General features: G+C 66.4%; 55 protein-coding genes and 1 other annotated feature (2 of these 56 running past the window's edge). Of the genes, 26 read left to right on the forward strand and 29 right to left on the reverse strand.

The genetic code is table 11. The annotated features are described in order from the left end of the window. The 4 genes from ACLBWL_RS11805 to dusB all read right to left on the reverse strand — a co-directional run. On the reverse strand, positions 1-1,844 hold the 5' portion of the coding sequence (locus ACLBWL_RS11805; protein ID WP_447793217.1) for a sensor histidine kinase. Its footprint begins 403 nt before the window's first position; only the first 1,844 of its 2,247 coding nucleotides appear in the window; it begins with the start codon at positions 1,842-1,844; the stop codon falls past the left edge of the window. Between the two features lie 72 nt (positions 1,845-1,916). Beyond that, positions 1,917-3,341 carry a nitrogen regulation protein NR(I) gene (ntrC, locus tag ACLBWL_RS11810; protein WP_447793219.1) on the reverse strand — a complete coding sequence of 475 codons (1,425 nt, stop codon included), beginning with the start codon at positions 3,339-3,341 and terminating at the stop codon, positions 1,917-1,919. Beyond that, positions 3,338-4,408 carry a two-component system sensor histidine kinase NtrB gene (locus ACLBWL_RS11815; RefSeq protein WP_447793221.1) on the reverse strand — a complete coding sequence of 357 codons (1,071 nt, stop codon included), beginning with the start codon at positions 4,406-4,408 and terminating at the stop codon, positions 3,338-3,340. The genes ntrC and ACLBWL_RS11815 overlap by 4 nt, the downstream gene beginning before the upstream one ends. Then, a complete protein-coding gene (gene dusB / locus ACLBWL_RS11820) occupies positions 4,389-5,387 on the reverse strand; it encodes a tRNA dihydrouridine synthase DusB (protein ID WP_447793223.1) in 999 nt (332 codons plus the stop codon). The genes ACLBWL_RS11815 and dusB overlap by 20 nt, the downstream gene beginning before the upstream one ends. Before the next feature lie 91 nt (positions 5,388-5,478). Between dusB and ACLBWL_RS11825 the strand changes: the two genes are divergently transcribed. From ACLBWL_RS11825 to ACLBWL_RS11835, 3 genes are read left to right on the forward strand one after another with little or no spacing between them, the layout of a single operon-like run. After that, positions 5,479-6,630: a bifunctional 2-C-methyl-D-erythritol 4-phosphate cytidylyltransferase/2-C-methyl-D-erythritol 2,4-cyclodiphosphate synthase gene (locus ACLBWL_RS11825; protein ID WP_447793225.1), complete on the forward strand. Its 1,152-nt coding sequence runs from the start codon at positions 5,479-5,481 to the stop codon at positions 6,628-6,630. After that, a complete protein-coding gene (locus ACLBWL_RS11830) occupies positions 6,627-7,163 on the forward strand; it encodes a hypothetical protein (protein ID WP_447793227.1) in 537 nt (178 codons plus the stop codon). The genes ACLBWL_RS11825 and ACLBWL_RS11830 overlap by 4 nt, the downstream gene beginning before the upstream one ends. Then, positions 7,163-7,693 carry a CinA family protein gene (locus tag ACLBWL_RS11835; RefSeq protein WP_447793229.1) on the forward strand — a complete coding sequence of 177 codons (531 nt, stop codon included), beginning with the start codon at positions 7,163-7,165 and terminating at the stop codon, positions 7,691-7,693. Before ACLBWL_RS11830 ends, ACLBWL_RS11835 begins: the two co-directional genes overlap by 1 nt. Here the strand turns inward: ACLBWL_RS11835 and ACLBWL_RS11840 are convergent. Both ACLBWL_RS11840 and lipA read right to left on the reverse strand, forming a co-directional pair. Next, on the reverse strand, positions 7,624-8,112 hold the full coding sequence (locus tag ACLBWL_RS11840; protein ID WP_447793230.1) for a type II toxin-antitoxin system RatA family toxin: 489 nt from the start codon (positions 8,110-8,112) through the stop codon (positions 7,624-7,626). The genes ACLBWL_RS11835 and ACLBWL_RS11840 overlap by 70 nt on opposite strands. Then, the gene (lipA, locus tag ACLBWL_RS11845) at positions 8,112-9,038 is read right to left on the reverse strand and encodes a lipoyl synthase (protein WP_447793232.1); all 927 of its coding nucleotides are present in this window, start codon (positions 9,036-9,038) and stop codon (positions 8,112-8,114) included. Before lipA ends, ACLBWL_RS11840 begins: the two co-directional genes overlap by 1 nt. A gap of 174 nt (positions 9,039-9,212) precedes the next feature. Here lipA and ACLBWL_RS11850 point away from each other — a divergent pair, with 174 nt between their 5' ends. Next, entirely contained in the window at positions 9,213-9,854 is a 642-nt protein-coding gene (locus ACLBWL_RS11850) for a carbonic anhydrase (protein ID WP_447793234.1), read from the forward strand. Here the strand turns inward: ACLBWL_RS11850 and ACLBWL_RS11855 are convergent. The 4 genes from ACLBWL_RS11855 to aspS all read right to left on the reverse strand — a co-directional run bounded on the left by ACLBWL_RS11855 (position 9,840) and on the right by aspS (position 13,519). Then, positions 9,840-10,616, reverse strand: a complete 777-nt coding sequence (locus tag ACLBWL_RS11855) for a polyphosphate kinase 2 family protein (RefSeq protein WP_447793236.1) — start codon at positions 10,614-10,616, stop codon at positions 9,840-9,842. The two genes, ACLBWL_RS11850 and ACLBWL_RS11855, sit on opposite strands and share 15 nt — an antisense overlap. Beyond that, the gene (locus ACLBWL_RS11860; protein ID WP_447793238.1) at positions 10,613-11,155 is read right to left on the reverse strand and encodes a hypothetical protein; all 543 of its coding nucleotides are present in this window, start codon (positions 11,153-11,155) and stop codon (positions 10,613-10,615) included. The genes ACLBWL_RS11855 and ACLBWL_RS11860 overlap by 4 nt, the downstream gene beginning before the upstream one ends. Then, a complete protein-coding gene (locus tag ACLBWL_RS11865) occupies positions 11,125-11,478 on the reverse strand; it encodes a hypothetical protein (protein ID WP_447793240.1) in 354 nt (117 codons plus the stop codon). The genes ACLBWL_RS11860 and ACLBWL_RS11865 overlap by 31 nt, the downstream gene beginning before the upstream one ends. A gap of 217 nt (positions 11,479-11,695) precedes the next feature. Then, the gene (aspS, locus tag ACLBWL_RS11870; protein WP_447793242.1) at positions 11,696-13,519 is read right to left on the reverse strand and encodes an aspartate--tRNA ligase; all 1,824 of its coding nucleotides are present in this window, start codon (positions 13,517-13,519) and stop codon (positions 11,696-11,698) included. 92 nt (positions 13,520-13,611) lie between these two features. Between aspS and rnd the strand changes: the two genes are divergently transcribed. Both rnd and ACLBWL_RS11880 read left to right on the forward strand, forming a co-directional pair. After that, positions 13,612-14,787, forward strand: a complete 1,176-nt coding sequence (gene rnd / locus ACLBWL_RS11875) for a ribonuclease D (protein ID WP_447793244.1) — start codon at positions 13,612-13,614, stop codon at positions 14,785-14,787. Then, positions 14,784-15,092 carry an I78 family peptidase inhibitor gene (locus ACLBWL_RS11880; RefSeq protein WP_447793246.1) on the forward strand — a complete coding sequence of 103 codons (309 nt, stop codon included), beginning with the start codon at positions 14,784-14,786 and terminating at the stop codon, positions 15,090-15,092. Before rnd ends, ACLBWL_RS11880 begins: the two co-directional genes overlap by 4 nt. Before the next feature lie 25 nt (positions 15,093-15,117). Here the strand turns inward: ACLBWL_RS11880 and ACLBWL_RS11885 are convergent, their stop codons facing one another. The 4 genes from ACLBWL_RS11885 to ACLBWL_RS11900 are packed head-to-tail and all read right to left on the reverse strand — an operon-like array spanning position 15,118 to position 20,709. Continuing rightward, positions 15,118-16,629 carry a Ppx/GppA phosphatase family protein gene (locus tag ACLBWL_RS11885; protein ID WP_447793248.1) on the reverse strand — a complete coding sequence of 504 codons (1,512 nt, stop codon included), beginning with the start codon at positions 16,627-16,629 and terminating at the stop codon, positions 15,118-15,120. Further along, positions 16,626-18,791 carry an RNA degradosome polyphosphate kinase gene (locus ACLBWL_RS11890; RefSeq protein ID WP_447793250.1) on the reverse strand — a complete coding sequence of 722 codons (2,166 nt, stop codon included), beginning with the start codon at positions 18,789-18,791 and terminating at the stop codon, positions 16,626-16,628. Before ACLBWL_RS11890 ends, ACLBWL_RS11885 begins: the two co-directional genes overlap by 4 nt. A 17-nt stretch (positions 18,792-18,808) precedes the next feature. Continuing rightward, on the reverse strand, positions 18,809-19,453 hold the full coding sequence (locus ACLBWL_RS11895) for an HdaA/DnaA family protein (RefSeq protein ID WP_447793252.1): 645 nt from the start codon (positions 19,451-19,453) through the stop codon (positions 18,809-18,811). A gap of 11 nt (positions 19,454-19,464) precedes the next feature. Then, entirely contained in the window at positions 19,465-20,709 is a 1,245-nt protein-coding gene (locus ACLBWL_RS11900; RefSeq protein WP_447793254.1) for a heavy-metal-associated domain-containing protein, read from the reverse strand. A gap of 64 nt (positions 20,710-20,773) precedes the next feature. Between ACLBWL_RS11900 and purM the strand changes: the two genes are divergently transcribed. Genes purM through ACLBWL_RS11920 form a run of 4 tightly spaced genes read left to right on the forward strand, consistent with a single transcriptional unit; the run spans position 20,774 to position 23,418 of the window. Then, on the forward strand, positions 20,774-21,889 hold the full coding sequence (gene purM / locus ACLBWL_RS11905) for a phosphoribosylformylglycinamidine cyclo-ligase (protein ID WP_447793502.1): 1,116 nt from the start codon (positions 20,774-20,776) through the stop codon (positions 21,887-21,889). Then, on the forward strand, positions 21,882-22,454 hold the full coding sequence (gene purN / locus ACLBWL_RS11910) for a phosphoribosylglycinamide formyltransferase (RefSeq protein WP_447793256.1): 573 nt from the start codon (positions 21,882-21,884) through the stop codon (positions 22,452-22,454). The genes purM and purN overlap by 8 nt, the downstream gene beginning before the upstream one ends. Then, positions 22,451-22,816 (forward strand): MmcQ/YjbR family DNA-binding protein, encoded by a 366-nt coding sequence (locus tag ACLBWL_RS11915; RefSeq protein WP_447793257.1) that lies wholly within the window; start codon positions 22,451-22,453, stop codon positions 22,814-22,816. Before purN ends, ACLBWL_RS11915 begins: the two co-directional genes overlap by 4 nt. After that, complete coding sequence (locus tag ACLBWL_RS11920) at positions 22,813-23,418, forward strand: hypothetical protein (RefSeq protein ID WP_447793259.1); 606 nt, start codon at positions 22,813-22,815, stop codon at positions 23,416-23,418. The genes ACLBWL_RS11915 and ACLBWL_RS11920 overlap by 4 nt, the downstream gene beginning before the upstream one ends. A 166-nt stretch (positions 23,419-23,584) precedes the next feature. Here ACLBWL_RS11920 and ACLBWL_RS11925 read toward each other — a convergent pair whose 3' ends face one another. The 4 genes from ACLBWL_RS11925 to ACLBWL_RS11940 all read right to left on the reverse strand — a co-directional run bounded on the left by ACLBWL_RS11925 (position 23,585) and on the right by ACLBWL_RS11940 (position 26,628). Then, a complete protein-coding gene (locus ACLBWL_RS11925) occupies positions 23,585-24,103 on the reverse strand; it encodes an N-acetyltransferase family protein (protein ID WP_447793260.1) in 519 nt (172 codons plus the stop codon). Next, a complete protein-coding gene (gene ndk / locus ACLBWL_RS11930) occupies positions 24,103-24,525 on the reverse strand; it encodes a nucleoside-diphosphate kinase (protein ID WP_031393391.1) in 423 nt (140 codons plus the stop codon). The genes ACLBWL_RS11925 and ndk overlap by 1 nt, the downstream gene beginning before the upstream one ends. A 72-nt stretch (positions 24,526-24,597) precedes the next feature. After that, a complete protein-coding gene (locus ACLBWL_RS11935; RefSeq protein WP_447793262.1) occupies positions 24,598-25,044 on the reverse strand; it encodes a DNA polymerase III subunit chi in 447 nt (148 codons plus the stop codon). A gap of 108 nt (positions 25,045-25,152) precedes the next feature. Continuing rightward, positions 25,153-26,628, reverse strand: a complete 1,476-nt coding sequence (locus tag ACLBWL_RS11940) for a leucyl aminopeptidase (protein WP_447793264.1) — start codon at positions 26,626-26,628, stop codon at positions 25,153-25,155. 148 nt (positions 26,629-26,776) lie between these two features. Here ACLBWL_RS11940 and ACLBWL_RS11945 point away from each other — a divergent pair, with 148 nt between their 5' ends. The 4 genes from ACLBWL_RS11945 to rsmA all read left to right on the forward strand — a co-directional run bounded on the left by ACLBWL_RS11945 (position 26,777) and on the right by rsmA (position 32,494). After that, entirely contained in the window at positions 26,777-29,080 is a 2,304-nt protein-coding gene (locus ACLBWL_RS11945; RefSeq protein WP_447793266.1) for an LPS-assembly protein LptD, read from the forward strand. Between the two features lie 93 nt (positions 29,081-29,173). Next, the gene (locus ACLBWL_RS11950; protein ID WP_447793268.1) at positions 29,174-30,610 is read left to right on the forward strand and encodes a peptidylprolyl isomerase; all 1,437 of its coding nucleotides are present in this window, start codon (positions 29,174-29,176) and stop codon (positions 30,608-30,610) included. A 49-nt stretch (positions 30,611-30,659) separates the two neighbouring features. After that, a complete protein-coding gene (pdxA, locus tag ACLBWL_RS11955) occupies positions 30,660-31,667 on the forward strand; it encodes a 4-hydroxythreonine-4-phosphate dehydrogenase PdxA (RefSeq protein ID WP_447793270.1) in 1,008 nt (335 codons plus the stop codon). After that, positions 31,664-32,494, forward strand: coding sequence for a 16S rRNA (adenine(1518)-N(6)/adenine(1519)-N(6))-dimethyltransferase RsmA (rsmA, locus tag ACLBWL_RS11960; protein WP_447793272.1), 831 nt, complete (start codon positions 31,664-31,666; stop codon positions 32,492-32,494). The genes pdxA and rsmA overlap by 4 nt, the downstream gene beginning before the upstream one ends. Before the next feature lie 161 nt (positions 32,495-32,655). On the opposite strand, the gene ACLBWL_RS11965 is transcribed toward rsmA, so the two are convergent. The 3 genes from ACLBWL_RS11965 to guaB all read right to left on the reverse strand — a co-directional run bounded on the left by ACLBWL_RS11965 (position 32,656) and on the right by guaB (position 36,263). Beyond that, on the reverse strand, positions 32,656-33,156 hold the full coding sequence (locus ACLBWL_RS11965) for a tetratricopeptide repeat protein (protein WP_447793274.1): 501 nt from the start codon (positions 33,154-33,156) through the stop codon (positions 32,656-32,658). A gap of 32 nt (positions 33,157-33,188) precedes the next feature. Next, on the reverse strand, positions 33,189-34,376 hold the full coding sequence (locus ACLBWL_RS11970) for an RsmB/NOP family class I SAM-dependent RNA methyltransferase (protein WP_447793276.1): 1,188 nt from the start codon (positions 34,374-34,376) through the stop codon (positions 33,189-33,191). Between the two features lie 429 nt (positions 34,377-34,805). Then, positions 34,806-36,263, reverse strand: a complete 1,458-nt coding sequence (gene guaB, locus ACLBWL_RS11975) for an IMP dehydrogenase (RefSeq protein WP_447793278.1) — start codon at positions 36,261-36,263, stop codon at positions 34,806-34,808. A 133-nt stretch (positions 36,264-36,396) separates the two neighbouring features. On the opposite strand from guaB, the gene ACLBWL_RS11980 reads away from it, so the two are divergent. Beyond that, complete coding sequence (locus ACLBWL_RS11980; RefSeq protein ID WP_447793280.1) at positions 36,397-37,383, forward strand: SPFH domain-containing protein; 987 nt, start codon at positions 36,397-36,399, stop codon at positions 37,381-37,383. After that, positions 37,383-37,832 (forward strand): NfeD family protein, encoded by a 450-nt coding sequence (locus ACLBWL_RS11985; protein WP_447793282.1) that lies wholly within the window; start codon positions 37,383-37,385, stop codon positions 37,830-37,832. Before ACLBWL_RS11980 ends, ACLBWL_RS11985 begins: the two co-directional genes overlap by 1 nt. A gap of 139 nt (positions 37,833-37,971) precedes the next feature. On the opposite strand, the gene ACLBWL_RS11990 is transcribed toward ACLBWL_RS11985, so the two are convergent. Beyond that, positions 37,972-39,582: a phosphoenolpyruvate carboxykinase gene (locus ACLBWL_RS11990; protein ID WP_447793284.1), complete on the reverse strand. Its 1,611-nt coding sequence runs from the start codon at positions 39,580-39,582 to the stop codon at positions 37,972-37,974. A 191-nt stretch (positions 39,583-39,773) separates the two neighbouring features. On the opposite strand from ACLBWL_RS11990, the gene ACLBWL_RS11995 reads away from it, so the two are divergent. The 9 genes from ACLBWL_RS11995 (at position 39,774) to ACLBWL_RS12035 (ending at position 46,959) form a co-directional block, all read left to right on the forward strand. Beyond that, positions 39,774-40,481 carry a response regulator transcription factor gene (locus ACLBWL_RS11995; protein ID WP_447793285.1) on the forward strand — a complete coding sequence of 236 codons (708 nt, stop codon included), beginning with the start codon at positions 39,774-39,776 and terminating at the stop codon, positions 40,479-40,481. Next, positions 40,450-42,033, forward strand: coding sequence for a stimulus-sensing domain-containing protein (locus ACLBWL_RS12000; RefSeq protein WP_447793286.1), 1,584 nt, complete (start codon positions 40,450-40,452; stop codon positions 42,031-42,033). Before ACLBWL_RS11995 ends, ACLBWL_RS12000 begins: the two co-directional genes overlap by 32 nt. 9 nt (positions 42,034-42,042) lie before the next feature. Then, the gene (locus ACLBWL_RS12005) at positions 42,043-42,474 is read left to right on the forward strand and encodes an HPr kinase/phosphorylase (protein ID WP_447793288.1); all 432 of its coding nucleotides are present in this window, start codon (positions 42,043-42,045) and stop codon (positions 42,472-42,474) included. Then, positions 42,471-43,385: an RNase adapter RapZ gene (gene rapZ, locus ACLBWL_RS12010; RefSeq protein WP_447793290.1), complete on the forward strand. Its 915-nt coding sequence runs from the start codon at positions 42,471-42,473 to the stop codon at positions 43,383-43,385. The genes ACLBWL_RS12005 and rapZ overlap by 4 nt, the downstream gene beginning before the upstream one ends. A gap of 15 nt (positions 43,386-43,400) precedes the next feature. Then, a complete protein-coding gene (locus tag ACLBWL_RS12015) occupies positions 43,401-43,808 on the forward strand; it encodes a PTS sugar transporter subunit IIA (protein WP_131585189.1) in 408 nt (135 codons plus the stop codon). Beyond that, positions 43,805-44,080 (forward strand): HPr family phosphocarrier protein, encoded by a 276-nt coding sequence (locus ACLBWL_RS12020; RefSeq protein WP_447793292.1) that lies wholly within the window; start codon positions 43,805-43,807, stop codon positions 44,078-44,080. Before ACLBWL_RS12015 ends, ACLBWL_RS12020 begins: the two co-directional genes overlap by 4 nt. Positions 44,081-44,185: 105 nt before the next feature. After that, the gene (locus ACLBWL_RS12025) at positions 44,186-45,001 is read left to right on the forward strand and encodes a TrmH family RNA methyltransferase (RefSeq protein ID WP_447793294.1); all 816 of its coding nucleotides are present in this window, start codon (positions 44,186-44,188) and stop codon (positions 44,999-45,001) included. A 144-nt stretch (positions 45,002-45,145) separates the two neighbouring features. Continuing rightward, positions 45,146-46,612 carry a L,D-transpeptidase family protein gene (locus ACLBWL_RS12030; protein ID WP_447793504.1) on the forward strand — a complete coding sequence of 489 codons (1,467 nt, stop codon included), beginning with the start codon at positions 45,146-45,148 and terminating at the stop codon, positions 46,610-46,612. Positions 46,613-46,623: 11 nt separating this feature from the next. Beyond that, the gene (locus ACLBWL_RS12035) at positions 46,624-46,959 is read left to right on the forward strand and encodes a hypothetical protein (RefSeq protein WP_447793296.1); all 336 of its coding nucleotides are present in this window, start codon (positions 46,624-46,626) and stop codon (positions 46,957-46,959) included. Between the two features lie 145 nt (positions 46,960-47,104). Here the strand turns inward: ACLBWL_RS12035 and ACLBWL_RS12040 are convergent, their stop codons facing one another. The 5 genes from ACLBWL_RS12040 to ACLBWL_RS12060 all read right to left on the reverse strand — a co-directional run bounded on the left by ACLBWL_RS12040 (position 47,105) and on the right by ACLBWL_RS12060 (position 52,981). After that, positions 47,105-47,830, reverse strand: coding sequence for a 3'(2'),5'-bisphosphate nucleotidase CysQ (locus ACLBWL_RS12040; protein ID WP_447793506.1), 726 nt, complete (start codon positions 47,828-47,830; stop codon positions 47,105-47,107). Positions 47,831-47,835: 5 nt separating this feature from the next. Next, complete coding sequence (cysN, locus tag ACLBWL_RS12045; protein ID WP_447793297.1) at positions 47,836-49,749, reverse strand: sulfate adenylyltransferase subunit CysN; 1,914 nt, start codon at positions 49,747-49,749, stop codon at positions 47,836-47,838. After that, on the reverse strand, positions 49,749-50,675 hold the full coding sequence (cysD, locus tag ACLBWL_RS12050; protein ID WP_447793299.1) for a sulfate adenylyltransferase subunit CysD: 927 nt from the start codon (positions 50,673-50,675) through the stop codon (positions 49,749-49,751). The genes cysN and cysD overlap by 1 nt, the downstream gene beginning before the upstream one ends. Before the next feature lie 70 nt (positions 50,676-50,745). Then, positions 50,746-52,224, reverse strand: a complete 1,479-nt coding sequence (locus tag ACLBWL_RS12055; RefSeq protein ID WP_447793301.1) for a SulP family inorganic anion transporter — start codon at positions 52,222-52,224, stop codon at positions 50,746-50,748. A 68-nt stretch (positions 52,225-52,292) separates the two neighbouring features. After that, positions 52,293-52,348 (reverse strand) — a sequence feature (sul1 is cis-regulatory element that is thought to sense ions involved in sulfur or methionine metabolism; They are found in Alphaproteobacteria). A 189-nt stretch (positions 52,349-52,537) separates the two neighbouring features. After that, positions 52,538-52,981 carry a DUF488 domain-containing protein gene (locus ACLBWL_RS12060; RefSeq protein ID WP_447793303.1) on the reverse strand — a complete coding sequence of 148 codons (444 nt, stop codon included), beginning with the start codon at positions 52,979-52,981 and terminating at the stop codon, positions 52,538-52,540. A 73-nt stretch (positions 52,982-53,054) separates the two neighbouring features. On the opposite strand from ACLBWL_RS12060, the gene trmFO reads away from it, so the two are divergent. After that, a complete protein-coding gene (gene trmFO / locus ACLBWL_RS12065) occupies positions 53,055-54,422 on the forward strand; it encodes a methylenetetrahydrofolate--tRNA-(uracil(54)-C(5))-methyltransferase (FADH(2)-oxidizing) TrmFO (protein WP_447793304.1) in 1,368 nt (455 codons plus the stop codon). Here the strand turns inward: trmFO and ACLBWL_RS12070 are convergent. Continuing rightward, entirely contained in the window at positions 54,358-54,825 is a 468-nt protein-coding gene (locus ACLBWL_RS12070) for a histidine kinase (protein WP_447793306.1), read from the reverse strand. The two genes, trmFO and ACLBWL_RS12070, sit on opposite strands and share 65 nt — an antisense overlap. A 66-nt stretch (positions 54,826-54,891) precedes the next feature. Then, a protein-coding gene (locus ACLBWL_RS12075) for a squalene/phytoene synthase family protein (protein ID WP_447793308.1) crosses the window boundary here: on the reverse strand, positions 54,892-55,493 show its 3' portion. 49 nt of this gene lie beyond the right edge of the window; only the last 602 of its 651 coding nucleotides appear in the window; its start codon lies beyond the right edge, outside the window; its stop codon occupies positions 54,892-54,894.

Raw genomic sequence — 55,493 nt, forward strand, 5'->3', positions numbered from 1 at the left:
TGTCGGCGGTCGCAGACGAGCGCCAGACCCGGATCGTCGTTGACGAGATGGAAGCCGATAGCGGGATGCGCCACCTCGTGCAGGAACAACGCCTGTCGCGCGGCGTCGACCAGCGATTCCTCCCGAAACACAGGCTTGGGCATACGCGCGAACGACGAAAATTCGTCCACCATCCGGCGGAGGTCGCCGACCTGGCGGATGATCGTGTCGGTCAGTCGCGAGAACGTGCCGTCCTGCATCTCGGCCTTGGCACCATAGCGCCGCTGGAGGCGCTCGGCGGCAAGCTGAATTGGGGTCAGCGGGTTTTTGATCTCGTGCGCGATCCGGCGCGCGACGTCGGACCACGCGGCGCGACGCTGGTCGAGCAGCTGCTGGGTGATATCGTCGAACGTCAGGATCGGCCCGGTGGTCGGTCGCGCGATCCGGACCGCGAGCGTCCGCATATCGCTTGCCTGCCCGATCTCGACGATCGCCTCGCGGTCACCGTTGTCGAGCATCGCATCGAGTTCGGGCGCGACGTCGACCAAGCGGCGGCCGACCAGAGTATCGGTACCCACGACCGCCGCAAGTAGCCCCGTGGCGGATTCGTTCGCGATCGTTATCGTCCGGTCGCGACTGGTCGCGACGACACCCGCCGATACGCCCGCCATCACCGCCTCGATCAAGGCTCTACGGTTTTCGAGCTGGCCGTTTGCGGTGACGAGTTCGGTGTTCTGTTCCTCCAACCGGCCCGTCATCTGGTTGAACGCATTGGCCAGCGTCCCGACTTCGTCGCGGCTGCGCGGGTCGGGGACGCGTGCGGTCAGATCGCCGGCGGCGACCCGGCGGGCCGCATCGACAAGTTCGCCGACCGGCCGCACGAGGCGATCAGCGACGGCAAGCGCAATCCAGACCGCGATCCCGATGATCAGCAGCGAAATCAGCAGCAGCGCCGCGTTGAACCGCAATTGCAGGCTGCGGGCTCGCGCCAGAAGCGATCGATAGCTCTTCAGCACGTCGTTCGCGCGCGTCGTCTGCTCGGACAGCAATTTCGTATCCTCTACGCGCCCGGCGTACAGGAACAGTTCGTCGGAGCCCGGCAGCATCGTGATCGTCTGAATGCGATCCCCGGTCACCGCGACGACCGCGCTCTTGCCCGACCGCAGCTCGGCGATCGCCGAGGGCGTGACGCGGCGCGTGAAATCGATCTCGTACGGATTGACGATCGCCAGTGTCTGGATGCCCTGCTGGGGAGACACCTTGAACAACGCGGCTTCCGAGAGGCTGCGATAATAGACCTGCTGGAGGAACCAGCCGGAGAAATCCGGGCTTTGCAGCGAGCGCTCGCGGAGATAGGCGGACATGTCGCTCGCCATCGTCACGGTGGCTTCCTGCCACCGGTTGAGCTGGCGCGCATACGACGACTGGGCGAGCCCGGTCGCATTCTCCAGCATCCCGCGCGCCTGGTCGGAATACCAGAACTGCACACCGTACTGGAACAGCAACGATGCGAAGATCGTGACCAGCAGCATCGGCACTGCGGCGACGATCGAGAACAGGGCGACAAGACGGACGTGGAGACGCCCGCCGCCACCGACGGGCGACCGGGCGGCGCGGCGCATGGCAACACGCCGTCCGAGCAGCATCAGGAGTGCGATACCGGGCACGAGGTTCGCGACCAGCAGCAACGCTACCAGTGGCGGCTCAAGGAGACGCTGCGGCGCGTCGGTTCCCGTGATCGTGAAGTAGCTTGCAACGCCGATCACGATCGCCACAGCCACGACGAGCGCCTCGATCGTGGGCGTCACGGCAAACCGGGCCGGAGGCCCGTCTTCATCCATAGGTAGCGCCGCGGAAGCGATCATCGGTGCCCCGATACAACGTCGACCGTTGCCTTTAAACCACATAATGAACGGAAGATGGCCGTTTCGGTGCAATCAGGCGAGCGGTTCACCGCCGAGGTCGATCCCCAGCGTGTCTAGCCGCTTGCGGAGCGTATTCCGATTTATCCCCAGCGCACGTGCCGCGCGGAGCTGATTCTGGCCGTGGCGCGCGAGCATCGCCTCGATCAGCGGGCGTTCGACCTCGCCGATCACCCGGTCGTACAAGGTGCCGTTGTCGAGCGCGGCGGGATCCTGCCGGGCGATCCGATCGATCATCGTACGAACGGCCTGCGCGATGTCGATATCGGCGGGCTCGCTCGTGTCGACCTGCGTGCCGATCATCATCCGGATCGCGTCGGCGTCGATTACCTCGTCACGGGCGAGGACCGCGAGGCGACGCATGAGATTTTCGAGTTCGCGAACGTTGCCGGGCCACGCGTGCGCGCCAAGTGCCGTGATCGCATCGCCGGCAAGCTGTCGGCGCGGCAGTCCCTGGATCGCGGCATGATCGAGAAAGTGACGTGCGAGCAGGGCGATATCCTGGCGACGTTCACGCAGCGGCGGCAGGGTGATCGGCACGACGTTGAGACGGTAGAACAGGTCTTCGCGGAACTGCCCCGTGGCGACCTGCGCGGACAGATCGCGGTTGGTGGCGGCGACGATCCGCACGTCGACACGGATCGTGCGGGCGCCACCGACGCTGGTGAACTCGCCGGACTGGAGCACGCGGAGCAGCCGGGTCTGCGCTTCCATCGGCATGTCGCCGATCTCGTCGAGGAACAGCGTCCCGCCCGACGCCTGCTCGAACCGCCCGGCGTTGCGCGTCGCCGCGCCGGTAAACGCGCCGCGCTCGTGACCGAACAACTCCGCCTCGATCAGTTCGCGCGGGATCGCGGCCATGTTGATCGCCACGAACGGCGCGGCACTGCGCGGGCCGAGATCGTGGATCGCGCGCGCGACCAGCTCCTTGCCGGTGCCGGATTCCCCAGAGATCAGTACCGTCAGGTCGTTCGACACGACGCGCGCGATGATCCGGTACACGTCCTGCATCGCCGCCGAACGCCCGATCAACGGCAGCGCGCGGTCTTCGTCGCGGAGATCGTCGTCGGACACCGTTCCACCGCGGGCGAGCGCACCCGTGACGGCGCGCGTCAGGACGTCGAGGTCGAACGGCTTGGGGAGGTATTCGTAGGCACCGACCTCGGCCGCGCGGACCGCGGTGGTCAGCGTGTTCTGCGCCGACAGCACGATGATCGGCAGCAGGGGGAAACGCGCGGCGACGCTGCGGACATGGTCGATACCGTCGCCGTCGGGCAGGATCACGTCGGTGACGAGAACATCGGGGAGCGCGCTAGCCAGCGCGCGTTCGAGCTGCCCAAGACTGTCGGCGACGGTGACCTCGTGCCCCGCCCGCCGGAGCGCCTGGGCGACGACGGTGCGGATCGCGGCATCGTCGTCGACGACCAGGACGGTGCTCACGATGCGGCCCTTGGCAGCAACAGGCGGAGGACGGTCATTTCGGGATTTCCTTCGCGGGCATACTGGACGATTCCGCCCATGTCGCGCGTGAGCTTGTCGACCAAAGCGAGGCCAAGCCCCTGCCCTTCGCGTCGCCCGGAAACGAACGGATCGAACAGGTGATCGGCGATATCGGCGGGCGCGCCAGGCCCATTGTCGAAGACGCAGATCTCGATCGGCAGCGGCAGACGCGGTTTGCCCGGCGCCGAGCTGATGGTGATGCCGTGACGGTAGGCGGTCGTCATGACGATGCGCGGTTCGCGTTCGTTTCGAACCGCTTCGCGCGCGTTCTTGAGAAGGTTTATGATGATCTGGAGCAACGCGTCGCGGTTGATCTGGGCGGGCGGAAGCGAGGGATCGAAGCGTTCCTCGATCGGGATACCGCGTGCGAACCCGGCGAGTGCGAGCCGGCGGGCATGGCCGAGCAGCGGATAGATGTTCTCGCTGGCCAGCGGCAGCGGCCGCGTGTCGCTGAAATCCTGCATCCGGTCGATCAGCGCGGCGATCCGGTCGACCTCGGTGACGATCAGCGTCGTCAGTTCGCCGGCACCGAGCAACTGCGCCGCACCGCGAATGCCGGACAGCGGGTTCTTGATCTCGTGCGCCAGCATCGCCGCCGCGCCGACCGCCGCTCTCGCTCCAGCGGCGCGGTCGGCGGAATGGCCGAGCCGCCGCGAGGTTGCCGCGGAATGCAGCGTGATCGCGCGCCAGCCCGGATAATCGGCAATCTGCGTCTCGGCGAAATCCACCCGGATCTTGACGCCGCGCGCGGTCGAGATCTCGGTATCGTAGACCGCGAGGCCGTGCCCGTCGCGATTGCGCGGATCGTCTGGCGGCGGGATTATAGCGTCGAGCGGTTGGCCGATCATCAGCCGTTCGGACAGGTTCAGCAATTGCTCGGCGAGCGCGTTGGCATGTGCGACGCGCTGGTTCGGATCGACCACGACGACCGCGACCGGCAGCGCCGCAAACAGCTCCGCAAAGCCCGGCCGTCCGCGTGAACTGGTGTCAGGCCGCTGCAAGGTCACGCCAAGGCGCGTAAAACTCGGCGAGCATCGCCTTGACCTGCTTGGGATCGGGCACCTGGTTCACCTTGTTGCGGAACTCGGCCGAACCAGGCAGCCCCTTGGTGTACCAGCCGATATGCTTGCGCGCCATGTTGACGCCGGTCTCGATCCCATAGTGTTCGAGCATCGCCTCGTAATGGCCTGCGATCGCGTCATATTGCTCGGTGATCGACGGGTCTTCGATGCGCCGGCCCGTGGCGAACCACTCCATCACCTGCCCCAGTACCCAAGGCTTCCCATACGCGCCGCGGCCGATCATCAGGCCGTCCGCGCCCGACTGGTCCATCGCCGCCTCGGCGTCCTCGATGGTGCAGATATCGCCATTGACGATCACCGGGACGGTCACCGCTTCCTTGACCCTGCGGACGAAGCCCCAATCGGCATTGCCCTTGTACATCTGGTTGCGGGTGCGGCCGTGGACGGTGATCAGCTTCACGCCGAGATCCTCGGCGATCCGCGCCAATTCGGGCGCGTTGAGGCTGTCGTGACACCAGCCCATCCGCATTTTGAGCGTCACCGGTACGTCGACCGCCTTGACGGTGGCGTCGACGATGGCGCTAGCGAGCTTCAGGTCGCGCATCAGCGCCGAGCCCGCGTCGCCGTTGACGACTTTCCGCACCGGGCAGCCCATGTTGATGTCGATGATCGCCGCGCCGCGATCCTGGCTGAGCTTGGCCGCCTCGCCCATCTCGTATGGGGTGCAGCCGATCAGCTGCATCGACACCGGCTCCTCGAGCCGATCCCATGCCGCCTTCTGCAACGACTGGCGCGTTTCGCGGATGGCCGCCTGGCTCGCTACCATCTCGGTAACGTTCAGCCCCGAGCCATAGCGTCGCACGAGCGTGCGGAACGGCATGTCGGTGACGCCGGTCATCGGCGCGAGCACGACGGGGCTTTCGATCCGAACAGGACCGATCTGGATGGGGTTCAAGTTGCGCATGAATGTGCCTGAAAAAGAGGCATCCCCCTACCCTACCCCGCGCTCGGTCGCAAGACTGGCGAGCCTCCGGACGAACCGCTAGGTCGCGACGATGACACAGCCACACCGTATCGTTGCGATCATCGTCGCCGCCGGAACCGGCGTGCGCGCCGGGGGATCGGTTCCCAAGCAGTTCGCGCTGATCGCCGGGCGTCCGATGGTTGCCTATTCCTACGACGCGTTTTCCGCGCATCCGGCTATTGCCGAGACGATCGTCATCATCGGTGAAGGGCAGCAGGCTCTAGCCGCCGGGTCGCTCGGCAGCAGCGTGAGGACCGTCATCGGCGGTACCACGCGCCGCGAATCGGTCGCGAACGGACTCGCGGCGATCGACGACGCGACGCACGTGATGATCCACGACGCGGCCCGCCCTTTCCTGTCCGCCGACGTCATCGGTTCGCTCGTCTCGGCCTTGAAGACCCGGGACGCGGCCATTCCGGTCCTCCCGGTAACCGACACGCTTGCGCGCGGCACCGTCCTGCTCGGAGATATCGTGCCCCGCGCCGACCTAAACCGCGTGCAGACACCGCAGGCGTTTTCCGTCGAAGCGCTACGCGCCGCGCACGCCGTCTGGCCTGCCGACGAGGAAGCCACCGACGACGCACAAATGGTGCGGCGGCTTGGCGTCGGCGTCGCGTTGGTGCAGGGCTCGGCGATGCTCGAGAAAGTCACCCACCCTGAAGATTTCGCGGCCGCCGAAGCGCGGGTCGCGTATGAAACCCGCACTGCGATGGGCTTCGACGTCCACCGTCTCGAAGTCGGCGAGGAACTCTGGCTTGGCGGGGTCCTGGTCCCGCACGACAAGGGGCTGTCGGGGCATAGCGACGCGGACGTGGCGCTCCACGCGCTGACCGACGCGCTGCTAGGCACGATCGCGGCGGGCGATATCGGTACGCATTTCCCGCCGAGCGATCCCCAGTGGAAGGGCGCCGACTCTGCGCAGTTCCTCCAGCACGCCGCCAAGCTGATCGCGGACAAGCGCGGCCGGATCGATTTCGTCGACCTGACGATCATGTGCGAGGCGCCGAAGATCGGCCCGCACCGTGCAACAATGACCGCGCGGATCGCAGACCTGCTTGGGCTCACGCTCGACCGGGTCAGCGTCAAGGCGACCACGACCGAACGACTCGGCTTCACCGGCCGCGGCGAAGGCATCGCCGCCCAGGCCGTCGCGACCGTCCGCGTACCAGGATCGCCGGCATGAAGGCCCGCATGAGGATCGGTGCCACGCTCGCCGCGATCGCGCTGTTGGCCAGTCCAGCGTTGGCGCAACCGCGCTGCATCACGGGCCCCGAAGCCGAATCGCTGACGCTCGTCGCGATGCCCGACATCCTGCGTGAAACCGGTCGCGTCTGCGCGCCGTTGCTTCCCGCGGCCAGTCTCATCCGGTCACAGTCAAGTGCGCTGATCGGCCGCTATCAGATCGAATCCGACCGTGCCTGGCCCGCGGCCCGCGCCGCGATCGTCAAGCTCAGCGATCCGGCGGTCGACGCAATGCTCGATTCGGAATTTGCGCGGCCGCTGCTGACGACGTTGCTGGTGCCGCAGATCGTCGGGCGGATCGCGACCCGCGATTGCGGGACGATCGACCGGATGGTGACGCTGCTCCAGCCCTTGCCACCGCGCAACACCGCGGGCATCGTCGTCGAGACGTTGCGGTACCTGAAATCCCAGAAGTCACGCAGCGGTGATATCGCCGCGGTGGCGATGCTGCTGTGCCCGGTGGAGACTCGCTGATGGATACCATCCTTCCCGCCGAACTGGTCAACGCCGCGCGTAAAGTGGTCGAGGAGAACCGCGCGATCGGTCGCCGGGTCGCGGTCGCGGAAAGCTGCACCGGCGGCCTCGTCGCGGCCGCGCTGACGGAAATTCCCGGATCGTCCGACGTGTTCGAGGTCGGTTTCGTCACCTATTCGAATGACGCGAAGCTCGGCGTGCTGAAGATCAGCTCGGACGTGCTCGAAACGTTCGGCGCGGTCTCGATCGCGGTGGCGTGGAGCATGGCGCAAGCCGCGCTCAAGCAATCGGGAGCCGACATCGCGGTCGCCATTACGGGCGTCGCCGGCCCTGGTGGCGGATCGCTCAAGAAACCGGTCGGAACCGTCGTGTTTGGCCGTGCGGAAAAGGGTCGCGATCCATCCGACGTTCACGCCGACCGTAAGGATTTCGGCGATCTCGGTCGGGGCGGAATCCGGCTTCAGGCTGCGCTGTGTGCGCTCGAACTCTTGCTGCCCGACGCCCCGGCGCCGGAAGATTCGGCGCCGTAGAGTTCGGCGGCGCGGGTCTCGAACGCGCCGATCATTTTCCGCAGCGCAGCGCCGAATACCTGGCCCGCGATCATCTCGAACATCCGGTTCTTGAACGCGAAGTCGACGGTGAAATCGACCGCGCAGCCCTGCGCCTCTGGCCGAAAATGCCATTCGTTGCGCAGATACTTCAACGGTCCGTCGACGTAATCAACGGTCAGTTCGCTGGGGCGTACCTTCTGGACGCGAGACGTGAACGTCTCGCGTAGGCCCTTGAAGCCGACGATCATGTCAGCAAGCGTCTCCGTCTCGCTGTTCGAGCGCACCCGCATCGCACTGACCCAAGGCAGGAACTCGGCGTAGCGGCCGACGTCGGCGACCAGGTCGAACATCTGCTCTGGCGTGTACGGCAGGTGACGCGTTTCCGAATGCTTCGGCATCAGATGCGCGCGACGCCCAGTTTCGTGTCACGGTTCGCGCGCAATTTCTCGAAATCATCGCCGGCATGATAGCTCGACCGGGTCAGCGGCGACGATGCGACCAGCAGGAACCCCTTCGCGCGGGCGATCGAGGCATAGGCATCGAACGCCTTGGGCGGCACGAACTCGGCGACCTTCGCATGACGCGGCGTCGGCTGGAGATACTGGCCCATCGTCAGGAAATCGATGTCGGCACAGCGCATGTCGTCCATCACCTGATGGATCTCCAGGCGCTCCTCGCCGAGCCCGAGCATCACGCCGGACTTGGTGAAGATCGACGGGTCGTGCTTCTTGACGCTCTCCAGCAAGCGCAACGACGCATAGTAGCGCGCACCGGGACGGATTGTGGGGTAAAGCCGCGGCACTGTCTCGAGATTGTGGTTGTAGACATCAGGACGCGCCTCGACGATCGACTCGATCGCGGCCTGCGCCTTGTTACGGAAGTCGGGCGTCAGGATCTCGATCGTCGTCGTCGGGTTCGAGGCACGGATCGCCTGAATCACCTTCACGAACTGCGACGCGCCACCGTCCGGCAGGTCGTCACGGTCGACCGAGGTGATGACGATGTGGTTAAGCCCCATCTGCGCGGCCGCATCGGCGACGTTCTGTGGCTCCATCCGGTCGACTGCGCGCGGCATGCCGGTCTTAACGTTGCAGAATGCGCACGCGCGCGTGCAGGTGTCGCCGAGGATCATGACCGTCGCGTGCTTCTTCGACCAACATTCGCCGATGTTCGGGCACGCCGCCTCTTCACACACCGTCGTCAGGCTTTTCGAGCGCATCAACTCGCGGGTTTTCGCAAAGCCAGCGGAGGTCGGCGCCTTGACGCGGATCCAGTCGGGCTTGCGCGCGCGAACCGGCGCAGCCATCGGGGTCATGTCGTTCATGGACGCCAGATAGCCCTGCCCTGCGGTAGAGACAATGGCGGTGGATCACGTCGACCGGTTGGAACGGCCGGAAAAACGGGATAAAATCGTGGAACCAGTTTCAACATGACAAGTTTTTCATGTTGCATCGCAAACTGATATGGAAGGCTAACCGTGCCAACTCACTTTCCGGAAATGATCGAAGGCTATCATCGCTTCAAGGACGGTCCCTGGGAGGAGCAGCGCGAGCGCTGGAAGGAATTGCAGGACGGCCAGAGCCCGAAGGTGATGATCATCGCCTGCTCGGACAGCCGCGTCGAACCCGCGCAGATTTTCGACACGTTGCCGGGTGAGGTGTTTGTTGTCCGCAACGTCGCCAACTTGGTGCCGCCGTTCGAAACCGGTGGCGGCCATCACGGCGTTTCGGCAGCGATCGAGTTCGCCGTAACCCAGCTGAAGGTCGAAGAGATCGTCGTGATGGGCCACGAGAAGTGCGGCGGCTGCAAGGCTGCGCTGACGCAGGCGTTCGCCGACGCCGAGCGCGGTGCTGGCGGCTTCGTGTCCGACTGGGTCAGCCTGCTCGACGGTGCACGCGACAAGGTGATCGCAAAGTACGGCGAAAGCGCCGAGGCCGGACGCGAGATGGAACTCGAGTCCGTCCGTACCTCGATCGCCAATCTGCGCACGTTCCCGTTCGTCGCCGAAGCCGAGGCTGCCGGCACACTCGCACTGCGCGGCGCTTATTTCGGGATCGACAAGGGCCAGCTGCTGGTGCTCAACGACGACGATAATTTCGTTTCGGCAGCCGACCCCGAGGCAAAGTCAGCGAAGGCCTAACGCCTTCTCCGCCACCTTCTTGACCTTCGGGTCGAGCGGTGGCGGCACCATTGATACGCCGGCTTCGAGGCGGTCCGCGATCAGCGTCAGTGCCGCGATCCGGGCCGCCTTCTTGTCGTTGCCATCGATCACCGCCCATGGCGCCGTCGCGGTATCGGTGCGTGCAAACATCTCGGCCATCGCCTCCAGATACTCTTCACGCCGCGACCGGTTGTGATAGTCGTCGAGCCCCGTCTTCCAGTGCTTCCACGGGTCGTCGAGCCGGGCCTTGAGGCGACGGTCCTGTTCCTTCTGCGTGGTGTGGATGAACAGCTTTACGAGGGTCGTGCCGCTTTCGACCTGCTGCGCTTCGAACGCATTGATCTCGTCATAGCCGTGGCGCCACTCGGCCTCGCTGGCGAATCCCTCGACACGCTCGACCAGCACGCGACCATACCAGCTGCGATCGAATACCGCGATGTTGCTGCAGGCGGGCAAGCGGTTCCAGAACCGCCAGAGGAAGTGGTGCGCCTTCTCGTCCGCGGTCGGCGCGGCGATCGGCCAGACCTTGTAGTTGCGCGGGTCCCATTCGGCGGAGAGGCGCTGGATGATGCCGCCCTTCCCCGCTGCGTCCCAGCCCTCGAACATGATGATCGCGCGCGTTCCACCGACGATGTGCGCGACCTGGATGTGTTCGAGACGCTTCTGAAGTTCCTTCAGGTCGTGCTTGTACTTGCCGTCATATTCGTCGCCGGTTTCGTAATCGGCCAGATGGATCGTCATGCGTTGCTCTCCGTCGCTAGTGGACCATGAACGTTCCACGGGCCGCGACGACGCAGAACGAACCAATAATAGGCGATCGAGAGCAGGATCTGCGCGGCCGTCATGATCAGACCGGGGCGGCCCTCGTCCAGATCGGACCAACTCGTCCAGCAGACATAGCCGAGCGCCAGCAGCGTTACGAGTGGTGCCAGCGGATAGAGCGGCATCTGGTACGGCGCGTGGGCGGTCTTGCCGGTCCGCCTGCCGACCATCGCCGCCACGGAGATCCCCGCGTAGATCGCGACGAGGCCGGTGCCGCTGAGGACGAGCAGCAGCTGGAGCGGCAGGAAGCACGCGACGATCCCGAACCCGCCAACCAGCAGCGTGCCGACCCAAGGCGAGCCGAACTTCGGGTGGACATGCGCCATCCACTGGTCGAGCGGGCGGCCCCAGGATCCGTCGCGAGCCGTGCCGTAGAAGAAGCGCGCGCAGGCAAGGATGCAGGCGATGACCGCGTTGACGATCGCGGCTACCACCCCGATCGAAATCCAGTCGGCCATTGCGGTGCCGCCGCGGAGCGCGACAGGAGCCCGAACGGGTCGTCGGCGGTTAGTGAGGCGTGGACCGCGACGTACTCGCCGCCGGCGGCCGGCCAAGCGGACGAGAGTTCGGGATAGACGAACGCGGTGGCGACGCCGACGAGTCCGGCGATCAGCGTTGCCCAGACTGCGCCGGTGCCGGCGACCTGGAGCATTCCGGGGACGATGACGAACACCGACGATGCCGGGGTCGCGACGGAGAGGCTGAGGAACAGGACGCCCATGACGCCAAGGCTGCGGACGAGTCTCGGCGCCGCCGTCGGTGTCATCTGATCGTCGAGCATGCCATCCCCTTACAGTGCAGGGGTATTTGCATGGTTAACGGGGTTGGGAAAGCGGCGGAAGGGATAACGTCTTTCCCTCGCCCCTTCGGGGAGAGGGAGGGGCCCGCGCTTGCGGGTGGGAGGGTGAGGGGCGGTTGGCGGACACCAACCGCCCCTCACCCTCCCGTCGCCAAGCGGCTCCTCCTTCCCTCTCCCCGGAGGGCGAGGGACAGTTTCATCACCCCGCGTTAGGCGCGACCACCTTGGTGGCATCCTTCGGACCATCGACCGTCAACCGGATGTTGAGTTCCTTCAGCTGCTTCGCGCTGACCGGGCTCGGTGCGCCCATCATCAGGTCCTCGGCCTTCTGGTTCATCGGGAACAGCACGACCTCGCGGATGTTCGGTTCGCCCGCGAGCAGCATCACCATCCGGTCGATCCCCGGTGCCGAGCCACCATGCGGCGGTGCGCCGACCTTGAACGCGTTGATCATGCCCGCGAAGTTCGTGTCGACATCGGCCTGCGTGTAACCGGCGATCTCGAACGCCTTGTACATGATCTCCGGACGATGGTTCCGGATCGCGCCCGACGACAGCTCGACGCCGTTGCAGACGATATCGTACTGATAGGCCAGGATATCGAGCGGATCCTTGGTCTCCAGCGCCTCCATCTCGCCCTGTGGCATCGAGAACGGGTTGTGGCTGAAATCGATCTTCTTGGCGTCCTCGTCATATTCGAACATCGGGAAGTCGACGATCCAGCAGAACTCGAACCGGTTCTCGTCGATCAGGCCGAGGTCGGCGCCGATCCGCGCCCGCGCTGCGCCAGCGAGCTTCGACGCGGGCAGCTCCTTGCCGGCTGCGAAGAAGATACCGTCGTTCGGGCCGAGGCCCATCTCGGCGATCAGCTTCCGCGTCGCTTCCTCGCCGTGGTTCTTGGCGATCGGACCGCCGAGTTCGCCGTTCTTCTGCGTGATGTAGCCGAGCCCGGCATGCCCCTCGGCGCGCGCCCAGTCGTTCATGTCGGTGAAGAATTTGCGGCTCTTGTCGGCGGTGTTCGGCGCGGGGATCGCACGGACCACGTCACCGCCGGCGACGATCCCTGCGAACAGGCCGAAGCCCGAATCGACGAAGTGATGGCCGACGTCGTGGATCAGGATCGGGTTGCGCAGGTCGGGCTTGTCGCTGCCGTATTTCAGCATCGATTCGCGGTAGGGGATGCGCTTGAACGGCAACGCCGAGACTTGGCGACCCTTACCCTGCCAGTCGGCGAACTCCTCGAACACGCCGTGGAGGACGGGCTCGATCGCCGCGAACACGTCGTTCTGCGTGACGAAGCTCATCTCGAAATCGAGCTGGTAGAACTCACCCGGCGAACGATCTGCGCGGGCGTCCTCGTCGCGGAAGCAGGGCGCGATCTGGAAATAGCGATCGAAGCCCGCGACCATAAGCAGCTGCTTGAACATCTGCGGCGCCTGCGGGAGTGCGTAGAACTTGCCCGGATGGACGCGGCTCGGCACCAGATAATCGCGCGCGCCCTCGGGCGACGACGCGGTCAGGATCGGCGTCTGGAATTCGGTGAACCCCTGCGAATTCATGCGGTTGCGCAGCGACGTTATCACCTGGCTGCGGAGCATGATGTTCGCGTGCAGCCGCTCGCGACGCAGATCGAGATAGCGATAGCGCAGGCGGATATCCTCGGGATACTCCGCCTCGCCCGCGACCGGCATCGGCAGTTCGCCAGCCATCGACTGGACCGTCGCGGCGGTCGCGCGGATCTCGATCCCGCCGGTCGGCAGGTTCGGGTTGACGGCTTCCGGCGCACGTGCGGTCACCTTGCCGGTGATCGTCACGACGCTTTCGCTCTTCAGACCCTCGATGACCTTGAAGACGGGCCCCGACACGTCGGTGACGATCTGCGTGATGCCGTAGTGATCGCGCAGATCGATGAAGACGAGGTCGCCGTGATCGCGCTTCTTGTGGACCCAGCCGGAGACGCGGACCTCTTCGCCGACCTGTTCGGGGCGGAGGGCGGCGCAGGTGTGGGTGCGATAGGCGTGCATGATGGGTCTTCTCGGACGATAAACAGGTGCCTCGCGCTTCCCTTCCCTACCCGCCTTTGTCAACCCGGACGAGCCTCGCTATGGACGGGTCCATGCATATTCACCCGCTTATCTCCGACAGCGCCACGCTCGCCAATCTGTGCGCGCGCATGGCCGACGCCGACTATGTCTGCGTCGACACCGAATTCATGCGCGAGAGCACCTATTACCCGGAGCTCTGCCTGATCCAGATCGCCGACGACAAGGAAGCCGCCGCGATCGACCCGATGGCGCCGGGGATCGACCTGAAGCCGCTGCTCGACCTGCTCGTCGAGAATCACGATGTGCTGAAGGTGGTCCATGCCGGCGGACAGGACATCGAGATCGTCTACAACCTCACCGGCAAGACGCCCTTCCCGCTGTTCGACACGCAGGTCGCGGCGATGGCGCTGGGGCAAGGCGAGCAGATCGGCTATTCGAACCTGGTCGACAGCTGGCTCGGGATCGCGGTCGACAAGGGCGCGCGGTTTACCGACTGGGCGCGGCGTCCTCTGGATGCGCGGCAGATAGAATATGCGATCGGCGACGTCACGCATCTGTCGAAGATCTTCCCGAAGATGCTGGAGCGGTTGCGCAAGACGGGGCGCGGGGTGTGGCTCGACCAGGAGATGGAGCGACTTGGCGATATCGCCAATTATGCGAACGATCCCGATCTTGCGTGGAAGCGTGTGCGGATTTCGGGGCGCAAGCCTGAAGTGCTGGGGCGACTGAAGGCGCTGGCGCGGTGGCGTGAGCTGGAGGCGCAGGCAAAGGATCTGCCGCGTGGGAGGATCGTCAAGGACGAGACGCTGGGCGACATGGCGGGACATCCACCGCGCAAGCAGGCCGACCTCGCGCGGGTGCGGGGGTTGTCGGCGACATGGGCCGGCAACGACATCGGCGGACGGCTGATGGCCGCGATCGAGAGTGCGCAACCGCTTGGTGAGGACGAACTGCCGCCCCGAGACGATCGCAAGCCGGGGCTTGGCAAGGAAGGCTCGCTGGTTGCCGACCTCCTCAAGCTGCTCCTGAAGATCCGCTCGCGGGACATTGATGTCGCATCGAAATTGCTGGCACGCACCGATGAGCTGGAGGCGCTGGCGGCGGGCGTGCGGACCGGGCTGCCGATGCTCGAAGGCTGGCGGTTCGACCAGTTCGGCCGCGATGCGCTCGATCTGGTCGAGGGTCGCCTCGCGTTCGCGGTGATCAACGGGAAGCTCAAGATGACGCGTACGGAGGATGCCGCATGAGGATCGTTCTGGTCGCAGCCCTGTTGGCCTCGGCAGCGTGTACGCCGGTCGAGTTTCGCGGCGACAAGCCTGCCGCTTCGCCCGCTGGTACACCGGTCGGTACGGCCTGCAATGCGGACTCGCTGGGTGACTTGGTCGGCAAGCGCGCGAGCGATGCGCGAGCGGACGTTATGCAGACCCGATCCGGCTCGCGCACGCTCCGCTGGATCGCACCGAACACCGCGACGACGAAGGATTTCCGCGACGATCGGCTCAACGTCTACGTCGATTCAAAGGGCCGTATCGAGCGGTTTGCCTGCGGCTGATACCCACCCGCGGAAGGAGTGTAGCTCAGGCCAGTGCGAGCAGCGACTTGCGGCCGAGTGCCGCAGCCAAAGCCGCATGGCGACGTTCGACGGCCTCTCCATACAAGCCGCGATCATCGGCCTGTAACGTGAGCGTCAGCGACATCCCGTCGTCGGCGAGGCTCGACCGCTTGAGCGGCCCTGCGAGGCCACCGCTCATGCGCTGGCCGAGGCGCATCGCGAGGCCCCAGGCGGTCGCGCTTTTCACGGCGGCCGGCGTTGCCAGTCGTCCGACGGGGTCTGCCGCTGCCAGATCGCCGCCGAGGCTTGTATAAAGCGCCTGCGCCAGCATCCCGCGACCGGGCGCGTCGATCGCGACCCAATTGCCGTGCAGCGCGATCTCGACGCCGCGTTCGGCGCGGAATTCGGGGTTGGCGCGCCAGCCTACGTCGGCGAGCAGACACGCGGTGTGGCGGATGCGCGCCAATGCGGGCGACTCGGTGACGAACAGAGGAGCGATCCAGCGGTCGAGCAGGTCGCCATGTTCGGGGAAGCGACCGAGCAGGCGCCCCTCTTCACGGGCTGCGACGATCAGCGGATCGAGCGCGCGGGTCTTGGGCTCCAGGTCGCCGTAGAGCAGGCCTTCGCGGAGCCCATAGGCGGACACGACGGTCGTCTTGCTGCCGAGCTGGCGCATAAGCACCCCGAGCAAGGCGGCCGCGTCGGCCAGCGTCGCCGTGCGCCCGGAGGACAAGCCGGGAATCGCCTTCAGGCGGGGCTTCGAAAGCTGCGGGATCGTGCGACTGAGCCGCGTGATCGTCGCGGCGGTCATCGGATACTGGTGGATGATCGGCAGCGGATAGTCCGACAGCTCCATGTCGAGCCGCGCCAGCGCACGCCACGATCCGCCGACGAGATAGAGCGGCAGCCCCTGCCCCTTGGCCGTCCAGCCAGCCTCGCGCACCAGCCTTGCGACATAGCGTTCGAGCACCTTGCCGCGCTTGGCGCGAAGCGGGCCGATGCGGAGCACGCCGAGCGGAAACGAGACGCGGTCCTCGATCTTGCCGCGGCGAACGCGAACGAGTTCGAGACTGCCGCCGCCGAGATCGCCGACGATGCCGTCCGCATCGGGGATTGCGGAGAGTACGCCATAACCGGCCGCGCTGGCTTCCTGCTCGCCCGACAGCGTCTCGACCTTGAGGCCAAGTTGTTCGGCGGTTGCAATGAGTTCGCCGCCGTTCTTCGCATCGCGTACCGCGGCCGTCGCGACCGTGCGGAGCGTCGAGCATTCCATCTCGCGCGCGACCGCCGCGAACCGGGCGAGGGCCACCCGCGCCGTTTTTAGCGCAGATTTCTCGATCGATCCGGTAGCTGCGAGGCCTCGGCCAAGCCCGGCGAGCACCTTCTCGTTGAACCGGATCGCGGGCAGCCGTGGTGGTCCCTGATACACCACCAGACGGATCGAGTTCGAGCCGATGTCGATGATCCCGGTACGCGGATGATCGTCGGTCTCGGCTTTCGGTGGCGAATTGCCGAACAGAACGCTGGTGACGCTCATCGTTTGCGGCGGAGCGACAGCGTCGGCACGGCATTGCTGGTCGCGAGCGAGGCGCCGCGGCCGGAGAGCGAAGGATTCGTCATGAAATACCGATGCAGGTTGAACGGGCGGTCGCCGGGATCGACGCGCGTGTATTCGCCGTCGGGGCCTAGCTCCCAACTCTGCTCGTTGTCGATCAGGTTCGCGACCATCACCTGATCGAGAATCTGGTCGTGGACGGTCGGGTTGAGGATCGGCAGCATATATTCGACGCGGCGGTCGAAGTTGCGCGGCATCCAGTCCGCCGACGAGATAAACAGCTTGGCACCGTCGTTGGGCAGCGCCTTGCCGTTGCCGAACGCCCAGATCCGGCTGTGCTCGAGGAAGCGCCCGATCACGGACTTTACGCGGACCGTCTCGGACAGACCGGGCACGCCAGGGCGCAGGCAGCAGATGCCGCGGATGATGAGGTCGATCTCGACCCCCGCACCGCTCGCCTCGTACAGCTTCTCGATCACCGCGGGGTCGACCAGTGAGTTCATCTTCGCCCAAACCCCGGCGGGCTTGCCGGCGCGCGCGTTGGCGATCTCGACGTCGATCAGGTTCATCAGGTTCTGGCGGAGGTCGCGCGGCGACAGGCTGACGCGCGCCATGTCGGTCGGTTCGACATAGCCGGTGATGTAGTTGAACATCTGCGCCGCATCGCGCCCGACCGCGGCGTCGGCGGTGAAGAAGCTGAGGTCGGTGTAGATCTTGGCCGTGACCGGGTGATAATTTCCCGTGCCGAAATGGCAGTAGGTGCGGAACGCAGAGCCTTCGCGGCGGACGACCAGCGAGACCTTGGCGTGCGTCTTCCAGTCGATGAAGCCGTAGACGACCTGCACGCCCGCGCGCTCCAGTGCGGAGGCCCAGACCATGTTCTGCTCTTCGTCGAACCGCGCCTTCAGTTCGACAACCGCGGTGACCGACTTGCCCGCCTCGGCGGCGGTAATCAGTGCGTTGATGACCGCGGGCTGCTTGCCGGCGCGGTAGAGCGTCTGCTTGATCGCGACGACGTCGGGGTCGTTCGCCGCCTGCTTGAGGAAGGCGAGTACCACCTCGAACGTCTCGTACGGGTGATGGACGACGATGTCCTTGGCCTTGATCGCCGCGAAGCAATCGCCGCCGAATTCGCGGATCCGCTCCGGGAAGCGTGGCGTGAAGGGCGGGAACTTCAGGTCGGGGCGATCTTCGTCGACCAGCCCGTCGAGGTCGACGATGCCGAGGAGATTACCACTCTCGGTAATGATCGCGTCGGCGCCACCGAGTTCGTCCTTGAGCACGGCCGCCAGCACGTCCGGGATGCCGGTTTCGAGTTCCAGGCGGATGACGCGGCCGCGGCGGCGGCGCTTGATCGCGTTGGCGAAGTAGCGGACGAGGTCTTCCGCCTCCTCTTCGATCTCCATGTCGCTGTCGCGCAGGACGCGGAAGCTGGCGGCGGCGAGGACTTCGTAGCCTGGGAACAGGACCGGTGCGAACCGCTTCAGGATCGATTCGATCGAGATGTAGCGCGCGGGTTCGCCAGGCAGGCGGACGAAGCGCGTCATCGTGTGTGGAAGCATGACGAGTTCGCGGACCGGCTCGTTATCCGAACGGCGGACGAGGTCGAATATCACCGACAGACCGCGGTTGGGGATGAACGGGAACGGATGTGCGGGGTCGAGCGCCTGCGGGGTCAGGATCGGGAAGATCTGATCGCGGAAATGTGTTTCCAGCCACTCGTCGGCCTCGCCTTCGACCGCCTCGCGCCGCAGCACGAACAGTCCTGCCTCGTCGAGCAGCACACGCAGGTCGCCCCACACCGCCTGCTGGCTGGCCATCAGTTCGTCGGCCTCGCGGACGATCGCGGTCAGCTGCTGGCCCGCGGTGAGGCCGTCGGCGGACCGTCGATCCACGTCCTGCGTCTGCTGGCCCTTCAGACCGGCGACGCGGACCATGAAGAACTCGTCGAGGTTCGACCCCGAGATCGACAGGAAGCGGAGCCGTTCGAGCAACGGGTGCGCGGGGTTGCACGCCTCCTCCAGCACGCGGCGGTTGAACGCCAGCCAGGAGAGCTCGCGGTTGAAGAACCGGTCGTTCGGCTCTGCACCGATGGGATCGTCGTCGTCTTCCGATTGGCGGACGATATGCGCTGGACGGTTCATCGGGCCTCTTTGGAGTCTTATGGTGGCGTCAGGAGCGGCAGGTCGAGGGCGAATTGCGGCCGGAAGATCAGCCCGGCCTCGGTCAGTGTGGTTCGTGCGAGAGGAATGGACAAGCGCTTGCGGCGTTCCATCGCCTCCTGGTCCAGCGCATCCACGGTTCGCGTTACGGTAATATGACTACGTTCGATTCGGGTGGCGAGCCAGTCGATCAGATCGGGCCTAGCATCGAGGCTGCGGCGCTCGAACATGTGCGCGAGCAGCAGCCGCATGAGTTCGTCGTCGGGCGCGCCGATCGCCGCAATCGGGCTGGCGGCGAGACGCGAGCGGAGATCGGGGAGCTTGACCTTCCATTCTGGCGGCGCTGCGTCGGCGACGATCAGGAGCGGCTTGTGCTCCTCCTGCGCGCGGTTCCAGGCGTGGAACAGCTGTGCTTCGGGCACGCGCTCGGCATCGTCGATGATCGTCCCGCCGCTCTTCGCCGCGAAGATCCGCGCGAGCAGGCTGCGGCCCGATTTGCGCGGGCCGGTGAGGATGGCGGTCTTGACGGGCCACGTTGCCCAATGCTCGAGCGTCTGCGCGGCGCGGGCGTTGGAAGGGGTAACCAGGAAGGCGTCGTCGCGAGGATCCGCCGGCCACCCGAGTGGCAGCGCGATTTGAGTCATCTTGGTCGCGCTCACCCTGTCGTCACGGTATCCGCGGGAAGGTCCGGCGGAAGAAGTTGGGAAACCCGGCGGATCCGGATCGTCTGGCCCGAGCCGAAGACTTGGTAGCCGCGGGCTTCGAGAGCGGACTTGAGCGCGGCCGGATCGCCATCGTACGCGACGCGCATCAACGAGACCCCGCCGAGCGCGAGGCTGGTCGTTGCCGCCGAGCGGACGCCGGGGATCGCGCGGAGTGCGGCTTCGGTCGAGGATACCGCCGTGGCGGCGGGCGTATCGAACTGGACGGTGACCGAGATGCCCTCGCCCCCGGTCAGCGCGGCGGTGTTGGCGTCGGCGGTCTCGTCGGTCGGCAGGTCGTCGGTCACCGCGGCCTCGGGCGGCGGCGGTGGCGACAGGCTGTAGTCGACGCGGAGCGAGCCGTTGCGGCGCGCCTGCTGATACAGGTCGTCGATCCGCTTCACGCCGGTATCGAGCAGCTGCGCGATGCCGTCGGGCGTCCCGACGCGCAGCGTGAAGCTGCCGATCAGGTCGTTGTCGGGGCCGTGCCGTGCTTCGAAGACCCCGATCACCGGGCCGCCGGGCCATTGCCGATAGAGCTTCACGACCGGCATCAGCACATCGCTCGCGCCATATTGATCGAGCACCGTTCGCCACCAACCGCGGCCGGGACGCTGCGCCTGGCCAACGTTTAGCAGGAGCGCATCGGGGCCGGAGCCGGATGGGCGGACATAATCGATGCTGCTGTTGCCGGTGCGATAGCGCGCCCAGGCCTGCTGCCACTGCGTGCTCTGCTCGAACGCTTGGCCAACGCCGCCCGAATACTGGATCGGGATGGTCAACATCGGCTGCGAGCGATCGGCATAGGTCGAGATGCCGAGGACCGAACCCGCGCGCGTTCGGTCGAACAGCACGCCGAGCTTGGCTATATAGCGCTGCGGGCCGATCTGCTCGTTCTCGACGACGATCCCGGAGACCAGCGAATCGAGCGTGCCATCGGAGACCAGACCGCCACCGCCGCCCAGTCGGTTCGACAATTGTACCCACGCCTTGCGCTGCGCGAGCCGCCAGCCGCCGTAGCGCGCGGCGTATGCGGTCCTGCCGGCGACGTCGACGGTGACGCCGCTGACCTCGTAGGCGCTGCCGCTGTCGACCGGGGCCGCGCCTCGGCTACCGCCCTCGATCTGCGCGAGCACGGCTCCGCCGCTGAGCAGCAGTACGGCGCCGGCCAGGGCTGTGGGAAGGGTACGAATACGCATCAAGCGGGCCTTTTGGCGAAGCAGACGTGGAAATCCAAGCGCGATGTGGCTAGCAGCACCGATCATGACCGATACGCCAGACTCCGCCGCTCCCGCCACGGGCTCCTATACCTACGCTCAAGCGGGCGTTTCGATCGCCGCGGGCAATGCGTTGGTGCGCGCGATCGCCCCGCTCGCGCGCTCGACGCGGCGGCCGGGTGCGGACGCCGATCTTGGCGGGTTCGGCGGGATGTTCGACTTGAAAGCGGCGGGTTTCGTCGATCCGTTGCTAGTTGCGGCGAACGACGGCGTCGGCACCAAGCTGAAGCTTGCGATCGAATGGGACCGGCACGAGGGCGTCGGCGTCGATCTCGTCGCGATGTGCGTCAATGATCTGATCGTGCAGGGCGCCGAGCCTTTGTTCTTCCTCGATTATTACGCAAGCGGAAAGCTCGATGCGGCGGTTGCCGAGCGCGTCGTCGCCTCGATCGCTGAGGGCTGCAAGACCGCGGGTTGTGCGCTGATCGGGGGCGAGACCGCCGAGATGCCGGGCATGTACGCAGACGGCGATTACGATCTGGCGGGTTTCTGCGTCGGTGCGGTCGAGCGGACCAACGTTCTTACCGGGCGAGAGATCGCTGCGGGCGATGTGATGCTCGGGCTCGCGTCGTCGGGCGTGCATTCGAACGGGTTCTCGCTGGTTCGCCGGCTGGCGACGGATCGCGGTTGGAAGCTCGATCGGCCTGCGCTGTTCGATCAGGACAAGTTGCTGATCGATCATCTGATGGCGCCGACTCGCATTTACGTGGCGAGCCTGCTGCCGTTGCTGCGCGAGCGGCGGATCAAGGGACTGGCGCACATCACCGGCGGCGGTCTGCTGGAGAATATTCCGCGCGTCCTGCCGGACGGTATGCATGCGGTGGTCGATGCGGATGCGTGGGAGCAGTCGCGGTTGATGGCGTTCCTTCAGGCGCAGGGCGCGATCGAGCCGGAGGAGATGGCGCGGACGTTCAACTGCGGCATCGGCATGGTTGCGATCGTAAGCGCCGACGAGGCCGAGGCGGTGACTTCGGCACTGGAGGCGGCCGACGAGACGGTGTTCACGATCGGGCGGATCGAGACCGGAGCACATGGCTGTACGGTCCGCGGGTCGGCGGGCACCTGGAGTGCGCGCGAGGACTGGACCGCGACGCATGGCTGAGAAGACGCGGGTCGGCGTGCTGATCTCGGGGCGCGGATCCAACATGATGGCGCTGGTGGCTGCGTCGCGCGCGGCCGAGTGTCCGTATGAGATCGCGTTAGTGGCTTCGGACAAGCCGGATGCGGCTGGGCTCGAATGGGCGCGGTCGCAGGGTCTGGCGACGTTTGCGCTTTCGCCCAAGGGTTTAGGGAAGCCTGCTTACGAGGCGGCGATCGATGCGGCGTTGCGTGAGGCTGGCGTCGAGGTGGTTGCGCTGGCCGGCTATATGCGGCTGCTGTCGGACGGGTTCGTGGCGGCGTGGCGGCACCGGATCGTCAACATCCATCCGTCGCTGCTGCCCAAGTACAAGGGGCTCGACACGCATGCGCGGGCGATCGCCGCGGGCGATGCGGTCGGTGGGTGCTCGGTGCATGTCGTGACCGAGGAACTCGATGGCGGCGTGGTACTGGGGCAGGCCGAGGTGCCGATCCTTGCGGATGACGATGCGGATGCTCTTGCGGAGCGCGTGCTTGCGGCCGAACATATGCTGTATCCCAAGACCTTGGCGGAGTTCGTGACGCGATGACCGATCTGTCCCCCCTCGACCGCGTTCGCGCGGCGGCTTTGGGATTGCCTGACACCGAGGAGAAGGTGTCGCATGGCCAACCGACGTTCTTCGTCGCGGGCAAGCAGTTCGCGCAGTTCCGGGCGGATCATCATGGTGATGGACTGACGGTCGTGTGCGTGAAGACGGGCGGAAGCGATGAGCAGGCGATGCTGATCGAGGCCAACCCGGCTGTGTATTCGCGGCCTTCGTATCTTGGCGCGACCGGGTGGGTCGGCGTCAACCTTGCGGGCGATCCCGACTGGGCGCTGGTCGAGGACCGGATCGCGCGCAGTTGGGAGCTGGCGGCCCCCGCCCGCCTGCTGGAAGCTGGCGGGCGATGAGCGGCGAGACGCCAACCGAACGGCGCGAGGCTGCGGCGACGCGGCGGCGCTGGGTGACGCTGGCGGAGGTCGTGGCGGTTGCTGGCGTGCTGATCGCCGCGCTTACGTTGTGGACGAATTGGTCGGATCACCGTGCGAACGAGGCCGACAAGCTTGCCGCGCAGTCGAGTGCGGCGCGCGAGCGGACCAAGATCGATCTGTCGGCGATCGTGCAGGATGGCGGCGACACGCTGTTGCTGAAGGATGCGCGGCACGATCTTCAGGACGTGACGATCACGTTTCCCAAGGCGCTCGGCGTATCGCCGCAGCGGCCGCCGGCCGAGCCGATCATCGACGCCTCGTGGGTCTCGGCGCCGATGCTGAAGCTGACCGATGGTGGGTCGGACGATCGCGCGGGGCGGCTGCCGGTGCTGGTGAGCGTGCAGTATTTCGACGGCGACCGGACGCGCTCGGCGAGCGGGATCTACGATGTGATCTGGAAGACGCATGGCCGCCGGATACTGGGTCGCTCGTTCAAGCTCGAAGGGCTGCGGGTGCGCCAGCGTGGCGGGGATCAGGCTAGGCTTGATGCGATCTGGGTGAAAGAGAAGCCGGCGGAGTAAGTCGCGTACCGCTAAACGGCACCACCCCGGCGGAGGCCGGGGTCCAATTGGGGAACGTTGCTAACCGAGGGCAGCGTTCCGTTACTGCGACCTTTCCAATTGGGCCCCGGCCTTCGCCGGGGTGGTGGCGCTGCTGTGCTGTGCGGCGCTCTTCCGCCGGGGAACCTCAAACCGCTCGAGCGTAGACCGGGTCGTCGTGGAGGGTGGTGCCGACTGTGAACTGGCGGGCGCCGATTACTTTGAAGCCGTGGCGTTCGTAGAAGGCTCGGGCGCGGGTGTTTTGGTCCCATACGCCTAGCAGGACGCGAGTGTGGGCCGCCGCGGCGACATCTTCCAGGGCGCGGGCCATCAGGGCGGCGCCCAGGCCGGTGCCTTGGGCGTGTTTCATCAGGTAGATGCGGCGGAGTTCTATGTCCGCGGGGCCGGGTGCGACCGGGAAATCGGGTGCCGTGAGCACCGTGTAGCCGATCGGCGCGTGGCCCGGCTCGTGCTCGGCCAGCGTCACGATCGTCGCGGGATCGGCCAGCCACGTCTCGAACGCGTCGATGCTGTTCTTCGTCGTGCAGTGGGCGACGATATCCGTCCCCGTCAGCACGGTCGCATAGGTGTCGAGAAACGTGGCGGATGCGACGAGCGCTAGCGCGGGCGCGTCACCCGGCTCGGCCCGTCGCAGCCGCCAGGTCATCAGCCGACGATTTCTTCAGGCTTGAAGAAGTAGGCGATCTCGATCTCGGCGTTCTCGTCCGAGTCCGAACCGTGGACCGAATTGGCTTCGATCGACTCGGCGAGTTCCTTGCGGATCGTGCCGGGCTCGGCGTTCGCGGGGTTGGTGGCGCCCATGATGTCGCGGTTGCGCTGCATCGCGTTCTCGCCTTCGAGAACCTGGACGACGACCGGGCCCGAGATCATGAACGAGACGAGCTCGCCGAAGAACGGACGCTCCTTGTGGACCGCGTAGAAGCCTTCGGCCTGCTCGCGGGTCATCTGGATGCGCTTCGAAGCGACGACGCGCAGGCCAGCTTCCTCGAGCATCTTGGTGACCGCACCGGTCAGGTTGCGGCGGGTTGCATCGGGCTTGATGATCGAAAAGGTACGGTTCGCGGCCATGATGGTCACGGGCTCCTGTGTTGTCGGTAGTTGGATGCGCGGCGCTTAGGCGGGGCACGCGGTTAAAGCAACCTATGCGGCCTGTTCCCAACGGCCAGCGTCGTTCTGCTTCCAGTAGCGGCGCTCGACGTCGTCGCGGTCGGCGAGCGCCCTCCATGCTAGGCGCGCTTCCTGGATCGCTTCGTCGTCGAAGAGGTGGAAGGCTCGATCAAAGGTTAGGATAAGGTCACGCCAACGGCCGTCTACCACCGCGACGTTACGGGCGGCGTTGGCGGGGGCGTTCTCCTGGATATCCTGAGCGATTAGAATGGGTTGCGCTGTGTCGTCGTTGCTGCCGGCCTGGGCGTGGGGGAGGAAGCTCTCGGGGGCGTAGGACCAGAGGAGGCGGTCGAGGGCGACGCGTTGTTCTTCGGGTTCGGCAACTATCAGGAGGCGGCCGCCGGTTTGGACGACGCGCTCGGCGATGCGCGGGAGGACGCGGTCGAGGGGGCTGGTAAGGTGGTAGAAATCGACCTGCATACTTACTCCCCGCTGTTCCCCCGCGAAGGCGGGGGTCCAGGGTCACGATCGGTGTCGGTACTTAGCTGGGCCCCCGCGTCCGCGGGGGAACAGTTCTTCTCTCAGAGTTCAGCCCTCGAAGTTATCGGCGACGAACTGGTCGAGCAGGCGCACGCCGTAGCCGGTTGCGCCCTTGTCGTGGTTCGTGCCGGGCTTGTCGGACCAGACCATGCCGGCGATGTCGAGATGCGCCCACTTCACACCCTCATCGACGAAGCGCTTGATGAATTGCGCCGCGGTGATCGAGCCGGCGCCGCGCGGCCCCACGTTCTTCATGTCGGCGATCGGCGAGTCGATCAGCTTGTCGTAAGCAGGCGACAACGGGAAGCGCCAGAGCGTGTCGCCGGTGGTCTTTCCCGCCGCGATCAGCTGATCGGCGAGCGCGTCGTCATTGGCGAAGATGCCGCCATTCTCGGTGCCGAGCGCGACGATCATCGCGCCGGTGAGCGTGGCGAGATCGACGATCGTGGTCGGCTTGTGCGCCTGCTGCACCCAGGTGACGCAATCGCACAGCACGAGGCGACCCTCGGCGTCGGTGTTGAGCACTTCGATCGTCTGGCCCGACATCGAGGTGATGACGTCGCTAGGACGCAGCGCAGCGCCGTCGGGCATGTTCTCGACCAGGCCCATCACGCCGACGACGTTCGCCTTCGCCTTGCGGCTTGCGAGCGCCTTCATCGCGCCGGCGACCGCGCCCGCGCCGCCCATGTCCCACTTCATGTCTTCCATGCCCGCGCCGGGCTTGATCGAGATGCCACCAGAATCGAACGTCACGCCCTTGCCGACGAACGCAAGCGTCGGCGCATCGGCCCCTGCCCCGTTCCACTTGAGCGCGAGGATGCGGGCCTCACGGCGCGAGCCCTGGCTGACGCCGAGCAGCGAGCCCATGCCGAGCTCGGTCATCTGCGCCTCGTCGAGCACGGTGATCTCGAGCCCGAGACCCTCGACATCCTTCGTCACCTTCTCGACGAAGCTCTCGGGATAGACGACGTTCGGCGGTGAGGTGACGAGCCAGCGGGTCAGGTCGAGCCCGCCGGTGACGGCGGACTGCTCGGCCCAGGCGGCATCGGTGCCGTCGGGCGCACCGGCGATGGTGATCTCGGTCAGCGTCGGCTTCGACTTCTCGGCCAGCTTGGTGCGGTACGTATCGTAGCGCCATGCGCGCTGGACAGCGGCGGCGGCGAAGTGCGCGGCGGCTTTCGGCGTCGGCAAGGCACCGGCCGATAGGTCTGCGACAACCGACGTCGCGCCCGAAGTCAGCAGGCGTGCGGTAATCGCGCCGCCAGCCTTTTCCCAATCGACATTTTCGCCCTCGCCGACGCCAACGAGCAGAACTTGGCGAACCGCGCCATCGACCGGCACGAACACCTCGACGAGCGACCCGGCCTCGCCCGCAAACCGTGCCGCGGTCGCCGCGCTAGTCGCCACCGCCTCGACATCGCCGCCGATCGCGCTCCACTTGGTCTTCGCCACGCCGTCTTTAGCCACCGGTACGGCGAGGATCGGGGTATTGGCGGGGACGGTCGGGGCGAAGACGATCTGCATGAAGAAACCTCGGGAAGCATTTGAACGATAGGATGGGCTTGGCACTAAGCTGATGCCGCGGGCTTGGCAAAGCAAGGTGGGGACGCTCCGACGCACGGCGATTGCAGCGAAGCCCCGGTGGTGCGATAGGCGGCCTATAGGGCGGCGCATGGCCGCCGTGTGCCAAAAGGGGTTGGTTCGGATCGTGTTGCGTATCGACCTTTTGACGGGTTGTGCCGTTTCGCTCGCGCTGGCGTGCGGACTGGCGACCTCCCCCGTGCAGGCTCAGGATTTCCAGGACCGTCCGGTCCCGCCCCCCGTGCAGGACGCACCGGTCGCCAATGCGCCGGCCGCGACTCCCGCCGAAGACCAGGTGCAGTTCAGCGCCAATGGCCTCGAATACGATACGAACACGCAGGTCGTCACGGCGACCGGCGAGGTCCGGATGTTCCGTCAGGGCAATCGCCTGCGTGCCGACAAGGTCGTGTGGAACCGACAGACCGGCAAGGTGGTCGCGACCGGCAACATCGCTGTCACCAACCCCCAGGGCGACATCGCCTATGGCGACGAGATCAACCTGACCGATTCGCTCAAGGACGGAATGGTCGACAACATGCTCGTCGTGCTCGAGCAGGGCGGGCGACTGGCGGCCAAGCAGGGTACGCGCGACGCCGACGGCACGGTCAACCTCAGGACCGCCGCCTATACGCCGTGCGCGGTCGGCACCTCGGCCGGGTGCCCGAAGGAGCCGACGTGGAAGATCACCGCAGTCCGCGTCACTTATCGCCCCGAACGCAAGCGCATCTATTACGCCGGCGCGCGTCTTCACCTGTTCGGCCTGCCGAGCCTGCCGCTGCCAAAATTCTCGAACCCGGTCGGTGGCGACAGCGACAGCGGGCTGCTCTCGCCCAATGGCGGGTATAGCCGCGTCAATGGCCTAGAGGTCAGTGTCCCCTATTATTTCAAGCTCGCCCCCAACCAGGGGCTGATCATCACCCCGCACATCTACAGCAGCGTGCTGCCGATGGCGCAGGTCGATTACTCCGCGCTCAGCACCAAGGGCGCGTTCAGCGTCCGCGCCTATGCGACCGAAAGCCGACGCAGCGACGATCTCAACACTGCCAACCCGACCGATACCGAGATGGCATTCCGCGGCTATATCGACGGCATGGCGCGGTATCAGCTGTCGCCGAACTGGAGCCTCAGCGGGTCGCTTCGCCTGACCACCGACCGGACGTTCCTGCGCCGCTATGACATCTCGCGCGACGATCGGCTGCGCACCACCGCCAGCCTCGAGCGGATCGACGACACCAGCTATTTCGCGGTTAGCGGCTGGTACGCGCAGACCCTGCGCGTCAATGACAGTCAGGGCCAGCAGCCGATCGCCCTGCCCGAGGTCGATTATCGCAAGCGGTTCGACGACGGCGTTCTGGGCGGCAAGTTCCAGCTTCAGCTCAACACGCTGGCACTGACCCGCACCGACGGCCAGGATACCCAACGTGCGTTTGCCAGCTTGCAATGGGACCTTCGCCGGCTGACCAACTGGGGCCAGGAAGTCACTTTCACCGCGTTCGCGCGTGGCGACCTGTACAACACCAACGATACGAGCGAGACGAGCAACATCAGCTATCGCGGGCTCGAGGGGTTCAGCCAGCGAGCGATCGGCGCGGTCGCGGTCGATGTGAAATGGCCGTTCATCGGGACGTTCCTGGGCGGTACGCAGCGCTTCACCCCGCGCATCCAGCTGGTCGCGGCACCCAAGTTCGCGAACATCACGCTGCCGAACGAGGATTCGCGCGCGGTCGATCTCGACGACACCAATCTGTTCTCGCTCAACCGCTTCGCCGGCTATGATCGGTTCGAGGATTCGTCGCGCGCGACCTATGGTGGTGAATGGGCGTTCGATCTGCCGGGGATCAGCTTCACGACCAATGTCGGCCAGAGCTATCGGTTGAGCACGCGCCCGACGATCCTGCCCGACGGCACCGGGCTCAGCGACCGGTTTTCCGATATCGTCGGTCGTACCGAGCTGCGGTTCCGGGACTTCGTCTCGATCGTCCATCGCTATCGGCTGGACAAGGATGGTTTCGCGATCCGCCGCAACGAGATCGACGCGACGATCGGGTCGCGCGCGACCTACGTGCTGGTCGGCTATCTGAAACTGAACCGCAACATCGACGCCTCGATCGAGGATCTGCGCGACCGGGAGGAAATCCGTGCAGCCGGCCGCGTGCAGTTTGCGCGGTTCTGGTCGGCGTTCGGGTCGGCGGTGGTCGATCTCACCAACAAGTCGGAGGACCCGCTCTCGGCCAGCGACGGCTTCACGCCGATCCGCCACCGCGTCGGCTTCCAGTACGAGGACGACTGCCTCCGCCTCGGTGCGACCTGGCGGCGGACCTACAACAACACGGGCGACGCGCGGAAGGGCAACAGCTACCTGTTGACGCTGGCCTTCACCAATCTCGGCCGCTAAGCCCGCATTCAGCTACGATGAGGCAAGCCTCGCCGGATGTGTTGCCATGACGTGGCGACGCGGTCCGCTAGGCCGATGATGGGATATCGACACTTGAAGCATGATGTTCGACTGGCGGCGCGTGGCGGCCGTATGATCGGGACCGTCGTCCTGGCGGCGCTCGCGGCGAGCGCGATCGCCCAAACTGCCACACCCCAGACTGCTCCTCCCCGGGCTGCTCCTCCCCAGGCAGCCGCCGATCAGGGCGCCTCCGGCCAGACGGTTCAGGATCAGAGCGTGCCGGACAATACCGGCCTCGATATCCCGAGCAATCTCCAGATCTTCGGCAAGCTCGACCCCAACGTCCGCAAGCCGACCGCGGTCGTCAACGACACGGTGATCACCGGAACCGACGTCGACCAGCGCGTCGCGCTGGTGGCGATGGCGAACGAGGCGAAGCTGTCGCCCGAGGACCGCGAGCGGCTGAAGCTGCAGGTGCTGCGCCAGCTGATCGACGAGACGCTGGAGATCCAGGAGGCGAAGACCGCCGACATCACGATTACTCCCGCCGAACTCCAGCAGAGCTTCGACGGCGTCGCCAAGCGTTTCAACCGGACGCCGGCGGCGATGCGCGCCTACCTGCGCGAGTCGGGGTCGTCGGAGCGATCGCTGAAGCGCCAGATCGAAGGCGAGCTCGCCTGGCAGCGCTATCTGCGTCGCCGGGTCGAGCCGTTCGTCAACGTCGGCGACGAGGAGGTGAAGTCGATCATCGACCGTCTCCAGGCGGCCAAGGGCACCGACGAATTCAACCTGAAGGAAATCTATCTCGCGGCGACGCCGGCGAACAGCCAGCAGGTTTATGCCAACGCCAAGCAGATCCTCCAGGAAATCCAGAAGGGCGCACAGCCGTTCGAGTATTTCGCGCGGCAGTTCTCCGAGGCGTCGACCCGCGCGGTCGGCGGCGATCTCGGCTGGATCCGTGCGGCGACGCTGCCGGGGCCGCTGTCCGAGGCCGCGACGTCGATGCAGGTCGGTCAGGTCGCCGGGCCGATCGAGGTGCCGGGCGGCTATTCGATCCTGTACCTGACCGACAAGCGCCAGGTGCTGACCGCCGATCCGCGCGATGCCAAGCTCAGCCTCAAGCAGTTGACGCTGAAGTTCCCGCCGAACACCAGCCAGGCGCAGGCTTCGGCGCGCGCGCAGGCGTTTGCCAAGGCGACGCAGGACCTGCGCGGCTGCGGTACGGTGGAGAAGGTCGCGGCGGGGATCGGCGCGGACGTGGTCGACAACGACACGGTCCGCATCCGCGACCTGCCGCCGCAGCTCCAGGAGATCATGCTGAAACTCCAGGTCGGCCAGTCGACGCCGCCGTTCGGCTCCGCGGAACAGGGCGTTCGCGCGCTGGTGCTGTGCGGTCGCGACGAGGCGGCCGGCGGTGCGGTACCGAATTCGGAACAGATTCAGGGCCAGCTCGAGCAGCAGCGCGTCAACCTGCGCGCGCAGCAGAAGCTGCGCGATCTGCGGCGCGATGCCGTGGTCGACTATCGGTGATCTGGGCATGATGATCGCGGCATGGTGAGGGCGGCATGGTGATGGCGGCGTGACGCGCGTACCGCCGCTCGCGGTATCGATGGGCGATCCTGCCGGGATCGGTCCGGAGATCATCGCCAAGGCCTGGGACGCGCGCGAAACGCATATCCTGCCGCCGTTTGTCGCGGTCGGTGACGCGCGCGCGATCGAGCGGGTGTGGACCGGCCCGATCGCGCGGGTCGCCGATCTGGGCGAGGCGATCGCGGCGTTCCCCTCCGCACTGCCGGTGCTGACGGTCGGGGACAGCGGTGAGATCGTACCCGGCCATCCCGATGCGGACGGCGCGCGCTGTGCGTTGCATGCGCTCGAACTCGCGGTCGGGCTGGTTCGCAACGGGGCGGCGCGTGCGCTCGTGACCGGGCCGGTGTCGAAATCGCAGCTCTACGCGATCGGTTTCAGTCACCCGGGACAGACCGAATTCGTCGCCGAACGTTACGGCGTGGCGGGGGATAATGCGGTGATGATGCTGGCCGGGCCGTCGCTGCGGGTCGTGCCGATGACCACGCATATTCCACTGAACGCCGTTTCGGGCGTGCTGTCGATCGAGCTGGTTGTCGCGAAATCGCGGGCGACGGCGCGCGGATTGCTCAAGAATTTCGGGATCGAAAACCCGCGGCTCGCCTTTGCCGGGCTCAATCCCCATGCCGGCGAGCAGGGGGCGCTCGGGCGCGAGGAAATCGAGATCCTCGAACCCGCCATCGCGATCCTGCGGGCGGAGGGCATCGATGCGACCGGACCGTTCGCGGCCGACACGATGTTCCACCCGCGGGCGCGGACCACCTACGACGTGGTCATGTGCTGTTACCACGACCAGGCGCTCGTGCCGCTCAAGACGATCCATTTCGACGAGGGCGTGAACATGACGCTGGGGCTGCCGATCGTGCGGACCTCGCCCGACCACGGCACCGCGTTCGCGATCGCGGGCAAGAATCTTGCCGAGCCGGGCGCGATGATTGCCGCCATCAGGATGGCCGGTGAGGCCGCCGACCGGCGCGCGCAGACATCCGCTCAAGCATGACCGAACTCCCGCCGTTGCGCGAGGTGATCGCGCGCTATGGCTTGAACGCCAGCAAGGCACTCGGCCAGAATTTCCTGTTCGACATGCAGTTGCTCAAGCGGATCGCGGCGGTGCCGGGGGATCTTCAGGATGCCGAGGTGCTTGAAGTAGGGCCCGGGCCCGGTGGTCTGACGCGCGCGCTGCTTGCTGCAGGCGCGCGGGTGACGGCGATCGAGCGCGATCGGCGATGTATCCCGGCGCTGGCAGAGCTTGCCGAGGCGTATCCGGGCAAGCTGCGCGTGATCGAGGGCGACGCGATGGACATCGACGCGCCCGCGCTGTTCGAGGGCAAGCCGCATATCGTGTCGAACCTGCCGTATAATATCGGCACGGCGTTGCTGGTCGGGTGGCTGTCGACGTCGTGGTTGCCGTGGTGGCAGTCGTGCACGCTGATGTTCCAGAAGGAAGTGGCCGAGCGGATCGTCGCCAAGACCAATGACGATCATTACGGGCGGCTCGCGGTTCTGGCGCAGTGGCGCTCGACCGCGCGGATCGCGATGCCGGTGCACCGGTCGGCGTTCACGCCGCCGCCGAAGGTGATGTCTGCTGTGGTACATCTGGTGCCGATGGAGGCGCCGGAGGGGGTGAACTTCGCGGTGCTGGAGCGGCTGACGGGCGCGGCGTTCGGACAGCGGCGCAAGATGCTTCGGCAGAGCCTGAAGGGCGTGCCGGGGGCGCTCGATGCACTGGAGCTTATCGGGGTGGAGGCAACGCGTCGGGCGGAGACGCTTTCGGTGGCGGATTTCACTGCGCTGGCGAAAGCCGTCAGCTCACCGGTACGCGCCTAAGCGGACTGCATTCGACGTAGGACCATGGTGCACCACCCCGGCGTAGGCCGGGGCCCAATTGGAGAGGTGGCAGTAACCTCGCGCCATCCACACTTAGCATTGTTCCCCAGTTGGACCCCGGCCTTCGCCGGGGTGGTGAACGGGGTGAATCAGCTGGTAGCTCAGTCCTTGGCGGCGATCGGGGTCTTGTCGACCTGTGCCGTTGCGATCGGTGGGCCTTTCGCGATCACCGCCGCAAGCTGCGTCGCTTCCGGACACGCGCCCTTGCAGAGCGTGCGGATCTTCACGAGGTTATCCTTCGCGCGAACCACCGCGCCCTTGGCGACCAGCGCCTCGCCCTGGCCCTTGAGCGCCGCGACGTCGTTCGGTTCGAGCAGCAACGCCTCGCGGTATAGGCGGATCGCCTTGCCCGGCAGGTCGCGCGTTTCGGCGACCTTGGCGAGCAGTAGGAACGCGGCCCGATTGCGCGGATCGACCGCGACGGAGGTCTCCAGCACGTCGGTCGCCCCATCGAGATTGCCTGCTGCGACCAGTGAGCGCCCTTGGGCGAGAAGCTGCATCGAGCGCGCGTCGATCTGCGCGTCGGGGCGCTGCCCGCTCAGCGAGGTCGATACGCACACGACGGTCAGCGCGGCGGCAAGGGCAACGGACGAAAAACGCATGATCGTCTCCAGGCGGGTCATCAGCCGGTTGGCTAGCACGCAGCCCGGAGGCGCGCGACAAAAAAGCCGTCAGTGCCGTCGCGGCCGGGTTCGAGGCGGACGCCGTGGCCGTGTTTGGCACCAGCGGGGAGCGACAGGGGCTCGGTGGTCCAGCCAGGATGCCCGTTCAGGAACCAGCTGACCTGGTCCGTTCCTTCCGCATCCAGCAGCGAGCAGACGATGTAGACGAGCGCGCCGCCGGGCTTGACCAACGTGGCGGCGACCGAGAGCACCTGCTGCTGCGTCGATTGCAGGCGCGAGACGCGGTCGGGGGTGAGCCGCCAGCGCGCCTCGGGATTGCGCCGCCAGGTGCCGGTGCCCGAGCACGGTGCATCGACCAGCACGCCATCCGCGCGACCGGCCCATTCGCTGAGCGCCTCGATCTCGCGCGTCGGGTTGAGCAGGCGGCTCTCGACGATCGTCGCGCCCGCGCGGGTTGCACGCGGTGCGAGGCGCGACAGGCGATTGCGATCGGTGTCGCAGGCAAGGATCACGCCTTCGTTCTGCATCGTCGCGGCGAGCGCGAGCGTCTTGCCGCCCGCACCTGCACAGAGATCGACGATCCGCTCGCCGGGTTTCGCCTGCATCGCGAGGCCGACGATCTGACTGCCTTCGTCCTGCACTTCGAGCGCGCCTTCGTTGAAGAGCGGGAGTGCTTCGACGTTTGTGCCGGTCGGGAGGCGGATGCCGTCGGGAGCGTGGGGGGTGGCTTCGGCCTCTGGGAGTGCGTCGAGCACGGTCTTACGGTCGGAGATCAGCGTGTTGACGCGGAGGTCGAGCGTGGCGCGGCCGGCGAGGTCGGTCAGTGCGGCCCCGTCTAGGCCGGAGGCGCGGAGGGCTTTGGTCAGCCACTGTGGGGCGACACCGGCGCGGGCGCGGGGTTCGTCCTTGGCGATCGGGGCCGGCGCGTGGGTCGAGCCGTCGAAGGTTGCGGCGAGTTCGGGGTCGGCGTCGGCGACGAGCAGCATCGCGGTGCGGCCATTTTCGGGTCGGTCGCCGGCCATGCGGATCGCGGCGTACACGAGTTCGCGGACCGCACGACGGTCCTTCGAGCCGGCGTAGCGGCGGGTGGCGAAATAGCGGGCGATCAGCGTATCGGCGGCGGCGCCGGACTCGCGGGCGGCGGCGATGATCTGGTCGAGGAGTTCGATCGCGGCTTGCGTGCGTGCGGGGGGAGTCACTTACTGGCTCCCGATTTCGCGTAGGTTCGGGTGGGGATTTGGTACGGGGTGTTCGTCATCATCCCCTCCCCTAGCCCCTCCCGCTCGTGGGAGGGGAATAATTTCGAGGCTCAGTGCGCGTTGCCCTTCCGCTCGCCCGTTATCCCCTTCCCGTCATCCCGGCGAACGCCGGGACCCATGGTTGCGGTTTGGATGATGGTTGAGCGCCACGCTGGGTCCACCGTGTCCGTGGGTCCCGGCGTTCGCCGGGATGACGGAGAGCGGTGGCAGCGATCTTTGCGTCCTTCGCGCCACGCGCGTTCCGCATCTACGGAGTGGCCCGAGCACAAAAGGCGTGTTTCCCCGCGAAGGCGGGGGTCCAGACTGGGCTCCCGCCTTCGCGGGAGAGCAGCGAGGCGCCTAGCCGAGCCCTCACCGATCACCCAAGCCTTACCGCGTCGGGTAGTTCGGCGCTTCGCGCGTGATCGTCACGTCGTGGACATGGCTTTCCATCAAGCCCGCGCCGGTGATCTGCACGAACTCGGCGCGCTTCTGGAGATCGGGGATCGTCGCCGAGCCGGTATAGCCCATCGCCGCCTTGATGCCACCGACGAGCTGATGGATCACATCCTTCGCAGGCCCCTTGTACGCGACCTGCCCCTCGATGCCCTCGGGGACGAGTTTCAGCTGGTCCTTGATGTCGCCCTGGAAATAGCGATCCGCCGAGCCGCGGCCCATCGCGCCGACCGAGCCCATGCCGCGGTACGACTTGTACGCGCGGCCTTGGTACAGGAACGTCTCGCCCGGTGCCTCGTCGGTCCCGGCTAGCAGCGAGCCGATCATCACCGTCGACGCGCCGGCCGCAAGCGCCTTGGCCATGTCGCCCGAGGTGCGAATGCCGCCGTCGGCGATCACCGGCACGCCGGCCTTGTGGCCAGCCTCGGCACAATCCATCACCGCGGTGAGCTGCGGCACGCCGACGCCAGCGACCACCCGCGTCGTGCAGATCGAGCCGGGGCCGATACCGACCTTGATCCCGTCCGCGCCCGCGCCGATCAGCGCGCGCGTCGCTTCTCCGGTCGCGACGTTGCCCGCCACCACCTGCACCGAGTTCGACAGCTTCTTTACACGCTCGACCGCGCGGCCGACGTCGCGGTTGTGGCCATGCGCGGTGTCAATCACAATCAGGTCGCAGCCGGCGTCGACCAGTTGCTCGGTCCGGTCGAAGCCCTTGTCGCCGACCGTCGTCGCCGCAGCCACGCGCAGCCGTCCCGCCTCGTCCTTGGTCGCATCGGGGAACATAACCGCCTTCTCGATGTCCTTGACGGTGATAAGCCCGACGCAGCGATACTGCGCGTCGACGACCAGCAGCTTCTCGATGCGGCGGGCGTGGAGCAGGCGGCGCGCCTCTTCCTTGCCGACTTCGGTCGAGACCGTGGCGAGGTTCTCGTGCGTCATCAGTTCGCTGACCGGCTGTTGCGGATCGCCCGCGAACCGCACGTCACGGTTGGTGAGGATACCGACGAGCTTGCCGTCCGCCTCGACCACCGGGATGCCACTGATCCGATGCCCGGACATCAGCGCTTGCGCCTCGCCGAGAGTCGCGGTCGGCCTGATCGTGATCGGGTTGACCACCATGCCCGATTCGAAGCGCTTGACCTGGCGCACGGCCACCACCTGCTCCTCGATCGTCAGATTGCGGTGGAGCACGCCGATGCCGCCGAGCTGCGCCATGACGATCGCCATGTCGGCTTCGGTGACAGTGTCCATCGCGGACGATAGGATCGGAATGTTGAGCGCGATGCCGCGCGTCACTTGCGTCCGGGTATCGGCCTGACTTGGCAGCACGTCCGATTCCCCCGGATACAGGAGGACGTCGTCGAAGGTGAGGCCGAGGCGGATATCCATGAGAGCTGCCGTTCCTGGGTGTGAGGTGGCGCGCCATGTAACCAAAGCCGGCGCGTACGGCTAGGCCTCATGTCTGGCTCCAGGGCGCGCGCACGTGCTATAGCGGTGCGATACACGGATGGGGGATTGTTCGATGGGCCTGATCGTTGCCGCGCTCCTGCTGGCGCTGGTGCTGCTGTACCTCTTCACCAGCATCAAGATCGTCCACCAGGGCTATCAATACACCATCGAGCATTTCGGCCGCTTCACCACGGTCGCGCGGCCCGGCTTCAATTTCTACCCCGCGTTCTTCTACCGCGTGGGGCGGAAGGTGAACATGATGGAGCAGGTGATCGACATCCCCGGCCAGGAGATCATCACCAAGGACAATGCGATGATCTCGACCGACGGGGTCGTGTTCTTCCAGGTGCTCGACTCGGCGAAGGCGGCGTACGAGGTGTCGGACCTGTACCAGGCGCTGTTGCAGCTCACGACGACCAACCTGCGCACGGTGATGGGGTCGATGGACCTCGACGAGACGCTGTCGAAGCGCGACGAGATCAACGCTCGGCTGCTCAATGTGGTCGATCACGCGACGACGCCGTGGGGGGTGAAGATCACGCGGGTCGAGATCAAGGACATCCGTCCTCCGGCCGACATCGTCAATGCGATGGGGCGGCAGATGAAGGCGGAGCGCGAGAAGCGGGCGAACATTCTGGACGCGGAGGGTTCGCGAGCATCCGAGATTCTGCGCGCCGAAGGGCAGAAGCAGGCACGGATTCTCGAGTCCGAGGGGCGCAAGGAATCGGCGTTCCGTGACGCCGAGGCGCGTGAACGGGCGGCGGTTGCCGAGGCTTCCGCAACGCGCGCGGTGTCGCAGGCGATCGAGGAGGGTGGCGCGCAGGCAATCAATTATTTCATCGCGCAGAAATATGTCGAGGCGATCGGCAAGTTCGCGACCTCGCCCAATGCGAAGACGATCCTGTTCCCGGTCGAGGCTACGCAGCTGATGGGGACGCTTGGGGGGATCGGGGAGCTGGCGAAGGATGCGTTGCGTGACGCGGTCGCGTCGCCGCCGGCCAAGCCTGCCGCGCGAGGGCCGTTCGAGTTGTCGAAGTCGAGCGAGGTCCCGAAAGGCTGATGGACGCGCTTGACGTAGTCGGCGGTGCAGCCGGCGCGTGGCTGATCGCGGCGCTGGTTCTGGGGATCGCAGAGCTTGCGGTGCCGGGGGTGTTCCTGGTGTTTCTCGCTATCGCTGCGGCGGTGACGGGCGTGGCAGTGTACGTGTTGCCGGACTTGCCGGTGGCCGTTCAGTTGGGCGCGTTTGCGATTTGGAGTGCGGTCACGGTGCTGATCGGGAAGCGCTGGTACCGGGATTATCCGGTCGAGGGTGGGGATCCGATGTTGAACGATCGGTCGGCGCGGCTGGTGGGGCAGATCGTGGTGGTCGAGACGGCGCTAGTCGGGGGGCGTGGGCGCGTGTTGGTCGGAGACGGGAGTTGGCCGGCGCGTGGCGAGGATGCGGGCGTTGGTACGCGGGTTCGCGTGACGTCGGTCGTTGATGGTGAGGTGGTGGTGGAGGCGCTCTAAACCCTCTCCCTTCAGGGGAGAGGGAAGCCGCGCAGCGGCGCGGGTGAAGGGCACGCCAAGCAGGACCGTGCCCTCACTTTCCCACCCGACTGCGTCGTGCGGGCCCCTTCCTCTCCCCCCGAGGGGAGAGGAGTTCAAGTTACGCCGCCTCTTTCACCCTTGGCGCGGCCTGCCGCACGCCTTCGTCGACATGCTCGGCGAACTGGGCGAAGTTCTCGACGAACAGGTCGACCAGCTTGGCGGCCGTTGCGTCATACGCGTCCTTGTCCGCCCAGGTCGTCCGCGGATCCAGGATCGCGCTGTCGACCCCCGGCACGCTCACCGGCACCTGGAACCCGAAGTTCGGGTCCGTCCGGAACTCGGCATCGTTCAGGCTCCCGTCGAGCGCGGCGTTCAGCAGCGCGCGCGTGGCCTTGATCGGCATCCGGTTGCCGACGCCGTACTTACCGCCGGTCCAGCCGGTGTTGACCAGCCAGCAATCGACGCCGCCCTTCGCGATTCGGCTCTTGAGCAGGTTGCCGTACACCGAGGGATGCCGCGGCATGAACGGCGCGCCGAAGCAGGTCGAGAAGGTCGCATCGGGCTCGGTCACGCCGATCTCGGTCCCCGCGACGCGCGCAGTGTACCCGGACAGGAAGTGATACATCGCCTGGTCGGGCGTCAGCTTCGCGATGGGCGGCAGCACGCCGTAGGCGTCAGCAGTCAGCATCACGATGTTGCGCGGCACCGGCCCCATGTTCTCGGCGGACGCATTCGGGATGAAGTCGATCGGATACGCGCCGCGGCTGTTCTCGGCCAGCGTATGATCGTCGAGGTCGAGCAACCGCGTCACCGGATCCATCACGACGTTTTCCAGCACCGTCCCGAACCGCTTGGTCGTCGCGAAGATCTCCGGCTCGGCATCGGCGGAGAGGCGGATCATCTTGGCATAGCACCCGCCCTCGAAATTGAAGACCGCGGTGTCGGACCAGCCATGCTCGTCGTCGCCAATCAGCGTCCGGCTGGCATCGGCCGACAGCGTCGTCTTGCCAGTGCCCGACAGCCCGAAGAACACTGCGGTATCGCCGTTCGCGCCCATATTGGCCGAGCAATGCATCGGCATCACGCCGGTCGGTGGCAACAGATAGTTGAGCAGCCCGAACACCGACTTCTTCATCTCGCCGGCATATTTGGTGCCACCGATCAGGATCAGCTTGTCGGTGAAGTTGACCGCGATCACCGTCTCGCTGCGGCAGCCGTGACGCGCGGGATCGGCGCGGAAGCTCGGCAGGTCGACGATCGTGTAGTCCGCGACGAAGTCCTTCAGCGCCGCCTGCTCGGGCCGCACCAGCATCGTCCTGATGAAGAGGTTGTGCCACGCGAGTTCGGTAACGACGCGGACGTTGACGCGGTGATCGGCTTGCGATCCGCCGTACAGATCCTGGACGAACAGCTCGTCCTTCTGCGCGAGGATGGCGAAGAAATCCTCCTTCAGCGCGGCGAAATGCGCGGGCTCCATCGCCTTGTTGCTCTTGCCCCACCACACGGTCGCCTCGGTCTCGGCATCGCGGACGATGAACTTGTCCTGCGCCGAGCGCCCGGTATGGGGCGCGGTTTCGACGACCAGCGGACCGTCGGCGGACAGCGTCCCCTCGCCGCGTTCGAGCGCGGCTTCCACAAGCTGTGCGGTGACAAGGTTCCAGTGCAGGGTGGCGCGGGTTTCTATCCCCTGCGCGGCTAGGCCGCCGGCCGGAATGCGTTCGTTGGACAAGACATCTCTCCAGATGGTTTCGCATACGTATGTATGTCGTTGCGGCGGGATGTAGGCGGCGCCTCCCCACTGGTCAAATGGGCTGCCCTGACGCGGTGCCGATGCGGCCCCAGTTGGGTGCGGCCCCAGTTGAGTGCCGTCGCGGATTGGCCTACGCCGCTACGCCAACGACCGAGGCAAGCGACCCTAGAATGACGGCAACGATCGCGTTGGTCGACGACGACCGCAACATCCTGACCTCCGTGTCGATCGCGCTGCAGACCGAGGGCTTCGTCACGCGAGTCTATTCGGACGGCGAGACCGCGCTCAAGGCGCTGACCGACAATCCCCCCGACCTCGCGATCTTCGACATCAAGATGCCGCGGATGGACGGGCTCGAGCTGCTCCGCCGGCTGCGCGAGAAGAGCCAGATCCCGGTGATCTTCCTCACCAGCAAGGATGACGAACTCGACGAAGCTCTTGGGCTCGCGATGGGCGCAGACGATTACATCGCCAAGCCATTCTCGCAGCGGCTGCTGATCGCCCGCATCCGCGCCATCCTGCGCCGGACCGAGCTGACTCAGTCGCCGGGAACGGAGACCGAGGCGGAGGCTGCCGGACCGCTGGCGCGCGGCCGGCTCAGCATGGATCCAGCGCGGCATCGGACGCTGTGGGGCGGCGAGCCGGTGACGCTGACGGTCACCGAGTTCATGATCCTCGAGACGCTGGCGCAACGGCCCGGCATCGTGAAGACGCGCAACCAGCTGATGGATGCGGCATATCAGGACGACATCTACGTCGACGACCGCACGATCGACAGCCACATCAAGCGACTCCGCCGCAAATTCCGGCAGGTCGACCCTGCGTTCGATGCTATCGAGACATTATATGGCGCCGGGTATCGATTTTCTGAGGAATGAGCTCGGCATCGATGGGCGCGATCTCACATTGCGCTGGTCGGGGCAGATTTCGCTCACGCGGCGCATCCTGGCGGTCAATATCTTCGCGCTGCTGCTGCTGGCGGGCGGATTCTTCTATCTCGACTCCTATCGCAGCCGGATCGTCGACAGCCGCGTCGCGCAGACTGCGCGCGAGGCTCGGCTGATCGGCGAGGCGATCTCGTCGGTCGACCCCACGCAGCGCAATCCGCTGGTGCTGAGGCTGGCCGCCGATACCGGCTCGCGAATCCGCCTGTTCGACACTGGTGGCGCGGCTATCATCGACAGCCGGACGCTCGGGCTGCGTAACTTCGTCTTGCAGGACCCCGATAAGGAGGACCGCGATCAAGTCATCGCGCGGTTCCTCGACGCGGCGATCGACGTCGTCGTGATGGCACCGCGGCCGCCGCTCTACCGCGAGCGAAGCCAGGGCCAGCAATGGCCGGACGTCGCCGCCGCACGGGCTCGACAACGGGTCGCGACCACCGTCTGGCGTGCGCCGGATCGCACGCCGGTGATCACCGCGGCCACACCGCTTCGCGCAGGCGGAGTCGTGATGACGACCGTCAACGCACGCGACATCACGAGGACGGTGCGGATCGAGCGGTTCCGGCTGAGCATGGTGCTGCTGGTCGTGTCGATCGTCTCGATCCTGCTCTCGCTGTTCCTCGCGCGGACGATCGTGCGGCCTCTACGCCGGCTAGCGCGCGCTGCGGTGCGGGTCCGGCTAGGGCGCGCGCGCGAAGTGGTCGTCCCCCGCCTCCCCTCGCGCCGCGACGAACTCGGCATGCTCGCACGCGCGCTGTCGGACATGAGTCTCGCGCTCCGGGCAAGGATCGACGCGACGGAGGCGTTCGCTGCCGACGTGACGCACGAGATGAAGAATCCGCTCGCGTCGCTCCGGTCCGCGGTCGAGGGACTGTCGCGGGTGAAGGACCCCGCGCTCCAGGCACAGTTGCTCGCGATCGTCCGCGACGATGTCCAGCGGCTCGATCGTCTACTATCCGACATCTCCGAAGCCTCGCGGCTCGACGCGCAGCTCAGTCGTGCCAAGTTCGAGCCGGTCGACATCGCCGCGATGATCGACGGGTTGGTCACGCAGCGGGAGGCGCGCGGGATCGAGCGCGGCATGCGCCTGGTGTTCGATCGCAAGCCCGATGACCCCGCCACGGTGCTCGGAGAGGGCGCACGGCTCGAACGCGTGTTCGAGAATCTGATCGACAATGCCCTCTCGTTCTCGCCCGACGAAGGGCTGGTCGCGATTTCGGCGACCCCCGAGCGCGACGACCTGGTGATCCGGGTCGAGGACGAAGGCCCGGGCGTTCCCGAGGATGCACGCGAGGCCGTTTTCAAGCGCTTCCACTCGGTCCGCCCCGACATCGAGACATTCGGCCAGCATTCCGGCCTGGGGCTCGCGATCGCACGGACGATCGTCGATGCACATCAGGGATCGATCAGCGTCGAATCGCGCGAAGACCGACTTTGCGGTGCGCGGTTCGTCGTGCGGCTACCGCTTGCCGATCCTTCGTTGTAAGGACCGCACGTGGTCGTCCCCTCCTCCGATCGGCTCCACGCCACCACGGTCGCGATCGACGGCGTGGCCGTGCTGATCGAGGGCGCGTCCGGATCGGGCAAGTCCGACCTCGCGCTGCGCCTGATCGACCGCGGCGCCACGCTCGTCAGCGACGACCAGACCTTGGTGCTACGCTCCGGCAAGATCCTGATCGCGCGCGCGCCGACGACGATCGCCGGGCGGATGGAAGTCCGCGGCATCGGCATCGTCGCCATGCCGCATGTCGACGACGTTCCCGTGGGCCTGCTCGTCCGGATCGATGGCGCAGTCGAGCGGATGCCCGAACGCCGTGCCCGGAAGATCGCCGGGATCGCCATCCGCCAGTTCGCGGTCGACCCGTTTCACGCCTCCGCCCCGATCAAGGTCGAACTCGCATTGCGCAATCCGGAGCCCTTAGAATGACCCGTCCGAAGGACGTCCTTCTCGTCACCGGCATGTCGGGGGCGGGCAAATCGACCGTTCTCAAGACGTTGGAGGACCTCGGTTGGGAGGTCGTCGACAATCTCCCGCTCCTGCTGCTCGATCGCTTGCTTGACGCCCCGCTTCCCGAAGGATCGACCGACGATTCGCAACCGCTTGCGATCGGCATCGGCGCCCGGACGCGCGATTTCGATCCGGAGCGGATCGTAAGCCGGATCCGCGATTTGCGCGATCGACACGGGCTTGAGATCGGCATGCTGTTCCTCGATTGCTCGGGCGCCGAACTCGAGCGCCGTTATTCCGAGACGCGCCGGCGCCACCCGCTCGCGCTCGATCGTCCGGCCAACGACGGTATCGGCCGCGAGCGCGAATTGCTTGCGCCGCTGCGGGATTGGGCCAACCGGCTGATCGACACAACCGACATGGCCGCAAACGAACTCGCACAACAAATCCGCGCGAGCTTTGCCGGCGATGGGCTGGGCGAGCCGACGCTGTCGATCCGCTCGTTCGGATTTGCCCGTGGCTTGCCGCGCAACGCCGACCTCGTGTTCGACATGCGATTCCTGCGCAACCCGCATTGGGATCCCGATTTGCGCCCCGGCACCGGGCTCGATCCCGACGTGTCCGCGTACATCATGGACGACCCCGCCTACGAAGCCGCGGTGAGCCGCATCGAGGAGCTGCTGATGTTGTTGCTTCCGCGCTACAGGGCGGAAGGCAAGTCATATGTCACGGTCGCGTTCGGGTGTACCGGGGGGAGACACCGGTCGGTCCACGTCGCCGACCGGGTGGCGCGACGGTTGCGCGACGCGGGATTTTCCCCCAGTATCGCACACCGCGACCTGGGGGCCGCTCCACAAGATGCGCTCGAAGGATCACCGGTCGTCTTATGAGTATGAAACGCTGACATGATCGGCCTTGTTCTGGTAACGCACGGTCGTCTGGCCGAGGAATTCGTTCGCGCGATGATCCATGTCGTCGGTCCGCAAGAGCGGGTCGCGACGATCTCGATCGGGCCCGACGACGACATGGAGGGCCGGCGCGCCGACATCGCCGCGGCGATCCAGGAGGTCGATGTCGGGCGCGGCGTGATCGTGCTGACCGATCTGTTCGGCGGCACGCCCTCCAATCTCGCCATCTCGTTGATGGAGCGTGGCCGGATCGAGGTGATCGCGGGGATGAACCTGCCGATGCTGATCCGGCTTGGTTCGGCGCGGAAATCGATGACGGTCGTCGCGGCGGTCGCAGCCGCGCGGGAAGCGGGGCGCAAATACATCTCGGTGGCCTCCGAGGTTCTCGGCGAGGCGGCTGCGTGAGCGAGGTCTCGCGCACCGTCCAGATCACCAACCGCCGCGGCCTCCACGCACGCGCCAGCGCCAAGTTCGTCACCCTCGCCTCGTCGCATCCGGTCGAGGTGCGCGTGACCAAGGACGGGTCGGATCACGTCACCGGCACGTCGATCATGGGGCTGATGATGCTCGGCGCGGCGATGGGCGATGCGATCACGATCAGCGCGAGCGGCGATGGCGCCGAGCAGACCGTGGCGGCGCTCGCCGAACTGGTCGAGGCGAAGTTCGGCGAGGATTGACGATCTTCCCCCCTTCCGCTTGCGGGAGGGGTCGGGGGAGGGCATGAGCGACGGCGTGTTTACAAACTCCTCCCCCACCCCTCCCGTAAGCGGAAGGGACGCTAGATGCCCCGCGAGATAACCGCCTTTTCGAACCCGCTGATCAAGTATGTCCGCGACCTGCGCGACAAGCGGCATCGGCGCGCTGCCAAGCAGTTCCTTGCTGAAGGCCTGCGCATCCTGACCGAAGCGCGAGAAACCGGCCGCCTGCCCCGCACCCTGTTCTACGCCGCCGCCAGCGCCAACCATCCGCTCGTCCACGCGCTGTCGATGGACGTCGAAGAGGCCGGCGGCGAGTCGATCCAGACCACGCCGGAGATCCTCTCCAAGCTATCGGGCAAGGACAATCCGCAGGCGGTGGTCGGCGTGTTCGATGAGTTCGACGCGACTCTCGAAGATCTCGACCGCACCACGTCGGGCATCTGGCTGGTCGCCGAACGGCTGCGCGATCCGGGCAATCTCGGCACGATCCTGCGCACCGGCGACGCGGTCGGTGCCGGCGGTCTGATCCTGATCGGCGAGTCGGTCGACCCCTTCTCGGTCGAGGCGGTGCGCGCAAGCATGGGCGCGCTGTTCACCCTCCCGGTCGTGAAGACCGAGTGGGCGCCGTTCCACGCCTGGCTGCGCACCGGCCCTGGCCAGCTCGTCGGGCTCAGCCTCGACACCGACACCGATTATCGATCCGCGACCTATGCCGGCCCGACCTTCCTGCTCACCGGCAACGAAGCGCAGGGCATGCCGCCCGAGATGGCCGAAGCCTGCGATGTGTTGGTGAAAATCCCGATGCTGGGCAAGGCGGACAGCCTCAACGCCGCCGTCGCGACTGCGGTGATGGCGTATGAAGTGCTCGCCCGGCAGAAAAAATCTGCAGCTTCGGCCTGAACCGACGAAATCGGCCCGTTTGGCAATGCTTAGCGACTCCAGTTCAGCTAAGGGAGAGCTACGGCGTGCGAAAGCATCGACGAGATACGAGTAGACAGGATGAGTATGGCGCGCGGTTTGGATGATGGACGAGTGAAGACCGGCATGATCCGGTCGGCGATCGCGGTTGCCGCCACGGCGACTGCGACGCCGCTGCTGTTGGCGACTCCGCTGTTCGCGCAACAGGTTACGCCCCCGCCGGTGACGCCGACGGTGGCACCGACGGCGCCGATGCTCGCGCCGCCGGTGATCACCGTGCCGACGCTGAGCGACAAGCAGGCGACGCAGCTCGACAAGCTGCTCAACGGCGACATCGTCGCGCAGGGGCTGAAGTCCGCCGCCACCGCGACGACGATCGCGCCTAGCAAGGACGAACTAGTCCGCGCCGCGCTCGACCACGCGCGCGCGGTCCATGCCGGTCGCCTCAGCGAGGCCGATTTCCAGAAGGACTGGGGCCTGCGCCCGCCCGCCTATGATCCGACTCCGGCGTTCGCCGATGCGGTTCGGCAGGACCGCATCGGCGCCTGGTTCGCCTCGTTGCCGCCGCCCTACGCCGGCTATGACGGCCTGCGAAAGGGTCTCCAGAATTACCGGGCGATCGCTGCCGCGGGTGGTTGGCAGACGCTGGCCGCCGGTCCCGAATTCACGATCGGCGCGACCGGACCGCGCGTGCTCGCGCTGCGCAAGCGCCTGGCGGTTGAGGACAAGGACGTCGACGCCAACGGCAACACGTTCGACGCGTCGCTGCTCGAGGCGGTGCGTCGCGCGCAGCGACGCTACGGCCTGAACCCGAGCGGGATCGTCTCGACGCAGACGTTGGCCGCGCTCAACGTGTCGGCGCTCGACCGCGTCCACCAGATCATGGCAAACATGGAGCGCTGGCGCTGGCTGCCGCAGGACCTGCCGCGCGACCGGATCCAGGTGAACATCGCCGCCGCCGTGCTGACCGTGTTCGACGGCGACGTCCCCGTGCAGTCGATGCGCGCGGTGACCGGTCGCCCCGGCGACGAGACGCCGATGCTGTCGTCGACGATCCACAGCATCGTCATCAACCCGCCCTGGAACGTGCCGACGTCGATCGCGACCAAGGAATTGTGGCCCAAGGAACGCGCGAACCCCGGTTACTTCAAGCGCAACGGCTTCAAGGTGATCGGCGGCACGCGGCTGCAGCAGCAGGCCGGCGACCAGAGCGCGCTCGGTCGGTTCAAGTTCGATTTCCCCAACGCGTATTCGGTCTATCTCCACGACACGCCGAGCCGCGCGAAGTTCGCCAGCTTCAGTCGGCTTTCGAGCCACGGCTGCGTACGCCTTGAAAAACCTGCCGAACTTGCCGACCTGTTGCTGAAGGGCGATCCCACCTGGACGCCCGAGATGGTCGACGCTGCGGTCGCCAAGGGCGATACGGTCCGCGCGCCGCTGATCAAGCCGGTGTCGGTCTATCTGCTCTACTGGACCGCGTTTGCCAGCGGCAACGGCCAGATGAACTTCCGCGCCGATCCCTATGACTGGGACGGAATCCTCGCTTCCAAGATCGAGGCGCGCACCGCACGCCAGACGATCGCCGCTCGCTGAGAGACACTGTCATGACGATCTCCACCCGCACCCGTACCGCCATCGCCGGTGGCCTGCTCGCCGCGATGGCGCTGGCCGGCTGCTCGCGCTCCGAGCCCGAGCAGCCGCCGACGGACACCAACATGGTCGAGGATACCGGCGTGACCGAAACCGAGGCAGCCCCCGCCCCGGTCGAGGCGGCACCGGCCGAGACTCCACCGCCTGCCCCGGCGGTGGTCGAGCCGCCGCGCGAGAAGCCGATCACGCCCGACGAACAGATGCAGGACGATGCGGACGCGACGGGGATGACCGCGCGAATCAACCGCGACGAAGCGCCCGCCGGGAACGACACGACACCGCAGCAGTAAGAAGCGCCCTAATGATCCTCCCCCGCAAGGGGGAGGTGGCAGGCGCAGCCTGACGGAGGGGAGGACACGCAACGGCGGTTTCCCTGACCTCCCCCTCCGTCGCTTCGCGACACCTCCCCCTTGCGGGGGAGGATCGGGAATTGAGTTACGCCCCGATCGCCGCCATCACCCGATCCCGTAGTGCGACGGGGCAGATCAGCAGGTCGGGCATGTAGACATCCCGACAATTATACACCAACGGCGACCCGTCGATCCGGCTGCAATGCAGCCCAAACGCTGACGCCACCGCGACCGGCGCGGCCGAATCCCATTCATACTGACCGCCCGAGTGCAGGTAGACGTCCGCCTCGCCGCGAACCACCGCCATCGCCTTAGCACCCGCCGAGCCCATCGGGATCAACGTCGCGCCGAGCATTTCGGCGACCTTCACCGCCTCGGGCGCCGGCCGCGTTCGGCTGACGACCATCCGTAGGGGATCACCTGGTGGCGGCACCGGCGCAGGCTGGTCCGAGCGCAACACGATGCCCAGTCCCGGCAGCGCGACCGCGCCAATCGTGGCGACGCCGTCGATCGCGAGCGCGACGTGCACCGCCCAGTCGTCGCGCGCCTCGCCATATTCGCGCGTGCCGTCGACCGGATCGACGATCCACACGCGCGACATTGCATTACGCGTGCCGTCGCATCGGCGCTCCTCGGACAACAGACCGTCGTCCGGTCGCGCATCCTGCAACGCATGGACGAGGAACGCGTTCGCGGTCTCGTCCCCAGCCTTGCCGAGCGCACCGGGCGAAAACACGCCGGACCGCCGCACTTCGAGCAGCAACCGCCCTGCCGTCTCGGCCAGATGCGCGGCGAGTTCGCCGTCGGTCATCGCGCTCATGGAATGAGCATCGCGACGATCACGTCGGCGGCCTCGTCCGGGGTCATCCCCGTCGTGTCGATCCGGATCTCCGGGTTCGCCGGCGCTTCATAGGGTGAGTCGATCCCGGTGAAGTTGGCCAGCTTGCCCGCCCGCGCCTTGGCATAGAGCCCCTTCACGTCGCGCCGTTCGGCTTCCGCAAGCGGCGTGTCGATATGCACCTCGATGAACTCGCCCGGCGCCATCATCTGCCGCACCATCTCGCGCTCGGCGCGGAATGGCGAGATGAACGCGGTGATCACGATCAGCCCGGCATCGGTCATCAGCTTGGCGACCTCGCCGACGCGGCGGATATTCTCGACCCGGTCGGCATCGGTAAAGCCCAAGTCGCGGTTCAGCCCGTGGCGTACATTGTCGCCATCGAGCAGGAAGGTGTGCCGGTTCATCCGAGCGAGCTTCATCTCGACCAGATTGGCGATCGTCGACTTGCCCGCGCCCGACAGCCCGGTGAACCACAGCACCGCCGCCTTCTGGTTCTTCAGCGCGGCGTGCGCTTCCCGGCCGATATCGGTCGCCTGCCAATGCACGTTCTGCGCGCGCCGGAGCGAGAAGTGCAGCATCCCCGCCGCGACCGTCGCGTTGGTGATCTTATCGACCAGGATGAACCCGCCGAGCTGACGATTGTCGGCATAGGGTTCAAATACCAGCGGTCGGTCGGTCGAGAGGTTGGCGATACCGATCGCATTCAGTTCGAGCGTCTTGGCAGCAAGCCGCTCCATCGTGTTGACATTGATCTGGTATTTCGGCTGCTGAACCGTCGCCGTCACGGTCTGCGTGGCGAGTTTCAGCCAATAGGGACGTCCCGGCAGCATCTCCTCGTCCGCCATCCACACGACGGTCGCCTCGAACTGATCGGCGGCCTCGGGTGGCGAGTCTGCGGCAACGATCACGTCACCGCGCGAGCAATCGATCTCGTCCGCGAGCGTCAGCGTCACCGACTGCCCGGCGACCGCGCTCGGCAGATCACCGCCGAACGCAACGACGCGGGCGATGGTCGAGGTGCGCCCGCCCGGCAGGATGCGCACCGCGTCACCCGGCGCGATCGATCCGCTCGCGACCAGCCCAGAGAAGCCCCGGAAGTCGAGATTGGGGCGGTTGACCCACTGGACCGGCATCCGAAACGCGCCCCCCTGATCCTCGCTGACGTCGAGCGTCACCGTGTCGAGATGGTCGATCAGCGTCGGCCCGTCGTACCAGGGCGTATTCGCGCTCGCGGCTGTAATGTTGTCGCCCTTGAACCCCGAAATCGGCATCGGCGTGAAGCCGGCAATCCCGATCGACTCCGCAAACGCCGCATAGTCCGCGACGATCCGGTCGTAGGTGGCCTGGTCGTAGTCGACCAAGTCCATCTTGTTCACCGCCAGCACGAGGCGCCGGATGCCGATCAGGTGCGCGAGATAGCTGTGCCGCTTGGTCTGCGTCAGGTTGCCCTTGCGCGCATCGACCAGGATCACCGCAAGATCGGCGGTCGACGCGCCGGTGATCATGTTGCGCGTGTACTGCTCGTGCCCCGGCGTATCCGCGACGATGAACTTGCGCTTCTCGGTCGAGAAATAGCGATAGGCGACGTCGATCGTGATGCCCTGCTCGCGCTCGGCAGCGAGCCCGTCGACCAGCAGCGCGAAGTCGATCTCGCCACCCTGCGTGCCGACCTTCTTCGAATCGCTCTCCAACGCGGCGAGCTGATCCTCGAAGATCATCTTAGAATCATACAGCAACCGCCCGATAAGCGTCGACTTTCCGTCGTCCACCGACCCACAGGTAATGAACCGCAGCAGGCTCTTGTGCTGATGCTGGAGCAGATAGGCGTCGATGTCCTCGGCGATGATGTCCTGCACCTGATAGGCGGACTCCTGCGTGCGCGTAGCCATCAGAAATAGCCCTCCTGCTTCTTCTTCTCCATGCTCGCCGAGCCCGCGTCGCGGTCGATCGCGCGGCCCTGGCGTTCGCTGGTGGTGGTCAGCAGCATCTCCTGGATCACCGCGGACAGGCTCGCCGCCTCGCTCTCTACCGCGCCGGTCAGCGGATAGCAGCCTAGCGTACGGAAACGGATCGAGCGCTCGACCGGCACCTCGCCGGGTTCCAGGCGGAAGCGATCATCGTCGACCATCAGCAGCATGCCGTCGCGCTCGACCGTGGGGCGCGGCGCGGCGAAATAGAGCGGGACGATCGGAATGTCCTCGATCTGGATATATTGCCAGACGTCGAGTTCGGTCCAGTTCGAGATCGGGAAGACGCGGATGCTCTCGCCCTTCGCTTTGCGCGCGTTGTAGAGGTTCCAGAGTTCGGGGCGCTGCTGCTTGGGATCCCAGCGGTGATGCGCCGCACGGAACGAGAAGACGCGTTCCTTCGCGCGGCTCTTCTCCTCGTCGCGCCGCGCGCCGCCGAACGCCGCATCGAAGCCGTGGAGGTCGAGCGCTTGCTTCAGCCCCTCGGTCTTCCACATATCGGTGTGGAGCGCACCATGATCGAACGGGTTGATCCCGCGCGCCTCGGCCTCGGGGTTCTTGTAGACGAGCAGCTCCATGCCGCTCTCCGCCGCCATCCGGTCGCGCAGATCGTACATCGCCTTGAACTTCCACGTCGTATCGACATGCAGCAGCGGGAATGGTGGTGGCGACGGATAGAAGGCCTTCCGCGCGAGATGCAGCATCACCGCGGAGTCCTTGCCGACGCTGTAGAGCATCACCGGGCGCTCGCACTCGGCGACGACCTCGCGCAGAATATGGATGCTTTCCGCCTCGAGCCGCTGGAGATGCGTGAGCGACACGGGTCCGGTATCTGAAGTTTTCGTCATCTCCTCCGACGTAGGGCGTCGGGGCGGCGCGTACAGCATCGTATTTCTCGCCCGCCCCAAAGATCGAGCACTAGCCTCCGATCGGATCCATCATCAGCGGGGCATGGCGATCGACCAGCGTTGCGCTCGCCGTGTTGAGGCCGATGACCTCGACCTCGCGGCCGTGGCGGCGGAGCTTATCGACGACAGTTTCGAGCGCGCCGACCGCGGTGACGTCCCACAGATGCGCGGCGGTCAGGTCGATGCGGACGGCGCGGGCCGTCTCGCGCAGGTCGAAGCGATCGGCGAAGATGTCGGCGCTGGCAAAGAAGATCTGCCCGCTTACCCGGTAGATACGCGTGTCGGTTGCCACGTCGTGATCGATCGCGACGTCCATCAGCCGCGTGACCTTCCACGCGAAGAACACGCCGCTGAGCAGCACGCCGACCCCGACGCCCAGCGACAGGTCGTGAGTCGCGACGGTGACGACGACGGTCGCGACCATCACCACGCTCGACATCTTGGGATGCCGCGCGAGATCGCGGAGCGAGCCCCAGGAGAAGGTGCTGATCGACACCATGATCATGATCGCGACCAGCGCCGCGACCGGCACCTGCGCGACCCATGGCCTTAGCGGCACCATGACGATCAGCAGGAACACGCCCGCAACCATCGTGGAGAGCCGTCCGGTGCCGCCATAGCGGACGTTGCCGACAGTCTGGCCGATCATCCCGCACCCGGCGATGCCGCCGAACGCGCCCGCCGCGAGGTTGGCGAGGCCGAGCCCGGTGCACTCGCGCGCCTTCGAGCTGGTGGTCTCGGTGAGTTCGTCGACCACGCTGGCCGTCATCATGGATTCGAGCAGGCCGACCGCGGCCATCGCGAACGCATAGGGCGCGACGATCCGGAGCGTGTCCCAGGTCAGGGGCACGTCGGGCAAGCCGAACGAGGGGAGCGAATCGGGCAGGCGGCCGAGATCGCCGACCGTCTTGAGCGGCATCGGGAACCACATCGCGATTCCCGTGAGGACGACGATGCAGATCAGCGGCGACGGGATCGCGCTGGAAATTCGCGGGACTAGGTAGATGATCGCGAGACCACCGGCGATCATCGCATAAGCCTGCCAACTGACGCCGACCATCTGCGGCACCTGCGCCGAGAAGATCAGGATCGCGAGCGCGTTGACGAAGCCGGCATGGACCGACTTCGAGACGAACCGCATCAGGATGTCGAGCTTGGCGAGTCCGAACGCAATCTGGAGTGCGCCCGCGAGGATCGTCGCGACGAGCAGATATTGCAGGCCGTGCGCGTGGACGAGCGCGGCGGCGACCAAGGCGACGGAGCCCGCCGCGCCGGAAATCATCGCGGGGCGGCCGCCGGCGAAGGCGATGACGATGCCGATCACGAACGAGGCGAACAGGCCGACCTCGGGATCGATGCCGGCGACGAACGAGAAGGCGATGACCTCGGGGATCAGTGCGAACGTGCCGACCATGCCGGCGAGAACGTCACGGCGCGCAGCCGTCGGGCCGCTGAACCATTCGGCTCGGTAACGAGAGAGTGATGTCATGCGTAAATCCGCAAAGGACGCGAGAACCGCGGCGATTGCGCGGGCGGTTCGGGAGAAAGGCGTCGGTGCGTTGTCCGGCGGATCGGCGGCCGGAATAGCCACCCGGAATTGCACCGGGTCCAAGCGAGTGGGGGTTGGTTAGCGCAGGGTGTGCTGCAATGCAACATGCAGTACGTTTTGCATCATGCAACTCCCGTCATCCTGACGAAAGTCAGGACCCAGGGTTACGGAGCGTGCCTTGTTTGGCTGTAGGTCCTGACTTTCGTCAGGATGACGGAGAGGGTCCGAGTGACGGAGGGGAAGCAGGCGCGAGTCAGGTAAACAAATCCACCACCTCGGCCCCCTCGCCCACCGCCTGCAACAACAGTGTCCGGTGACAATGACACGGGTCGCGCTCGTAACACAGCAGCGCGCTCGGCTTCTCCGCCGCCAAACCCAGCATGATCGCGGCCTGTGCCTGCGCCTCGGGCAATTCGAGTTGCTCGTCATACACCGCGGTCAAGGTCGCGACGTCACCCCTCTTCGCCGCATCGCGCCCGCGCTTCGGCGTTCCGAGCGCCTTCAGGTGCACATAGTCGATCTCGACTTCGCGCAACGACGCAGCCAGCGACGTCTTCGAAAACCCCGGCCGCCGCGACAACGGGAGCGCGCGGACGTCGATCACCCGCTCCACCCCCGCCGCCTTCAGCGCGCTGAGGAAATCGGCCATCGTCGTGGCTTCGTAGCCGATCGTGAAGATTGTCGTGGGATGGGTCATGGGAGCGAAGTGGGACTGCCGCGCCGACACGACAACCGCTGACACGACAGGCGTCCCGCGCTATCTGACCGGAATGACCCACGATATTCACGTCATCGGCGGCGGCCTCGCCGGTTCCGAAGCCGCCTGGCAACTCGCCGAAGCGGGCCTCAAGGTCCGCCTTTCCGAAATGCGCGGCAGCGGCGAAGAAACCCCCGCGCACCAGACCGACGGCCTCGCAGAACTCGTCTGCTCGAACAGCTTCCGCTCGGACGATGCCGAGAGCAACGCGGTCGGGCTGCTCCATCAGGAACTGCGCACGCTCGGCTCGCTGATCATGCGGCAGGCGGACATCCACCGCGTCCCCGCCGGCTCCGCGCTCGCCGTCGACCGCGACAATTTTTCGAACAGCGTGACCGAGGCGATCGACCAGCATCCGAACATCACCCTCGTTCGCGAACGAATCGACGCACTCCCGGATGGTCCGACGATCATCGCAACGGGTCCGCTCACCGCGGCGTCGCTTGCCGCCGGGATCGGCGCCGAAACCGGTCGCGAGGCGCTGGCGTTCTTCGACGCGCTCGCACCGATCGTCCACCGCGACTCGATCGACATGGACACCGCGTGGTTCGCGTCGCGCTGGGACAAGGGCGAGGGCAAGGATTACATCAACTGCCCGATGGACAAGGACCAGTATCTCGCCTTCCACCAGGGGCTGGTCGACGGCGAGAAGACCCCGTTCAAGGACTGGGAAAAGGATACGCCCTATTTCGACGGCTGCATGCCGATCGAGGTGATGGCGGAACGCGGCGTCGACACGCTGCGCTATGGCCCGATGAAGCCGGTCGGCCTCGACAACCCGAAGACCGGGCGCTGGCCGCACGCGGTCGTCCAGCTCCGGCAGGACAATGCGCAGGGCACGCTGTGGAACATCGTCGGCTTCCAGACCAAGCTGAAGCACGCCGATCAGGTCCGCCTGTTCCGCACCATCCCGGGCCTCGAGAATGCCGAGTTCGCGCGGCTGGGCGGGCTGCACCGCAACACGTTCATCCGCTCACCCGAACTGCTCGACGAGACGCTGCGGCTGAAATCGCGCCCGAACATCCGCTTCGCCGGCCAGATCACCGGGTGCGAGGGGTATATAGAGAGCTGCGGAATCGGCATGCTCGCGGGACTGTTCGCCGCGGCGGAACTCAACGGCAAGACGTTGACGCCGCCGCCCTACGCGACCGCGCTCGGCGCGCTCCTCGGCCACATCACGGGCGGCGCGGAGGCCGAGACGTATCAGCCGATGAACGTGAACTTCGGCCTGTTCCCGCCGATCCCCGGCCGGACCAAGAAGACCGACCGCAAGCGGATGTACACCGATCGCGGTCGCGCAGCGCTCGCACAGTGGCTCAACTCTCCTCCGCAACAGCCTGAGCCGGTGGACAATTCAGCCGAGCTGGCCCCTTCCGCTTGACCGCCGTGGTGGCAAATTCGGGCGCGGTCATCGTGCCCGATTTGTCACGGTCTGCATCGGCGAACTTGGTCGTCGCCTTGACCGCCCATTCGTCGAACGACAGCTTGCCGTCGCCATCGACGTCGAGCCGCGCGTAAGCCTTGCGTCGCTGGACCAGATACTCCTCGCGGGTGATCGTCGCATCGCGGTCCTTGTCGTAGCGATCGAAGCGCTTCTGTTCCCGCGTCTTGTCGGTCGCTTCGGGGGCGGCATCGGGTAGCGGATCGCCGGAGACCGCCGCGCCGGCTTGCGAGACCGGCTGCGCTGGCAGCAGCGGCCCTGGCCGCGCATCGCCGTGGAAGAACATGAACCCCGCGACGATCAACGCGATCACCGCCGCCCCGCCTGCCAGATATCGCCACATCGCCGTCGCCCCTATTGCCTAAGCCTGCACGCTAGGCCCCGGATGGGACGATCCCCAGACGAATGGTCAGTATCCGGTCAATCTATGCCACGCCAACCGGCCGACCCGCTTCGGGCTACCCGGCGGCGTTGGCGCAGCAGAAATATCGAACCGCGCCGACAGAGCCATTGCGCCGAGCACCCGCGCCCCGCCCGGCCAACGCCCGCGCAACGCGGCATCAAGCGCCTTCACGGCTCGCGTACGAGTCAACGTGCGACTGGGCGCATCGCTCAATCGCTGCGACAGGTCGGCCAGCGCCCAGCCCTCGCCCGCCAGCCCGATCCGGGCGTCGCCGACCGACAGCATCGTGCCGGCCATCTCGAACAACCGCCGCCCCCGATCGCGCGCGAACCGATCCACGGCCGCGGCATCGAGCACTGGCTCGAGCAAAGCCTCCCAGCCATCGGTCATCCCCGCCAGCATCATCCCCGACACGCCGGTCGGCAGGACACATGCCTGGAGCGCGGTCAGCACCGGTTCGGCCGGCGCCAGCGCGCCGTCGAGCCGCCCGAGCGCCTCGTACCACCACGTCAGTCGCATCTGCCCAACCAAAGGCTCCCGCGTCGTCCGCAGGATCCCACCCAGCGTATCGTCCAGCGCGAACAACGCCTCCAGCGCAGGGCGTGTGG

It is taken from the genome of Sphingomonas sp. M1A8_2b (assembly GCF_053345535.1).

Bases quoted from the DNA above. Each gene is read 5' to 3' on its own strand.
- dusB (WP_447793223.1), bottom strand. From the start codon at position 5,387: ATGCGCAACTTGAACCCCATCCAGATCGGTCCTGTTCGGATCGAAAGC.
- ACLBWL_RS11825 (WP_447793225.1), top strand. From the start codon at position 5,479: ATGACACAGCCACACCGTATCGTTGCGATCATCGTCGCCGCCGGAACC.
- ACLBWL_RS11830 (WP_447793227.1), top strand. From the start codon at position 6,627: ATGAAGGCCCGCATGAGGATCGGTGCCACGCTCGCCGCGATCGCGCTG.
- ACLBWL_RS11835 (WP_447793229.1), top strand. From the start codon at position 7,163: ATGGATACCATCCTTCCCGCCGAACTGGTCAACGCCGCGCGTAAAGTG.
- ACLBWL_RS11840 (WP_447793230.1), bottom strand. From the start codon at position 8,112: ATGCCGAAGCATTCGGAAACGCGTCACCTGCCGTACACGCCAGAGCAG.
- lipA (WP_447793232.1), bottom strand. From the start codon at position 9,038: ATGAACGACATGACCCCGATGGCTGCGCCGGTTCGCGCGCGCAAGCCC.
- ACLBWL_RS11850 (WP_447793234.1), top strand. From the start codon at position 9,213: ATGATCGAAGGCTATCATCGCTTCAAGGACGGTCCCTGGGAGGAGCAG.
- ACLBWL_RS11855 (WP_447793236.1), bottom strand. From the start codon at position 10,616: ATGACGATCCATCTGGCCGATTACGAAACCGGCGACGAATATGACGGC.
- ACLBWL_RS11860 (WP_447793238.1), bottom strand. From the start codon at position 11,155: ATGGCCGACTGGATTTCGATCGGGGTGGTAGCCGCGATCGTCAACGCG.
- ACLBWL_RS11865 (WP_447793240.1), bottom strand. From the start codon at position 11,478: ATGCTCGACGATCAGATGACACCGACGGCGGCGCCGAGACTCGTCCGC.
- aspS (WP_447793242.1), bottom strand. From the start codon at position 13,519: ATGCACGCCTATCGCACCCACACCTGCGCCGCCCTCCGCCCCGAACAG.
- rnd (WP_447793244.1), top strand. From the start codon at position 13,612: ATGCATATTCACCCGCTTATCTCCGACAGCGCCACGCTCGCCAATCTG.
- ACLBWL_RS11880 (WP_447793246.1), top strand. From the start codon at position 14,784: ATGAGGATCGTTCTGGTCGCAGCCCTGTTGGCCTCGGCAGCGTGTACG.
- ACLBWL_RS11885 (WP_447793248.1), bottom strand. From the start codon at position 16,629: ATGAGCGTCACCAGCGTTCTGTTCGGCAATTCGCCACCGAAAGCCGAG.
- ACLBWL_RS11890 (WP_447793250.1), bottom strand. From the start codon at position 18,791: ATGAACCGTCCAGCGCATATCGTCCGCCAATCGGAAGACGACGACGAT.
- ACLBWL_RS11895 (WP_447793252.1), bottom strand. From the start codon at position 19,453: ATGACTCAAATCGCGCTGCCACTCGGGTGGCCGGCGGATCCTCGCGAC.
- ACLBWL_RS11900 (WP_447793254.1), bottom strand. From the start codon at position 20,709: ATGCGTATTCGTACCCTTCCCACAGCCCTGGCCGGCGCCGTACTGCTG.
- purM (WP_447793502.1), top strand. From the start codon at position 20,774: ATGACCGATACGCCAGACTCCGCCGCTCCCGCCACGGGCTCCTATACC.
- purN (WP_447793256.1), top strand. From the start codon at position 21,882: ATGGCTGAGAAGACGCGGGTCGGCGTGCTGATCTCGGGGCGCGGATCC.
- ACLBWL_RS11915 (WP_447793257.1), top strand. From the start codon at position 22,451: ATGACCGATCTGTCCCCCCTCGACCGCGTTCGCGCGGCGGCTTTGGGA.
- ACLBWL_RS11920 (WP_447793259.1), top strand. From the start codon at position 22,813: ATGAGCGGCGAGACGCCAACCGAACGGCGCGAGGCTGCGGCGACGCGG.
- ACLBWL_RS11925 (WP_447793260.1), bottom strand. From the start codon at position 24,103: ATGACCTGGCGGCTGCGACGGGCCGAGCCGGGTGACGCGCCCGCGCTA.
- ndk (WP_031393391.1), bottom strand. From the start codon at position 24,525: ATGGCCGCGAACCGTACCTTTTCGATCATCAAGCCCGATGCAACCCGC.
- ACLBWL_RS11935 (WP_447793262.1), bottom strand. From the start codon at position 25,044: ATGCAGGTCGATTTCTACCACCTTACCAGCCCCCTCGACCGCGTCCTC.
- ACLBWL_RS11940 (WP_447793264.1), bottom strand. From the start codon at position 26,628: ATGCAGATCGTCTTCGCCCCGACCGTCCCCGCCAATACCCCGATCCTC.
- ACLBWL_RS11945 (WP_447793266.1), top strand. From the start codon at position 26,777: ATGGCCGCCGTGTGCCAAAAGGGGTTGGTTCGGATCGTGTTGCGTATC.
- rsmA (WP_447793272.1), top strand. From the start codon at position 31,664: ATGACCGAACTCCCGCCGTTGCGCGAGGTGATCGCGCGCTATGGCTTG.
- ACLBWL_RS11965 (WP_447793274.1), bottom strand. From the start codon at position 33,156: ATGCGTTTTTCGTCCGTTGCCCTTGCCGCCGCGCTGACCGTCGTGTGC.
- guaB (WP_447793278.1), bottom strand. From the start codon at position 36,263: ATGGATATCCGCCTCGGCCTCACCTTCGACGACGTCCTCCTGTATCCG.
- ACLBWL_RS11980 (WP_447793280.1), top strand. From the start codon at position 36,397: ATGGGCCTGATCGTTGCCGCGCTCCTGCTGGCGCTGGTGCTGCTGTAC.
- ACLBWL_RS11985 (WP_447793282.1), top strand. From the start codon at position 37,383: ATGGACGCGCTTGACGTAGTCGGCGGTGCAGCCGGCGCGTGGCTGATC.
- ACLBWL_RS11995 (WP_447793285.1), top strand. From the start codon at position 39,774: ATGACGGCAACGATCGCGTTGGTCGACGACGACCGCAACATCCTGACC.
- ACLBWL_RS12000 (WP_447793286.1), top strand. From the start codon at position 40,450: ATGGCGCCGGGTATCGATTTTCTGAGGAATGAGCTCGGCATCGATGGG.
- rapZ (WP_447793290.1), top strand. From the start codon at position 42,471: ATGACCCGTCCGAAGGACGTCCTTCTCGTCACCGGCATGTCGGGGGCG.
- ACLBWL_RS12015 (WP_131585189.1), top strand. From the start codon at position 43,401: ATGATCGGCCTTGTTCTGGTAACGCACGGTCGTCTGGCCGAGGAATTC.
- ACLBWL_RS12025 (WP_447793294.1), top strand. From the start codon at position 44,186: ATGCCCCGCGAGATAACCGCCTTTTCGAACCCGCTGATCAAGTATGTC.
- ACLBWL_RS12030 (WP_447793504.1), top strand. From the start codon at position 45,146: ATGATCCGGTCGGCGATCGCGGTTGCCGCCACGGCGACTGCGACGCCG.
- ACLBWL_RS12035 (WP_447793296.1), top strand. From the start codon at position 46,624: ATGACGATCTCCACCCGCACCCGTACCGCCATCGCCGGTGGCCTGCTC.
- ACLBWL_RS12040 (WP_447793506.1), bottom strand. From the start codon at position 47,830: ATGACCGACGGCGAACTCGCCGCGCATCTGGCCGAGACGGCAGGGCGG.
- cysN (WP_447793297.1), bottom strand. From the start codon at position 49,749: ATGGCTACGCGCACGCAGGAGTCCGCCTATCAGGTGCAGGACATCATC.
- cysD (WP_447793299.1), bottom strand. From the start codon at position 50,675: ATGACGAAAACTTCAGATACCGGACCCGTGTCGCTCACGCATCTCCAG.
- ACLBWL_RS12055 (WP_447793301.1), bottom strand. From the start codon at position 52,224: ATGACATCACTCTCTCGTTACCGAGCCGAATGGTTCAGCGGCCCGACG.
- ACLBWL_RS12060 (WP_447793303.1), bottom strand. From the start codon at position 52,981: ATGACCCATCCCACGACAATCTTCACGATCGGCTACGAAGCCACGACG.
- trmFO (WP_447793304.1), top strand. From the start codon at position 53,055: ATGACCCACGATATTCACGTCATCGGCGGCGGCCTCGCCGGTTCCGAA.
- ACLBWL_RS12070 (WP_447793306.1), bottom strand. From the start codon at position 54,825: ATGTGGCGATATCTGGCAGGCGGGGCGGCGGTGATCGCGTTGATCGTC.